The organism is Quadrisphaera sp. DVD1, from assembly GCF_058932755.1.
Map to the genome: position 1 here is coordinate 1 of NZ_JBZYWI010000006.1, position 42,816 is coordinate 42,816.

40 protein-coding genes are annotated in these 42,816 nt (G+C 75.6%); 25 read left to right on the top strand and 15 right to left on the bottom strand.

Annotated elements, in window-relative coordinates; genetic code table 11:
- The coding region (locus AC5FZL_RS01360) for a hypothetical protein (protein WP_493616769.1) at positions 1-221 on the top strand (221 nt) is incomplete at its 5' end.
- 115 nt (positions 222-336) lie between these two features.
- Positions 337-1,236: a glycoside hydrolase family 16 protein gene (locus AC5FZL_RS01365; protein WP_493616770.1), complete on the top strand. Its 900-nt coding sequence runs from the start codon at positions 337-339 to the stop codon at positions 1,234-1,236.
- 46 nt (positions 1,237-1,282) lie between these two features.
- Here the strand turns inward: AC5FZL_RS01365 and AC5FZL_RS01370 are convergent, their stop codons facing one another.
- Together AC5FZL_RS01370 and trhA are read right to left on the bottom strand one after the other, a co-directional pair.
- Positions 1,283-3,481 (bottom strand): hypothetical protein, encoded by a 2,199-nt coding sequence (locus tag AC5FZL_RS01370; RefSeq protein WP_493616771.1) that lies wholly within the window; start codon positions 3,479-3,481, stop codon positions 1,283-1,285.
- A 79-nt stretch (positions 3,482-3,560) separates the two neighbouring features.
- Entirely contained in the window at positions 3,561-4,244 is a 684-nt protein-coding gene (gene trhA, locus AC5FZL_RS01375) for a PAQR family membrane homeostasis protein TrhA (protein ID WP_493616772.1), read from the bottom strand.
- 76 nt (positions 4,245-4,320) lie between these two features.
- Here trhA and AC5FZL_RS01380 point away from each other — a divergent pair, with 76 nt between their 5' ends.
- The 6 genes from AC5FZL_RS01380 to AC5FZL_RS01405 all read left to right on the top strand — a co-directional run bounded on the left by AC5FZL_RS01380 (position 4,321) and on the right by AC5FZL_RS01405 (position 11,044).
- Positions 4,321-5,088 (top strand): isoprenyl transferase, encoded by a 768-nt coding sequence (locus AC5FZL_RS01380; RefSeq protein ID WP_493616773.1) that lies wholly within the window; start codon positions 4,321-4,323, stop codon positions 5,086-5,088.
- A 64-nt stretch (positions 5,089-5,152) separates the two neighbouring features.
- Complete coding sequence (gene phoH2, locus AC5FZL_RS01385) at positions 5,153-6,463, top strand: RNA 5'-3' helicase PhoH2 (RefSeq protein ID WP_493616774.1); 1,311 nt, start codon at positions 5,153-5,155, stop codon at positions 6,461-6,463.
- A gap of 248 nt (positions 6,464-6,711) precedes the next feature.
- On the top strand, positions 6,712-7,410 hold the full coding sequence (locus AC5FZL_RS01390; protein ID WP_493616775.1) for an aggregation-promoting factor C-terminal-like domain-containing protein: 699 nt from the start codon (positions 6,712-6,714) through the stop codon (positions 7,408-7,410).
- Between the two features lie 67 nt (positions 7,411-7,477).
- Positions 7,478-7,660: a hypothetical protein gene (locus tag AC5FZL_RS01395; protein WP_493616776.1), complete on the top strand. Its 183-nt coding sequence runs from the start codon at positions 7,478-7,480 to the stop codon at positions 7,658-7,660.
- Between the two features lie 163 nt (positions 7,661-7,823).
- Positions 7,824-8,894 carry a 3-oxoacyl-ACP synthase III family protein gene (locus AC5FZL_RS01400; RefSeq protein ID WP_493616777.1) on the top strand — a complete coding sequence of 357 codons (1,071 nt, stop codon included), beginning with the start codon at positions 7,824-7,826 and terminating at the stop codon, positions 8,892-8,894.
- 110 nt (positions 8,895-9,004) lie between these two features.
- Entirely contained in the window at positions 9,005-11,044 is a 2,040-nt protein-coding gene (locus AC5FZL_RS01405; RefSeq protein ID WP_493616778.1) for a glycosyltransferase, read from the top strand.
- A gap of 15 nt (positions 11,045-11,059) precedes the next feature.
- Here AC5FZL_RS01405 and AC5FZL_RS01410 read toward each other — a convergent pair whose 3' ends face one another.
- On the bottom strand, positions 11,060-12,007 hold the full coding sequence (locus tag AC5FZL_RS01410) for a beta-1,6-N-acetylglucosaminyltransferase (RefSeq protein WP_493616779.1): 948 nt from the start codon (positions 12,005-12,007) through the stop codon (positions 11,060-11,062).
- A gap of 337 nt (positions 12,008-12,344) precedes the next feature.
- Between AC5FZL_RS01410 and AC5FZL_RS01415 the strand changes: the two genes are divergently transcribed.
- The 3 genes from AC5FZL_RS01415 to AC5FZL_RS01425 all read left to right on the top strand — a co-directional run bounded on the left by AC5FZL_RS01415 (position 12,345) and on the right by AC5FZL_RS01425 (position 16,695).
- On the top strand, positions 12,345-14,273 hold the full coding sequence (locus tag AC5FZL_RS01415; RefSeq protein ID WP_493616780.1) for a DUF7402 domain-containing protein: 1,929 nt from the start codon (positions 12,345-12,347) through the stop codon (positions 14,271-14,273).
- Positions 14,274-14,476: 203 nt separating this feature from the next.
- Positions 14,477-15,487, top strand: coding sequence for a glycosyltransferase family 2 protein (locus AC5FZL_RS01420; RefSeq protein ID WP_493616781.1), 1,011 nt, complete (start codon positions 14,477-14,479; stop codon positions 15,485-15,487).
- Positions 15,484-16,695, top strand: a complete 1,212-nt coding sequence (locus tag AC5FZL_RS01425) for a glycosyltransferase (RefSeq protein WP_493616782.1) — start codon at positions 15,484-15,486, stop codon at positions 16,693-16,695. The genes AC5FZL_RS01420 and AC5FZL_RS01425 overlap by 4 nt, the downstream gene beginning before the upstream one ends.
- A gap of 36 nt (positions 16,696-16,731) precedes the next feature.
- Here AC5FZL_RS01425 and AC5FZL_RS01430 read toward each other — a convergent pair whose 3' ends face one another.
- The gene (locus tag AC5FZL_RS01430) at positions 16,732-18,039 is read right to left on the bottom strand and encodes a lipopolysaccharide biosynthesis protein (protein WP_493616783.1); all 1,308 of its coding nucleotides are present in this window, start codon (positions 18,037-18,039) and stop codon (positions 16,732-16,734) included.
- Positions 18,040-18,247: 208 nt separating this feature from the next.
- Here AC5FZL_RS01430 and AC5FZL_RS01435 point away from each other — a divergent pair, with 208 nt between their 5' ends.
- The 4 genes from AC5FZL_RS01435 (at position 18,248) to AC5FZL_RS01450 (ending at position 22,595) form a co-directional block, all read left to right on the top strand.
- The gene (locus tag AC5FZL_RS01435) at positions 18,248-19,594 is read left to right on the top strand and encodes a hypothetical protein (protein ID WP_493616784.1); all 1,347 of its coding nucleotides are present in this window, start codon (positions 18,248-18,250) and stop codon (positions 19,592-19,594) included.
- Positions 19,591-20,388, top strand: a complete 798-nt coding sequence (locus AC5FZL_RS01440) for an alpha/beta fold hydrolase (protein ID WP_493616785.1) — start codon at positions 19,591-19,593, stop codon at positions 20,386-20,388. The genes AC5FZL_RS01435 and AC5FZL_RS01440 overlap by 4 nt, the downstream gene beginning before the upstream one ends.
- Positions 20,389-20,625: 237 nt before the next feature.
- Positions 20,626-21,426, top strand: coding sequence for a glycosyltransferase family 2 protein (locus AC5FZL_RS01445; protein WP_493616786.1), 801 nt, complete (start codon positions 20,626-20,628; stop codon positions 21,424-21,426).
- 149 nt (positions 21,427-21,575) lie between these two features.
- On the top strand, positions 21,576-22,595 hold the full coding sequence (locus AC5FZL_RS01450; RefSeq protein WP_493616787.1) for a glycoside hydrolase family 16 protein: 1,020 nt from the start codon (positions 21,576-21,578) through the stop codon (positions 22,593-22,595).
- Here AC5FZL_RS01450 and AC5FZL_RS01455 read toward each other — a convergent pair.
- The 4 genes from AC5FZL_RS01455 to AC5FZL_RS01470 all read right to left on the bottom strand — a co-directional run bounded on the left by AC5FZL_RS01455 (position 22,577) and on the right by AC5FZL_RS01470 (position 26,545).
- A complete protein-coding gene (locus AC5FZL_RS01455) occupies positions 22,577-23,995 on the bottom strand; it encodes a class II fumarate hydratase (protein WP_493616788.1) in 1,419 nt (472 codons plus the stop codon). The genes AC5FZL_RS01450 and AC5FZL_RS01455 overlap by 19 nt on opposite strands.
- Before the next feature lie 12 nt (positions 23,996-24,007).
- Positions 24,008-24,781: a hypothetical protein gene (locus AC5FZL_RS01460; protein WP_493616789.1), complete on the bottom strand. Its 774-nt coding sequence runs from the start codon at positions 24,779-24,781 to the stop codon at positions 24,008-24,010.
- Positions 24,778-25,434, bottom strand: coding sequence for a carbonic anhydrase (locus AC5FZL_RS01465; RefSeq protein WP_493616790.1), 657 nt, complete (start codon positions 25,432-25,434; stop codon positions 24,778-24,780). The genes AC5FZL_RS01460 and AC5FZL_RS01465 overlap by 4 nt, the downstream gene beginning before the upstream one ends.
- A 184-nt stretch (positions 25,435-25,618) precedes the next feature.
- Complete coding sequence (locus AC5FZL_RS01470; RefSeq protein WP_493616791.1) at positions 25,619-26,545, bottom strand: carbohydrate kinase family protein; 927 nt, start codon at positions 26,543-26,545, stop codon at positions 25,619-25,621.
- Positions 26,546-26,640: 95 nt separating this feature from the next.
- Here AC5FZL_RS01470 and AC5FZL_RS01475 point away from each other — a divergent pair, with 95 nt between their 5' ends.
- Positions 26,641-27,210: a DUF4245 family protein gene (locus AC5FZL_RS01475; RefSeq protein WP_493616792.1), complete on the top strand. Its 570-nt coding sequence runs from the start codon at positions 26,641-26,643 to the stop codon at positions 27,208-27,210.
- Positions 27,211-27,339: 129 nt separating this feature from the next.
- Here the strand turns inward: AC5FZL_RS01475 and AC5FZL_RS01480 are convergent, their stop codons facing one another.
- Complete coding sequence (locus AC5FZL_RS01480; RefSeq protein ID WP_493616793.1) at positions 27,340-27,561, bottom strand: exodeoxyribonuclease VII small subunit; 222 nt, start codon at positions 27,559-27,561, stop codon at positions 27,340-27,342.
- Positions 27,554-28,885 carry an exodeoxyribonuclease VII large subunit gene (xseA, locus tag AC5FZL_RS01485; RefSeq protein WP_493616794.1) on the bottom strand — a complete coding sequence of 444 codons (1,332 nt, stop codon included), beginning with the start codon at positions 28,883-28,885 and terminating at the stop codon, positions 27,554-27,556. The genes AC5FZL_RS01480 and xseA overlap by 8 nt, the downstream gene beginning before the upstream one ends.
- Before the next feature lie 22 nt (positions 28,886-28,907).
- Here xseA and AC5FZL_RS01490 point away from each other — a divergent pair, with 22 nt between their 5' ends.
- The 4 genes from AC5FZL_RS01490 to AC5FZL_RS01505 all read left to right on the top strand — a co-directional run bounded on the left by AC5FZL_RS01490 (position 28,908) and on the right by AC5FZL_RS01505 (position 32,374).
- Positions 28,908-29,963, top strand: a complete 1,056-nt coding sequence (locus AC5FZL_RS01490; RefSeq protein WP_493616795.1) for a 4-hydroxy-3-methylbut-2-enyl diphosphate reductase — start codon at positions 28,908-28,910, stop codon at positions 29,961-29,963.
- A 191-nt stretch (positions 29,964-30,154) separates the two neighbouring features.
- Positions 30,155-30,778 (top strand): hypothetical protein, encoded by a 624-nt coding sequence (locus AC5FZL_RS01495; RefSeq protein ID WP_493616796.1) that lies wholly within the window; start codon positions 30,155-30,157, stop codon positions 30,776-30,778.
- Positions 30,771-31,355 (top strand): haloacid dehalogenase-like hydrolase, encoded by a 585-nt coding sequence (locus tag AC5FZL_RS01500; RefSeq protein WP_493616797.1) that lies wholly within the window; start codon positions 30,771-30,773, stop codon positions 31,353-31,355. Before AC5FZL_RS01495 ends, AC5FZL_RS01500 begins: the two co-directional genes overlap by 8 nt.
- A complete protein-coding gene (locus AC5FZL_RS01505; RefSeq protein WP_493616798.1) occupies positions 31,352-32,374 on the top strand; it encodes a glycosyltransferase in 1,023 nt (340 codons plus the stop codon). Before AC5FZL_RS01500 ends, AC5FZL_RS01505 begins: the two co-directional genes overlap by 4 nt.
- A 64-nt stretch (positions 32,375-32,438) precedes the next feature.
- Here the strand turns inward: AC5FZL_RS01505 and AC5FZL_RS01510 are convergent, their stop codons facing one another.
- Positions 32,439-33,632 carry a DNA recombination protein RmuC gene (locus AC5FZL_RS01510; protein WP_493616799.1) on the bottom strand — a complete coding sequence of 398 codons (1,194 nt, stop codon included), beginning with the start codon at positions 33,630-33,632 and terminating at the stop codon, positions 32,439-32,441.
- A gap of 124 nt (positions 33,633-33,756) precedes the next feature.
- On the opposite strand from AC5FZL_RS01510, the gene ychF reads away from it, so the two are divergent.
- From ychF to AC5FZL_RS01535, 5 genes are all read left to right on the top strand, one after another.
- Positions 33,757-34,842, top strand: coding sequence for a redox-regulated ATPase YchF (gene ychF, locus AC5FZL_RS01515; protein ID WP_493616800.1), 1,086 nt, complete (start codon positions 33,757-33,759; stop codon positions 34,840-34,842).
- 179 nt (positions 34,843-35,021) lie between these two features.
- Entirely contained in the window at positions 35,022-36,068 is a 1,047-nt protein-coding gene (locus tag AC5FZL_RS01520) for an acyltransferase family protein (RefSeq protein ID WP_493616801.1), read from the top strand.
- Between the two features lie 53 nt (positions 36,069-36,121).
- A complete protein-coding gene (locus tag AC5FZL_RS01525) occupies positions 36,122-36,517 on the top strand; it encodes a GtrA family protein (RefSeq protein ID WP_493616802.1) in 396 nt (131 codons plus the stop codon).
- Between the two features lie 99 nt (positions 36,518-36,616).
- The gene (locus tag AC5FZL_RS01530; protein WP_493616803.1) at positions 36,617-37,186 is read left to right on the top strand and encodes a phosphatase PAP2 family protein; all 570 of its coding nucleotides are present in this window, start codon (positions 36,617-36,619) and stop codon (positions 37,184-37,186) included.
- A complete protein-coding gene (locus AC5FZL_RS01535; protein ID WP_493616804.1) occupies positions 37,183-38,049 on the top strand; it encodes a decaprenyl-phosphate phosphoribosyltransferase in 867 nt (288 codons plus the stop codon). The genes AC5FZL_RS01530 and AC5FZL_RS01535 overlap by 4 nt, the downstream gene beginning before the upstream one ends.
- A gap of 37 nt (positions 38,050-38,086) precedes the next feature.
- Here the strand turns inward: AC5FZL_RS01535 and dprE2 are convergent, their stop codons facing one another.
- The 4 genes from dprE2 to AC5FZL_RS01555 form a co-directional block, all read right to left on the bottom strand.
- Positions 38,087-38,842, bottom strand: coding sequence for a decaprenylphospho-beta-D-erythro-pentofuranosid-2-ulose 2-reductase (dprE2, locus tag AC5FZL_RS01540; protein ID WP_493616805.1), 756 nt, complete (start codon positions 38,840-38,842; stop codon positions 38,087-38,089).
- Positions 38,839-40,131, bottom strand: a complete 1,293-nt coding sequence (gene dprE1 / locus AC5FZL_RS01545; protein ID WP_493616808.1) for a decaprenylphosphoryl-beta-D-ribose oxidase — start codon at positions 40,129-40,131, stop codon at positions 38,839-38,841. Before dprE1 ends, dprE2 begins: the two co-directional genes overlap by 4 nt.
- Entirely contained in the window at positions 40,076-41,416 is a 1,341-nt protein-coding gene (locus AC5FZL_RS01550) for a glycosyltransferase family 87 protein (RefSeq protein ID WP_493616806.1), read from the bottom strand. Before AC5FZL_RS01550 ends, dprE1 begins: the two co-directional genes overlap by 56 nt.
- Positions 41,413-42,816 (bottom strand): DUF8728 domain-containing protein (locus AC5FZL_RS01555; RefSeq protein WP_493616807.1); only part of this gene is annotated, 1,404 nt, incomplete at its 5' end. The genes AC5FZL_RS01555 and AC5FZL_RS01550, both read right to left, overlap by 4 nt.

A 42,816-nucleotide genomic window follows, 5' to 3' on the forward strand; every position in this document is an offset into this window, starting at 1 on the left:
CCGCGCTGGCCGGCACGTCCCCGGGGCTGGTCGCGGCCCTGGGCGAGCCGGGCGCACCGGACGGCGTCCCGCTGCTCGCCGGGCGCGGGCTGGTCGGCGGGCGGCCCGCCGCCTACGTGTGCCGGGGCTTCGTCTGCGAGATGCCGGTCACCACCCCGGAGGCGCTGGCGCCGGCCGTGCGGGCCCCCGCGGGCGGTTCACCCGTCCGGGCGACGGGGTGACCCACCTGGCGGATCGACCGTAGCGCCCCGTGGTGGGCGCCCTGACACTGCGTGGGTGACTCCTGCGCCCGCGCCCCGCTCGAGGGGAGGCCGAGCCCTTCCCCGCCTCGGGATGGTGGCCGTGCTGGTGGCCGGCTCGGCCGTCGCCGTCCAGGCCCTCGGCGAGGACCACTCCAGCGCCCTGGCGGCCCCCGGTCCATCGACGCAGGTGCCGCTCCTGGCCCCGGCGGACCCGCAGGCCGGGTCGTCGGCCGCCCCCGCGCCCGAGCCCACCCCGTCGGTGTGGGCCGACGAGTTCGACGGCGCAGCCGGTTCCGGCGTGGACCTGTCGCGGTGGACCCCGCAGCTGGGGGCTGGCGGCTGGGGCAACCACGAGCGGCAGGCCTACACCGACGACCGGGAGAACCTCGACCTGGACGGCGAGGGCCACCTGCGGGTCACGATGGTCCCCGAGCGAACCGTCGACGCCCGGGGCGACGCTGCGGACTTCACCTCGGCCCGCCTGATGAGCGCCCAGGCCCACCCCGTGGGGCGGATCGAGGCCAGGATGAAGGTGCCGCGGGGCCCCGGCGTGTGGTCGGCGCTCTGGACCCTCGGGGCCGACCACGACGCGGTGGGCTGGCCCCGCAGCGGGGAGACCGACATCGCGGAGTTCTACCGCGACGCGACGTCCGTGGAGGCGGTGGCGCACGCCGCCGAGGTGGACGCCGCCGGGAAGACGGTCGGTCACTGGCGCGCCACGGCCCGCCAGGACGCGGTGGGCAGCCTCGCCGACGACTGGCACGTCTACGCCGCCGACTTCACCCCCGACCGCCTCGTGTTCTCAGTCGACGGGGTGCCCTACCTGGAGGTGCGCCGCGAGGACCGCGCCGCGGACGAGGACTGGCCGTTCGACCAGCCTCAGCACGTCCTGCTGAACCTCGCCACGGCCCCGTGGGTCGACGGGGGCAGGGCGCCCACCGAGCCGGTCACGCTGCTCGTGGACTACGTCCGCGCCTACCCGCCCGCCGTCTGAGCAGCGAGGGGCGCGAGCGAGCGAGCGCCCGGCCGTGACCGCGGCATCAGGTCCTCGGCCAGCCGATCGCCGTGTACTGGTAGACCCAGAGGTCACCGGTGTGCTCGACGAGCGTCCAGTCCTCGCTGGCCGAGAGCGCCTCGCGCAGGTTCTCGTAGCCGCCCGGCGGGAACACGCCGTAGAAGGCGTCATCGGCCCGCATCGAGGCCGTGAACACCACGAAGGTCGGGGCGGGACCGCGCCCGAGCAGCAGCTCGCGCAGGCGCTGCAGGTGCTCCGGCCGGTCGTAGGCGACGTCCGCCAGGCCCGCCGAGCTCAGCGCCGCGTCGTACTGCGGGTCGGCGGCGAAGAAGTCCAGGTGACGGGCGGTGATCTTCTCGGGCCAGTCCGGGATCACGGGGATGACGTACGCCGGCGGCTCCACCTCGGTCGCCAGGGCGAGGGCAGCCGCCACGTCCTCGGGGTGCACGAGGTTGACGAACCAGGCCCCGAAGTACGCCTGACCGGTCACGCCGACCGCCACCAGCGCCCAGCCGGTGGCCAGGGCCAGCGCTCGCCGTCCGGCGCGCACCCACCTCGCCAGCTCCGGGCCGAGCAGCGCGGCGCAGCCCGGGACGCTGTAGAGCACGACGCGCAGGATCGCCTCGCCGCCGTAGCTCTGGCCCCCGAGGAGCGCGAACGGGGAGAAGGCCAGCACGCCGGGGACGACCACCGCGCGGGTGCCCAGCAGCCGGCGCCACCCGGACCTCCGCAGGCGCGCTGCCAGGACCGCGGCGGCGGTGCCCCAGACGAGGACGGCGCTCAGGCGGGCGAAGAGGGCCGCCAGCTGCCTCCCCTCGGCCTGGCTGACCGCCACGTTGCTGGCGGCGTTGGCCACGGGGTCGAACCCGCTGAAGAGGCCGTACTGGGCCACGACGTCGAGGCGCGGGACGAGGTAGGCCAGCACGACGGCCGCCATGAGCGCGGGCACCCACCACGGCAGCCGGCGCACCAGCGCCAGCACCGCCGCGCACCCCAGGACCCAGAACGGCGTGAGCTGGTGCGTCGGCACGAGGCAGGCGAAGACGGCGAGCGACGTCCACGCGGCCGTGCGCGAGCCCCTGCCCTGCACCGCCAGCAGGAGGACGCCGGCCGCCAGGACGATCCCGAGCGCCTGCGGGGCGAAGTAGTCCTGCCCGACCCAGTTGAGCGCGACCGCGAGGCCGGCTGCGGCCAGGCAGCCCTCCCACCGGCTGCCCAGGGCGCGGGCCAGGGCAGCCACCTGCAGCGCCAGCACCAGGTGCACCACGGGAGTGGTCCAGCGGGCGACGTCGAGGGCGGGGGTGCCACTGACCTCGCTGAACCACGCGGCGGCGGAGAACATCGCCGGCCAGTTCTGGTAGATGTCGCCGCCGTCGAGGACCTCGCGGAAGCGGTCGAGGGCGTCGACGACGCCCAGGTGCTTGTAGGTCCAGCCGTACAGGGGCGCGGACGAGGTCGCGGCGGCGGTGGAGCGGAGCACCAGCACCAGGGCGAGCACGGCGCCCCCGGCTGCCGCGCTGGACCGGGACCGCACGGCGAGCAGGAGCGCGAGCACGACGCCGACGACGGCCGCCGGCAGCGTCCACGGGGCCGCGACGAGCAGTCCGCGCACCGTGGGCGTCGCCGCGGCGACCCCGGGCCAGGAGGCCCACCACAGGACCAGCGACACGAGGAGGAGGCACCAGCAGGCCACCACCGGCCCCGAGGGGGCGGCGACGCGCCAGCGCGCCGCCGTGCCGGCCGGCGACCGTCCCAGCCGCCGGCCCGCCAGCGCCACGGCGACCACGGCGGTCAGGGCCGTCGCGCTGCGCGGGAACCACAGCCCCGTCCAGGCGCCCACCACGGACACCGCCAGCAGGGTGCACAGGCCGAGCAGCGGGACGAGCGCCACCCTGGTCGCCGCGGGCAGGCGCAGGTGCGCCGCGACCACGGCGCCGGGCCCGGCGAGCCAGAAGGCCGCCAGGAGGAAGCCACGAGCCAGGTGGGCGCTGCCGTCCGCATCCGCGGGCAGGGCCAGGGAGGCGAGCTGCGCGCAGCCCGTCACGACGGCGAGCACGAGGAGCCGGCGGTCGAGCGCGGACGGCGCGGGGGAGGCCCCGGCCGGCTGGACGGCGAGGGCGGCCGGGCGGCGCCCGGTGCGGTCCCCGATCTGGTCCACGAGCACGCGCCGGACCCGGCGCACGGCCTCCAGGCCCGTCGCCGGCACCTCCGGATGCATCACCACCGCGTCCTCCTGCTGTCGAGCGCCTCCTCCGTGCTTCGGCGCGAAGGGGCGGGTGACTTGAGGCCGCGACGCCGCGAGATCAGGAGCTGCTCGTGCCGCCCGAGGCCATGGCGAGCCCGACCGCCGTCGCGTGCACGCCGAAGGCGACCACGGTGAGCACGTGGAAGACCTCGTGGAAGCCGAACCAGCGAGGGCTGGGGTTGGGGCGCCTGAAGCCGTAGACGAGCGCCCCAGCGCTGTAGAGCAGGCCGCCGGCGATCACCAGCAGCGCCACGGCCGGCCCGCCGCTGCGCCAGAACGCCGGCAGGTAGGCCACGGCGATCCAGCCCATCGCCAGGTACACCGGCACGTACAGCCAGCGCGGCGCCCCGGTCCACAGCACCCGGAAGGCCACGCCGGCCAGGGCGCCGGCCCACACCACCACGAGCAGGGTCCGCGCGCGGTCCGGGGGCAGCAGGAGCACGGCGAACGGGGTGTAGGTGCCGGCGATGATGAGGAAGATGTTGGAGTGGTCGAGCCGCTTGAGCAGCAGCGCCGCTCGCGCCGACCAGGTGCCCCGGTGGTAGAGCGCGCTGGTGCCGAACAGCAGGACGGCGCTGAGGGCGAAGACTCCCGTCGCCACCCGTGGGTCCCCGGCGGGGGAGAGCAGCACCAGCACGAGCCCGGCGGCCGCGGACAGCGGGAACGCGCCCGCGTGCACCCACCCGCGCAGTGCGGGCTTGACGGCCTCGGCCAGCGCCGGAGCAGGTCGGCGAGCGCTCACGCCCGCGACGATAGCCGCGCCTCCACCGGGGGCGGGGCGCCCCGACCGAGCGCAGGCGGCCGAGTACGGTGAGTGCGTGCGCCACCGGCTCCGGTCGCTCCTCTACCGCCTCTACGGACGCCGGCTGGCGTCCTGGCTGGTGGGCGCTCGCGCGCCCCGCCACGTCGGGGTGATCCTCGACGGGAACCGCCGCTGGGCGAAGGCCTCCGGCGCCGACAGCAGCCACGGCCACCGCGCTGGCGCCGACAAGGTGCTCGAGCTGCTGGAGTGGTGCGAGGAGTTCCACGTCGAGCTCGTGACGCTGTGGATGCTCTCCACCGACAACCTCACCCGCCCCGAGGCCGAGCTGCGGCCGCTGATCGCCATCATCGAGGACACCGTCCAGCGCCTCGCGGCCGCGAGGCGCTGGCAGGTGCGTCTGGTCGGGGCGCTGGACCTGCTGCCGGCGGCCACCCGCGAGCGCCTCGTGACGGCCGCGGCGTCCACCGAGGACGTCGCGGGGCTGCACGTCAACGTCGCGGTCGGCTACGGCGGCCGGCGGGAGATCGCGGACGCCGTCCGCTCGCTGCTCCTCGAGCACTCCGCCCGGGGCACGACGATCGAGGAGCTCGCCGAGGTCCTCGACGTCGAGCACATCGCCGACCACCTCTACACCGCCGGGCAGCCCGACCCGGACCTGGTGATCCGCACCTCGGGGGAGCAGCGGCTGTCCGGCTTCCTCATGTGGCAGAGCGTGCACAGCGAGTTCTACTTCTGCGAGGCGTTCTGGCCCGACTTCCGCCGGGTGGACTTCCTGCGCGCGCTGCGGGCCTACGCCCAGCGCGAGCGCCGCTTCGGCAGCTGAGGCCGTCCGGGGGATCGTGGCGGATGTGCTCCGCGAACGGCGTCCGCGGGTCTAGCGTCGGCCCGTGAGCGACGACAGCGCCACCAGCGTCCGCACCTTCGTCCTGGACACCTCGGTGCTCCTGTCCGATCCGCGCGCGGTGCTGCGCTTCGCCGAGCACGAGGTCGTGCTGCCGGTGGTCGTGGTCACCGAGCTGGAGGGCAAGCGCCACCACGCCGAGCTGGGCTACTTCGCCCGCCAGGCGCTGCGCCTGCTCGACGACCTGCGCATCCGCCACGGCCGCCTGGACGCCGCGCTGCCGGTGGGCGAGGACGGCGGCACCCTGCGCGTCGAGCTCAACCACACCGACCCCTCCGCGCTGCCCGACGGCTTCCGCCTCGGTGACGCGGACAGCCGGATCCTCGCCGTGGCCAAGAACCTCGCCGCCGAGGGGCGCCGGGTCACCGTCGTCTCCAAGGACCTGCCGATGCGGGTCAAGGCCTCCGCCGTGGGCCTCGCCGCGGAGGAGTACGAGGTCTCGGGCAGCGTCGACACCGGCTGGACCGGCATCGTCGAGCTGGACCTGGCGGCCGAGGCGATGGCCGAGCTGTACGCCGAGGAGGTCCTCGACCTTCCCGAGGCCCGGGAGCTGCCCTGCCACACCGGGCTGGTGCTGCTCTCGCCCCGCGGCTCGGCGCTGGGCCGGGTGGGTCCGGACAAGCAGGTCCGGCTCGTGCGGGGGGACCGCGAGGCGTTCGGGGTGCACGGGCGCAGCGCCGAGCAGCGCGTGGCCCTCGACCTGCTGCTCGACCAGGCCGTGGGCATCGTCTCCCTCGGCGGGCGCGCCGGCACCGGCAAGTCCGCGCTGGCCCTGTGCGCCGGCCTGGAGGCGGTGATGGAGCGCCGCCAGCACCGCAAGGTCGTCGTCTTCCGCCCGCTGTACGCCGTCGGCGGCCAGGAGCTCGGCTACCTGCCGGGCAGCGAGGCCGACAAGATGGGGCCCTGGGCGCAGGCCGTCTTCGACACCCTCGGCGCGATCGTCAGCCCCGCCGTGGTGGAGGAGGTGCTCCACCGGGGGCTGCTGGAGGTGCTGCCGCTGACCCACATCCGGGGCCGGAGCCTGCACGACTCCTTCGTCATCGTCGACGAGGCGCAGTCGCTGGAGCGCAACGTGCTGCTGACCGTCCTCAGCCGGATCGGGCAGAACTCGCGGGTGGTGCTGACCCACGACGTCGCCCAGCGCGACAACCTCCGGGTCGGGCGCCACGACGGCGTCGCCGCCGTCATCGAGGCGCTCAAGGGGCACCCGCTGTTCGCCCACGTGACCCTCACCCGGTCCGAGCGCTCGCCGGTCGCGGCGCTCGTCACCGAGCTGCTCGAGGGCCTCGAGGGGTAGCACCGAGGCGCTCACCCGCTGTGACGGGTGTGCGCCGAACGGGGACGAACTGGACACGAGGGCCGTTCGGATGACAGGGTCCGGCCCCGACAGCACCTGGCGCACCGGGAGCTCGCGCGGGCCATGGAGCACGCGCGCGCCCTTCCCCCTCGGTCCCCGCCCCCCGCACCCGGGCCCTGCACGGCCCGCGGACCGCGCCCGGTGATGGAGTGCGCCGTGGACGGGGCGCGCCGCGTGGAAGGTTCCTCTTGCTCTCTCGCTCCTCCCTGCCCGCAGCACGCCGGTCCCTGCGCTCGCGCACGGCGCTCCTGGTGGGCACCACCGTCCTCGTCGTGGTCGGCACCGCCGCCGGCAGCGCTCCCCGCCCCTCCGACGACGACGCCGGGGTGGTGGCCCTCCAGGCCGCGCTCAGCGGCCCGGCGCAGGACCAGGCGGCGGGTGACCTCGCGGACGAGGAGTACCTGCGCCAGATGGACCAGGTCAGCCGCAGCGCCGCCCGCGACGAGGCCGAGGAGGTCCGCCGCCGCGCCGCCGAGGAGGCCCGCCGGGTCGCCGAGGAGCAGCGCCTGGCCGCCGAGGAGGCCGCCCGGGTTGCCGAGGAGCAGCGCCTGGCCGCCGAGCGCGAGGCCGTCGTCGCGGCCGCCGTGGCCGACCCGAGGTCCGTGGCGCGGGCCCTCGCGGGTGACCGCGGCTGGGGCGGGGAGCAGTTCGGCTGCCTGGACCGGCTGTGGACCAAGGAGAGCGGCTGGAAGCACACGGCCGACAACCCCACCTCCAGCGCCTACGGCATCCCGCAGGCCCTGCCCGGGTCGAAGATGTCCAGCGAGGGCCCGGACTGGGAGTCCAACCCGATCACCCAGATCCGCTGGGGCCTGGGCTACATCGCCGCCTCGTACGGCACCCCGTGCGCCGCGTGGGCGCACAGCCAGCGCGTCAACTGGTACTGACGGGCCGTGGAGGACGCGCAGGAGCGGTCCTGCGCCGCCGTGGTCCCTCCCGCGTAAGGTCGTCCAGATGACCGGCGAGTCGGCGGCCCAGGGCGAGAGCTGCGTCTGCGGGCACGGGCGCGGCCTCCACGAGCACTACCGGCGGGGCAGCGACTGCGGCTCCTGCGACTGCCCGCGCTTCCGCACCGCTGCCTCCCCCGGGCAGCGCGCGCTCTCCCTGCTCGGCCGCTGGGGGCGCGGCAGGGCCTAGCCGCTGCCCCTCGCGGCCTTCGACCGAGCAGGTGAGCGCCCTGCGCGTCGCTCGGCCGAGCGAGTGAGCGCCCCTGTTCGCCTGTGACCGCGAGTGCTCCACTGCCTGAGGCAACCGCACGCGGTCATCCGCGCACGGACGAGTCGTCAGAGCAGGGGGAGCCGTGACCGCTCACGGGATCATCGGGACGGGTTCCTACCTGCCGTCCACCACCGTGTCCAACGAGGTCGTGGCCGAGGCCGCGGGCGTCACGGCGGAGTGGATCGAGCGCAAGACGCGGATCCGCGAGCGACGCCACGCCGCGGCCGGGGAGGCGACGTCGGACCTGGCGGCGCACGCCGCGCGGCGGGCCCTGGCCGACGCCGGGATCCCCGTGGAGGCGGTCGGCGTCATCGTCGTGGCGACCTCCACCCCTGACCACCCCCAGCCGGCGACGGCGAGCATCGTCCAGGGCCTGATCGGTGCGGTGAACGCCGCGGCCTTCGACGTCAACGCCGTGTGCAGCGGCTTCGTGTACGCCCTGGAGGTGGCGCGGGGCCTGCTGCTCGCGGGCCGGCCGGGGGGCTTCGCGCTGGTGATCGGCGCCGACGTGTACTCGAGGATCATCGACCCCGCCGACCGCAGGACCGCCATCCTCTTCGGCGACGGCGCGGGCGCCGTGGTCCTCGGTGAGGTCTCCGAGGGGTTCGGCCTGGCCGGGACGGTGCTGCGCGGGGTGGGCGAGCAGCGGCGCCTGATCGAGGTCCCCGCGGGCGGCAGCCGCCTGCCGGCCTCGGTGGACACGGTCCGCGAGGGGCTGCACCACTTCACGATGGACGGGCGCGGCGTCCGCGACTTCGTCCAGACCCACGTCCCCGCCCTGGTCGCGGACGTCGTCGGCGGCGGCCGGGCGGAGCGGGAGAGCATCGACCACTTCGTCCCCCACCAGGCGAACGGCGCCATGCTCGAGGACCTCTGGCCGACGCTGGGCCTGACCCGGGCGACCATGCACCTGACGGTCCGCGAGCTCGGCAACACCGGCAGCGCGTCCGTCCCGATCACCCTCGACGTGGCCAGCCGCCAGGGCTGCCTCCGGCGTGGAGAGCGGGTCCTGCTCGCCGCCTTCGGCGGCGGCATGAACCTCGCGGCCTCGGTGTGCACCTGGTCGCGCGTGCCCGCACCGCCGGCCCCCCGCGCTGCGGCGGCCGTGGAGGCCGCTGCCGTCCCCGACCTGCTCGCTGCAGCGACCCGCTGACCCCTGCGCAGCGGGAGACCTCAACTCGGGGCCCGCGGGCGCCGATGCACCGACCGGCGGCTCCGGGGACCTCCGGGCCGCGACCTGCCTGGCCACCCGTGGAGCCCGACGTGCCGAGCACCCCCAGCACCACCAGCACCGCCACCAGCACCGGCGTCGACCACGATGTCGACACCGCTGTCGCCGTGGTGGTGTGCGCCTACACCACCCGCCGGCTGGACCAGCTGATCGCCGCGGTGAGCGAGGCGCGCGCCCAGGCCGACGGACCCCTCGACGAGGTCGTCGTCGTCATCGACCACGCGGACGCCCTCCTCGAGCAGGTCCGCGCCCTCGTGCCGGACGGCGTGCGGGTCATGGCCAGCACCGGTCCGAAGGGCCTGTCCGGCGCGCGCAACTGCGGGGTGTCGGCGACCACGGCCGGCACCGTGGTGTTCCTCGACGACGACGCGCTGCCCCGGCCCGGATGGCTGGCGGGGCTCCGCCGGCGCCTGGTCGACCCCTCGGTGGCCGTGGTCGGCGGGGCGGCGCACCCGGCGTGGGAGGGCGGGACGGCTCCGTCCTGGTTCCCGCTCGAGTACGGCTGGGTGGTCGGCTGCGACTACCGCGGGCTGCCGGGGGACGGCGAGGCGATCCGCAACCCGATCGGCGCCTGCATGGCCGTGCGCCGGAACGCCCTGGCGCTCGCAGGGGGCTTCTCCACCGAGCTCGGGCGCGTGGGGACGCTGCCGGTCGGCTGCGAGGAGACCCTGATGGGCATCCGCGTGCGCGAGGAGCTCCCGCAGTCGCTGCTGCTGCGCGACGAGCGCTTCGCCGTCGACCACCTCGTGCCCGCCGCGCGCCAGCGCGTCTCCTACCTCCTGAGCCGCTGCTTCCACGAGGGGCGGTCCAAGGCCGTGGTGGCCCGCGTCGCCGGTACCGGTGCCGGGCTGTCCAGCGAGCGCGCGTACGTGGCGCGCACGCTGACGACCGCCGTGCTGCGGTACCTGGTCCAGGCCGGGCGCGGCGACGCCTGGGCGCTGGCGCGGGCCGGCACGGCCGTCGCCGGTCTCGTCGCGACGGTGGCCGGGCTGCTCACGGCCCGCGCCGCGGCTCCGCCGCAGGCTCCGTCGCCGGCTCCCGAGGTCGACCGCACGCCCCTCGCCGCCGACGAGCGCGTGGCCGTCGTGGTGTGCACGCTGGGTCGTGACCCCCGCCTGGTGGGGACGGTCCGCGCCGTGCTGGCGCAGGACCACACGGCGCTCGAGCTGCTCGTGGTGGACAACGAGCCCTCGTCCGGGAACGTCGCGCGCCTGCTCGCGGACGTCGACGACCCGAGGCTGAGGATCGTGCCCGAACCCGTCCGCGGCCTGTCCGCCGCGCGCAACGCCGGCCTGGGCGCAGTTACGGCGCGCCTGGTCGCGTACACCGACGACGACGCCGTGCCGGACCCCACGTGGCTCACCGAGCTGCTGCGGGTCGTCCACCGCGACGCAGCGGGTGTGGTCACGTGCGTCACCGGGCGCGTCCTGGCCGCGGAGATCGCCACGGCCGAGCAGGAGTGGTTCGAGGAGTCCGGGGTCTTCGACAAGGGCGAGCGGACGACCGTCTGGGCGCTCGGCGCCGCGCCCGAGGCCGAGCACCTCGGCACGCCCGGCACCCGCTCGGCCTTCTTCCCGTACACCGCCGGGGAGATGGGCAGCGGCAACAACATGCTCTTCCGCACCGCGGCGCTGCGGGCCCTGGGCGGGTTCGACGAGGCGCTCGGGGCCGGCAGCCTCGCCAAGGGCGGGGAGGACCTCGACATCTTCCGCCGCGTGATCCTCGCCGGGGACGTGCTCGTGTACACCCCCACCGCGATGGTGCGCCACTTCCACCGGGACACCTACGCGGCGCTGCGCGACCAGATGTTCGGCTACGGCGTGGGGATGGCCGCCGTCATCACCAAGCTCGTGGTCGGTGGCGGCCGCCCGGCGCTCGCGGTCCTGGGGCTGGTGCCCCGCGGCGCGCACATGCTCCTGGCACCCGGATCGACCAAGAACGCCAAGAAGCCCGTGCAGATGCCGCGCGCGCTGGTCTACACCGAGCTGAGGGGCTACCTCGCAGGTCCGCTCCTGTACCTGCGGAGCGTGCCCGAGTCCCGCCGCCGCAGGTCCGCCGCGACGGCGCTCTGACCGCCGCTCCCCACCTCAGCGGTCGGGGGAGGCCGCCAGGGCGTCTGCTCCGGCGCGGAAGTCCTCGGCCCCGCTCGGCGGTACCTTGCGCGCGAACGCGGCCGGCGAGGCCGCCACGGCGTCGAGGTCGTCCGCGCCCAGCCACGCGGGGCTCCACGCCCCGGGCGGGAAGTGGACGTAGGAGCACTCCACGTCGAGCACGCGCAGCTCCGCGTCGTCCTCGAGGAGGGACTGCACGTAGTTCTCGTCGGCGATGCGGGTCCGCGAGAAGAAGGCGCTGAGCGCCGGGTCGCCGTGGTGGCGGGCGAGGACGCGGTCCAGCGCTCGCGCCGACAGGGCCATCCAGAAGCCGCCCTTGACCACGCGCACCGGCGGCACGCGCCGCAGCGGGCCGACCGCGCGCACCCCCACCACCCACCACGGCACCCCGCGCACCGGGAAGGCGAGGACCACCGGACGCAGGAGGGGCGTGGCGGCGCGCCAGGCCGCCGCCACCACGCGCCGGCCGAGCCGGGGGAGCACGCGGGGCGGCGTCCAGCGCGACCACAGGTAGGCGTGGTCCTCGGGGTTCGGCGCCACGTGGGGGAAGGCGGCGTCGCCCCGGCCGGCCAGGTGGCCCTCCCACGTGGCCAGGTGCCGCACGGGGTAGTCCTGGCCGGAGACGAACGCGAACCAGTCCGCGTCCGTGGTGGCGCGGGCGTGCTCCAACGCCTCCACGGCGGCCTCGACGAGGTTCCAGTCCCCCCAGACCACCGGGATCTCGCTGACCAGGAGCCGGGCGCCGACCTCCGCGGCTTCGGAGGCGGTGAGGTAGTCGGGGCCCTGGTTGTGCCGCACCAGCACCTCCGCCGTCGGCGACAGCTCGCGGATGCGCCGGGCCAGCCGGAGCACCCCGGGCGCGTCGGTGTGGCACATGACGATGTAGCAGAAGCGGGGCGCAGGGGCCGTCGCGGCGGTCTCCACGGTGTCCTCCTCGGGTCTGCACCAGCGCGGTGCCGTGAGCACGCTACGCGGTGGTGCCGGTGCCCGAGGGGTTTCGGTCGAGACCCTGGCGACCACAGGAAGCGGCCTGTTGCTCACGCACTGTCACCGCCGCGGTCCGTTCGCGTGCGTCGAGGCGGCCGGTCGGGGGCACTGCGTTGCACGGGCTGTTCCGCGGCAGGCATCTCTGGCTACCGTCCGTGACTGTTCTCGTGCTCCCGAACAACGGCGGGCGCGCGGCCTCGGCCGCACCCTCCTCGATCCAGGGCAGGTCATGATCAGGTCCTCGACACGGCTCCGCGCTCGCTCGCTCTCGGCCGTGCTCGCGGTGGCCGCTGCTGCCGCGCTGTGCCTAGTCGGCGGGGTGGTCACGGCTGCTCCGGCGATCGCCCTCGGCTCGAGCCTGGCCGGTCCCGCGGCGTGCGCCTCCAGCGGCTCGGTGAACGTGGTGGCGCACGACGACGACGACCTGTTCTTCCTCAACCCCGACGTCCAGCGCGACGTCAGCGCCGGCACCTGCGTCACCACGGTCTACGTCACGGCGTCGGACGCGGGCATCGCGGACTGGTACCCGCAGAGCCGGGCGGACGGCGTCCAGGCCGCCTACGCCGCGATGGCCGGCGTCGCGGACTCGTGGACCTCCTCGCAGGCGAGCGTCGGGGGCCACCTCGTCACGGTGCGCGTCCTGGAGGGCCGTCCGACGGTCCGCCTCGTCTTCATGGGGCTCCCTGACGGCTTCCCCGACGGCAGCGGCAGCCAGCGCTCGGGCTGGACGAGCCTCCAGCAGCTGTACCAGGGGTCCATCTCCTCGCTGCGCACCCTCGACGGGAGCGGCACGTACACGCGGGCCTCGCTGGTGCAGACCCTCGGCGCCGTCATGTCGGCGAGCGGGGCCACGCTCGTGCGCACCCTCGACTACGAGGGCAGCTTCGGCGACGGCGACCACAGCGACCACCACGCCGTCGCGCGCCTCGCGGTGCAGGCCCGTGACGCCGCGGTGCCGGCGAGCCAGCTGGTCGGCTACCGCGGCTACACCTCCGCTGCGCTGCCGAAGAACCTGAGCGGGGCGGACCTCGACGCCAAGTGGGCGGCAGTGCTGGCCTACGCGCCCCACGACTACCTGATGTGCCAGGACGTGGCGGCGTGCAACGCCAGGTCCGAGGGCAGCTGGGTCCCGCGGACGTACACCCTGGGGGCGCCGACTGCGGCGCCGACGCCGACTGCGACGCCGACTGCGGCGCCGACGGCTCCGGTGGGGTCGGTGGATGTGGCGGGTGCTGGGGTGGTGTCGGCGTCCTCGCAGAACGCTGCTGATGGTCAGACGGCGGACAAGGCGGTCGACGGGGTGGTCTCGGGGTATCCGGGGGACTACACCGCGGAGTGGGCCAGTGCGTGGGGTCGGGCGGGGACGTGGTGGCAGGAGCGGTGGGGCCAGGCGGTGTCGCTGTCGTCGGTGGTGCTCTTCGACCGGCCGAACTCCTCGGACCAGGTGCTGGCGGGGACGTTGACGTTCTCGGACGGGTCGTCGGTGGCGGTGGGGGAGCTGGCCAACGACGGGTCGCCGGTGCGGGTGTCGTTCCCGGCGCGCTCGACCACGAGCGTGCGGTTGACGGTCACCGCGGTCAGCGCCTCGACCACCAACGTGGGCCTGTCCGAGATCCAGGCCTGGACCAGCTCGCCGACCGCGACGCCGACGCCGACTGCGACGCCGACTGCGACGCCGACTGCGGCGCCGACGCCGACTGCGACGCCGACTGCGGCGCCGACGCCGACTGCGACGCCGACTGCGGCGCCGACTGCGGCGCCGACGGCTCCGGTGGGGTCGGTGGATGTGGCGGGTGCTGGGGTGGTGTCGGCGTCCTCGCAGAACGCTGCTGATGGTCAGACGGCGGACAAGGCGGTCGACGGGGTGGTCTCGGGGTATCCGGGGGACTACACCGCGGAGTGGGCCAGTGCGTGGGGTCGGGCGGGGACGTGGTGGCAGGAGCGGTGGGGCCAGGCGGTGTCGCTGTCGTCGGTGGTGCTCTTCGACCGGCCGAACTCCTCGGACCAGGTGCTGGCGGGGACGTTGACGTTCTCGGACGGGTCGTCGGTGGCGGTGGGGGAGCTGGCCAACGACGGGTCGCCGGTGCGGGTGTCGTTCCCGGCGCGCTCGACCACGAGCGTGCGGTTGACGGTCACCGCGGTCAGCGCCTCGACCACCAACGTGGGCCTGTCCGAGATCCAGATCTGGACGAGCGGCTCGTGAGGGGCGCTCCTGCTGGCCCAGTCGTGTGACGAGGCTGGTGCGCAGGCGTCCCCCTGGCGTCCACTGGAGGAGAGCTGAAGTCCTCGAGCCGGCGCGCGGCGCGCCGCGGACGCTCCGACCGCTGCAGGAGCGACCATGCCCGGATGCCACCACGTCCCAGCGCCGGAGCCGGCGCGCCGCCAGCGCCCGAGGCAGGAGTGAGCGTGCTCCCGCGGGTGAGCGTCGTCATCCCGGTCTACCGGGTCCGCGAGCACGTCGTCGCCTGCGTGCGCTCGGTGGCCGACCAGACGCTGCGGCCCGCGCAGGTGCTCCTCGTCGACGACTGCGGCGGTGACGACTCCGTCGACCTCGCCCAGAGCGAGCTGCAGCGGCTCGGCGTCCCCCACGTCGTCCTGAGGCACGAGGGCAACCGGGGCCTGGGCGCCGCCCGCAACACCGGGCTCGCCGCGGCGGACGGCGACCTGGTGTGGTTCCTCGACAGCGACGACAGCGCGGAGCCGACGTTTCTGGCCCGCATGGTCTCCCTCCTCGAGGACGGCGGAGCGGACGTCGCCGTCTGCCGCACGCTCAGGGTCGACCTGGCGGGCGCCCCGCTCGACGTCGAGGAGGGGCCCTACGGGCTCACCCACTGCTCGGGCCGGGAGCTGGCGGAGCTCCTGCTCGCCGGGCGCGTGCGCGGCTACGCCTGGAACAAGGTGTTCCGCCGCGAGCGGCTGCCGGCCGACCCCTTCCCGGTCGGCGTGGCCTACGAGGACTTCCCGGCGGTCCTGCAGGTGGCGCTGGCGGTGGAGCGCGTGGCCCTCACGGACGAGCCCCTCTACCGCTACACCCGCAACCCCGTGTCCATCTCCACGCGCTTCGGCGCGCAGACGCTGGACCTCCTCACCGTGGCGGACGGCGTCCGCTCGGAGCTGCGGGCCGCGGGTCTGGAGCGGTCCTGGCGGGGGCTCCGCGTGGAGCACCTCTACCGCGACGCCGTGCTGCCCCTGGCGAACATGGCGCTGCAGGCGTCCAGCGACGGCGGGCTGGACCCGGCGGGCGAGGAGCTCGCCTCCCGGGCGGTCCGGGACGCTCGGGCGCGCGTGGTCCTGGCCGACGTGGTGGCCCTGGTGCGGGCCGGGCGCCTGCACCTGGCCGGGGCGGCGGCCGTGCTCGCGGTGAGTCCCCGCGCGTACGCGGCGGTGCTGCGCTGGCAGTGGAGGAGGGTGGCGTGACGACCGTGCAGGAGCCGGAGGCGACGTCCGCGAGCGTCACCTCCGCGGCGCAGCCACCGCGGGTGGTCATCGTGGTCGACCTCCTGGACGTCGTGGGCGGCGTGCAGCGGGTGGTGCGCGTGCTGGCCGACCACCTCGTGGACGCCGGCCACCCGGTGGAGCTCGTGGGCCTGGAGCCGTCCACGGCGTCCTGGCGCCCCCCCACCAGGCACGCGCCGCCCGAGGTGGTGCTGCACCCCCGTCCCAGCCGGCTGCTGTACACCCCCCTCGACCGGTGGGAGCGGCTGAAGCTCCGGGTGCGGGGGGAGTCGCGGCAGCTGCGGGAGTTCGACGCTGCGGTGCAGGACCTGCGGCGCTACCTCCTCCAGCGCCCCGGCGCCGTCGTCGTGCTCACGCAGCCGCGGGCCGCGGAGTACGCCTTGGCCGCTGCCCAGCAGGGGGACCTGGGGGTGCACCTCGTCGCCCAGTACCACTGCTCGTTCGAGGCTGCGGCGTCCACCCACGACCTGGCCCGGCTGCGCCGCATCGCTGCGGGGACGGCGGCGCTCCAGGTGCTCAACGAGGAGGACGCGGCCGCGTTCCGGCGCGCGGGCCTCCCGGGGACCAGCGTGATGCGCAACCCCGTGGAGCTGGGGGCGACGACCGGGGCGAGCGCCCCGGAGCGGGAGCAGGTCGTCATCGCCGCCGGGCGCTACCACCCCGAGAAGGCCTACGACGTCCTGCTGAGGGCCTGGGCCCGCGTCAGCCCCCAGCGCCCGGACTGGCGGCTGGAGATCTGGGGCCAGGGGCCCAGCGAGGCGGCTCTGAGGGACCTCGCCGCTGACCTCGGCGTCTCGGGCACCGCGAGGCTCATGGGCCCCACGCCGGACCTGGGCGCGCACCTGGCCCGCGCCTCCGTCGCGGCCCTGTCCTCGCCCAGCGAGGGGATGGGTCTGGTGCTGGCGGAGGCGATGGTCGTCGGGCTCCCGTGCGTCGCCACCGACTGCGGAGCGGGCGTGCGCGACCTCGTCGACGACGGGCGCACCGGCTACCTCAGCCCCGTGGGCGACGACGAGGCGCTGGGCGCCTCCCTGGCGCGGCTCATGGACGACCCCGAGCTCCGGGTGGCGATGGGTGCAGCCGGCCGCGAGCACGTCCAGAGGTACAGCCCCGAGGGCGTGCTGCGCGAGTGGTCCTCGGTGATCCGGGCGCTGACGCAGGGCCGCTGACCCCTCCCGGCTGCCGGCCGGGTCAGCCCGGCCGGGTCAGCCCTTCGAGGACCGGACCTCGCGCAGCAGGCGAGCGGTCGGCACGGCCAGGGCGACGGCGAACAGGACCTCGGTGCCCAGGTAGGCGACAGCCACCCCGGGCAGGCCCAGGCGCCCTGACAGGACCTCGACGGCGGCGATCAGCAGGACGGTGTGGACGCACTGGCCCACCACGGCCAGGGTCAGCCGGCGCGTGATGCGGGCCAGGGCGGAGTACAGGACGGCGATGGTGGACACGGGCAGGCCGAACCCCATGATGAACACCAGCGTGGCGCTCTCCGTGCCGTAGTCCTTCCCCAGCAGGCCCATGAGCCAGGGCGCTGCCAGGACCAGGAAGAGCCCTCCGGACGTCGACGCGCCGGTCAGGAGCACGGCGAACCGCCGGGTGAGGTGCCACACCCGTGCCGACTGCGCGGAGGCCGCGGCGATGAACGGGCCCCCCAGGGTGGACATCAGGAGGGCGAAGGCGCTGACCAGGGTCCACGCCATCGTGAAGTAGGCGTTCTCCTCCGTGCCGAAGCGGTTGACGATGATCAGGGGCACGACCAGCGGCGTCAGCGTCGCCACCACCGTGATGCCGTACGTGGCGCCGAAGTACCGCCACAGCTCGGCCCGCGGCGGCAGCGCCGCGGGGGCGGAGAAGGCCGGGCCGCGCAGCGCCCGCCGGACGACGCCCGCCGCGATGAGGCTGGAGATCACGATGGCCGGCGCGACCCAGGCGATGGCGATGGAGAAGCCGCTGGCTGCGACGGCGAGCGCCACCAGCAGGGCGAGCTTGGCCACGGAGTGCGCGATGTTCTTGACCGCCGCCCACCGGGCCGCGAGCAGCCCGGTCAGGACGTTGTCCTGGAGCGAGAACGTCGACATCACGGCCACCATGGCCGGGAAGGCGACCAGCTGTGCGGGGGAGGTGAACAGCCGCTCGGTCGGCGCGAGGAGGGTGTAGCCGATCCCCAGCACCACGGCCAGGCACGCGCTGATGGCCATCCCCTGGCCGAGGAGGCGGCCCGCCCGGCGCCCGGCGAGCGGGAGGAAGCGCTCGTACATGCCGCCCAGGCTGACGTTGGCCACCGTGCCCAGCAGCGTGGCCGCCGTCACCACGGCCGAGCCCTGCCCCACCTGGGCGGGGGTGTAGACGTTCGCCGCCACGGCCCAGAACGCGATGCCGACGATCCCCGTCACGCCGGTGGAGGCCGCGAGGGCGATCGAGTCCAGCTCGAAGGTGCGGGAGGCCCGCGGGGCGGGCGGCGCGTCCTCCGCTCCGCGCGCAGGGACGTCGATCTCGGTGGTCACCGGTGCGGTCACGTGCTGGGCTCCCTCGATCGGCGCACCCGGGCGGGCGCGGGGTGGGCGACCGGCGGGTGCAGGGGCCCTGGGCAGGCCAGGGCTGCCCGGACGCTACCTGCGATGACGGCGCGCTGACCCCGAGCCGCGCCGCCGTCCCTCGGGAGGCGCAGTGCGGCCCCCCGATCGGCCTATCCGGTGCTCGGCCCGCGGCGCCGAGGGACTCTCCATGGACGCACGAGGGCTGAGAGCGCTGGACCGGCCGTGGGCGGGCATGTGGTCGATCATCACGGCGGGGCCGATGGACCTGCCGCCGCTGGCCGACCTGCAGGCCGCCGCGGGAGCGCTGGCGGAGCACGTGCCCGACGCCCACATCGGGCAGCTGCTGGACCGCAGGCGCGCCCGGTGGGTGGACGCCGGCCTGACGGCGCCCGAGGCGGGACGGGCGGCGGTCGTCCGGCACACCGGGCCCAGCTGCGACGAGGTGGAGCTCACCGAGTTCATCCACGCGGCGCTGCCCCGGCCCGAGGAGCGCGTGGGGGTCCAGTGGGTCGTGGCCGGCAGGTACCTGAGCCTGTTCATGCCCCACGCGGTGGGTGACGCCGGGATGCTCCTGCCCCTCCTGAGCGGTCTCGTGGAGACCGCCCGGACCGGCGAGGTGCCCGCGCGGATGCGCGTGCCCAGCACTCCGCAGCCCCTGCTCCGCACCCTCGTCCACCACTACGGGCGCCACCCGGCGCGCGCGGCGCGCCGCGCCGCGGCCGGCGCCCGCCTGGTGGCGGCCAGGCTGAGGGCTGCGCCCGCCACCGCCCCCGCCCACCAGCCGGACGCCGCGGAGGCGCGCACGGCTCCCTGGGCGCCCGCCCTGGCGGTGGAGGCCGGCCGGATGTCGGAGGACACCCGCCGCCACCTCCGGGAGTGGATGCGCGAGCAGCCCCAGCAGGTCGGCGGGGCGGCCGTCCAGGTCCAGCTCGCCCACGCCGCCCTCGGCGCCGTCGGTCTGGCGCCGCGCGGCACGCCCACCCTGCTCGTCGACGCCCGTCGCTACGCGCCCGCGGGCACGACGGTCCACGGCAACTTCGCCAGCACCCTCCAGCTGCAGACCGACGAGGTCTGGTCCGCGGTGTCGGCCCAGGCGGCGCTGCGCGTCGCCCTCGAGGAGGACCAGCCCCTGACCTCCCTGGTGATCGGGGTGCTGAGGCACCGCGCCCGCGCCGCCGCGGCCCGGTGGTCCGGTCCGCGCAGGGGCGCGCCGTCCGCCGCGCCCCTGAGCCTGCCGCTGGAACCCCGCCCGCAGGTCGCCGTCTCCGGGGTGTCGAGCACGAGCTGCGCCGAGATGTACGGCGACACCCCGGCGTACGAGCGCCGCCTGCTCGGGCTGCTCTCGCCCGGGCCGGGCGAGGGGGTCACCGTGTCCTACTTCAACGACGGGCGGACGTGGCACGTCTCCATCTCCTACGACCAGGACGTCTTCCCCCGCGACGCGGTGCGGGAGGCGCTGCGGCGTCTCGTGGACGACCCGGTCGGCCTGCTCCAGTCCCCGGCCCTCGCCGGGTCCGACAGCGGGACCCGGTGAGGACCCCGCTCGTCGCCGTGGCGGTGCTCGTCGTGGCCGCGGTCGTGGGCGGGTGCGCCGGGCCCGAGGCCGTCGAGGTGCGCCGGGCCGTCGAGGAGTCGGTGCTGGAGGGCCAGCCCGTCGTGGGCGTCAGCCGCGAGGGCGGGGTCCCCAAGGCGCTGGTGGTCTACTTCCACGGGCACGACACCCCCGTGGACAGCATCGTCGAGCGCCCTGAGCTCGGCGCGCTCGTGCAGGCCCTCGTCGAGCACGACTACGCCGTGGTGGCCACCGAGGCGCACGGCAACAACTTCGGCAGCCCGACCGCCCAGCAGGACTACCTCGACCTCGTCGCGGCGGCGTCGGAGCGCTACGGCACCTCCCGGGTCCTGTTCCTCGCCGAGTCGATGGGTGGCCTCGCCGCGCTGCCGCTGTCGGTGCCAGGGCGGGTCGACGGGTTGCTCGGCGTCGCCGGGATCGCCCCGGCCCTCAGCCTCGCGGCGCCCTCGGGGGCGGCGTACGCCGACGCCGCCGAGGAGGCGTGGGGCCGTCCACTGCTCGCCGGCGACGACCCGCTCACCCTGCCGCCCGCTGAGCTGCAGGGCCAGCACTTCCGGTTCTACGTCAGCGACGAGGACGACGTCGTGCCCACCGCCCAGCACGTCCAGCCGTTCCTGGACCGCGTCGGGACAGCGGTCGACGCGACCGTCGTGACGTGCGAGGGCCCGCACCTCGACGGCTCCTGCTACCAGTCGAGCGACCTCGTAGCGTGGTTCGACGGCCTCGTCGGTGCAGCGAGCCCCCCGAATCCGTGACTCAGCGTAACTGATTCTCGCCGATGTGTCGCTCGGCCCCCCCCAGCTGGAGGCCGAACTGGTCACATCGAGTGACAGGCCGTTGTCGTCCAGCCGTGACCGTCCGTAGTTTCGACCTGCGGCCACGATCGGCCGCTGGGGAACGCGAAGATCCCGCCTCGCGACATGGTCGCCGCATGCGAGGTGGGGGAGCGAGTGGCGAAACCGACCCGGTCCAGTGCGAGCACGGGGGTCGTCATGAGCCAGAACACCACCACGGCGTCGGTCAGCGTCATCATCCCCACCAAGAACGAGGCCAAGAACGTCGGCTGGGTCCTGGAGCGGCTGCCCGACATGGTCTCCGAGGTCATCCTGGTCGACGGCCACTCCTCCGACGGCACGGTGGAGGCGGCGCGCGCGGTGCGCCCCGACGTCGTCGTCGTGCAGCAGACCCGCCGCGGCAAGGGCAACGCCCTCGCGGCCGGCTTCGAGGCCGCCACGGGCGACTACATCGTCATGATCGACGCCGACGGGTCGATGGACCCGGCCGAGATCACGGACTTCGTGGCCGCCCTGGACGCCGGTGCGGACTACGCCAAGGGGTCGCGCTTCTGCACCGGCGGCGGGAGCGACGACATCACCGCCCTGCGCCGCGCCGGGAACTGGGGCCTGAACACGCTGACCAACGCGCTGTTCGGCAGCCGCTTCAGCGACCTCTGCTACGGCTACAACGCGTTCACGCGCGAGTGCGTCGAGGCCTTCGCCCTGCCGACCGCCCACGGCACGACCGACGCCCAGTGGGGCGACGGGTTCGAGATCGAGACGATGATCAACGTGCGCGTCGCGGTCGCCGGCAAGGCCATCAGCGAGGTGGCCAGCTTCGAGTACGAGCGCCGCTCGGGTCAGAGCAACCTCAACACCTTCCGGGACGGCTTCCGGGTCCTCGGGACCATCCTCGACGAGCGGCGCTCCCGCCGGCGCGCCGCTGCCCCGGCCGCCGCGGTCGTCCTCCCGGCGCCCCGCACCGCGGTGGACGAGCGCGCGTACCAGCACGCCTGATCGGAGCGCGACCGGCGACCGGCGCGACCGGTGCCCCCGACTCCTCCAGGACGGAGCCCCACCCCGTGACCACCCGACGGAGCTCCAGCGACCGGTCCCGGCGGCACCGCCACCGGCAAGGCGGCGGCCGGGACCGGTCGGCCGCGCTCGTGGGGCGCGCCGTCGCCGGAGGCGTGGTGCTCGCGGCCGCCGGGGCCTCGGCCGTCAGCGGGGTCCCCGTCGGGCCGGTGGCCGCTCCGACGTCGCAGTCAGCGCTCGAGGCCGGGGACGGCGCGCCGCCGCTCGGGCCGCCGTCCGGGGCCGGGTCGCCGTCCGGAGCCGGAGCGGTGGCGGCGAGCCCGTCGGCGCTGCCCGGCGCGCCGGTCGCCGCACCGGTCGCGGCACCGACGCCGTCGGCCCCCACCGCGACCGACGAGGGCGTCCCCGTGCCGGTGCCCGCTGACGAGCCACCCGGCGGGCCCTTCCCCCCGGTGGTCGCCGGAGGCGCCCCGGTGGGCGACCTGCCGGGGTGGCGCCAGACGTTCGTGGACGACTTCCTGGTCGATGCCCCGCTCAGCCGGTTCCCCGGCACCGCCTACGCCGACCGCTGGACCGGGTACGAGGGCCTGACCGACACCTCGGGCGCCGGTCTGTACAGCGAGTCGAGGGTCGCGTCGGTGAGCGACGGCGTGCTGGACCTGCACCTGCGCACCGAGGACGGCCAGGCGCTGGTGGCCGCTCCGGTGCCCCTGGTCACCGGTTCGTGGGGCGGCCAGCTCTACGGCAGGTTCACCGTCCGCTTCCGCGCCGACCCGGTGCCCGGGTACAAGGTCGCCTGGCTGCTGTGGCCCGACAGCGACGACTGGGCGGACGGGGAGGTCGACTTCCCCGAGGGCGATCTGGACGGGACGATCACCGCGGTGAACAAGCGGGTCGGGCGGCCCGAGGAGGACTGGTTCAAGACCGACACCGGGCTCCGCTTCGGCGGGTGGCACACCGCGACCGTCGAGTGGACCCCCGAGGGCGTGGTCTACCTGTACGACGGCGCAGTGGTCGGCGCCTCCGACCGCTCCCCGGCCACGCCGATGCACTGGGTCCTGCAGACGGAGACCGCCTACGGCGCGCCCGACCCGTCGGTGGCCGGGCACGTGCAGGTCGACTGGGTGGCCGTCTACGCCCTCGACCGCTGAGGCGGTCGGGTCATCGCCAGGACGTCGAGGGCGGCGTCCAGCTGCTCCTCGGTGACCTCGCCCCGCTCGACGAAGCCGAGAGCGACCACGGCCTCGCGCACCGTCGTCCCGGTGGCCACCGCGTGCTTGGCCACCTTGGCCGCCGCCTCGTAGCCGATGACGCGGTTCAGCGGCGTGACGATCGAGGGCGAGGCCTCCGCGTAGTGCCGCGCCTGCTCGACGTCGGCCTCGAGCCCGTCGATCACCTTGTCGGCGAGCACTCGGCAGCCGTTGGCCAGCAGCCGCACCGACTCGAGCAGGTTCTTGGCGATCACGGGGATCTGCACGTTGAGCTCGAAGGCGCCCGAGGCGCCGGCCCAGGCCACCGTGGCGTCGTTGCCGACGACCTGCGCGGCGACCATGAGCACCGCCTCGTTGACCACCGGGTTCACCTTGCCCGGCATGATCGACGAGCCCGGCTGCAGGTCGGGGATGCGCAGCTCGCCGAGCCCGGTGTTGGGGCCCGAGCCCATCCAGCGGAGGTCGTTGTTGATCTTCGTGAGGCTCACGGCGATCGTGCGCAGCATCCCCGACAGCTCCACGAGGCCGTCGCGGGCGGACTGCGCCTCGAAGTGGTCGCGCGCCTCGGTCAGCGGCAGCCCGGTGTCCTGCGCGAGCAGCTCGATCACCCGCTGCGGGAACCCGGCCGGGGTGTTGATCCCGGTGCCCACCGCGGTGCCGCCCAGCGGCACCTCGGCGACCCGCGGCAGCGACGCGTGCAGGCGCTCGACGCCGTAGCGCACCGCCGCGGCGTAGCCGCCGAACTCCTGGCCGAGGGTGACCGGGGTGGCGTCCATGAGGTGGGTGCGCCCGCTCTTGACCACGGTCGCGAACTCGGCGGCCTTGCGCTCCAGGGACTCCGCCAGGTGCTCCAGCGACGGGACCAGGTCCTTGACGACCGCGCTCGTGGCGGCCACGTGCACCGAGGTCGGGAAGACGTCGTTGGAGGACTGCGAGGCGTTGACGTGGTCGTTGGGGTGCACGTCGCGGCCCAGGGCGCGGGTGGCCAGGGTGGCGATCACCTCGTTCGCGTTCATGTTCGACGACGTGCCCGACCCGGTCTGGAACACGTCCACCGGGAAGTGCGCGTCGTGGTCGCCGCGCGCCACCTCCTCCGCCGCCGCGGCCACCGCCTCGGCCACGTCGGCGTCCAGGACGCCGAGCTCGGCGTTCGCGCGCGCCGCCGCCTTCTTCACCCGGGCCAGGGCCTCGATGTGGCTGCGCTCCAGCGGGGTCCCGCTGATCGGGAAGTTCTCCACCGCACGCTGCGTCTGGGCCCGGTACAGGGCCGCTGCGGGCACCCGCACCTCGCCCATCGTGTCGTGCTCGATCCGGTAACCGTCGTCGTTGACATCCACCATGACGCCATGGTGTCAGGTGGCGCGCGCTCCGGGCCGCCGGGCCAGCAGCACCCAGTAGTCCAGGTCGCGGCCCTCGCGGCGGACCGTCGAGCGGTGCACGTGCACCGGTCCCACCGAGCGCCCCATGGCCGAGGCCAGCTCGGGGGCCGCTGACGCCGACCAGATCGCGAGCAGCCCGCCCGGGCGCAGCCGGGTGCCGGCCACGGCCAGGGACGCTGGGTCGTAGAGGTCGGCGTTGGTCTCGGCGACGAGGAAGCTCGGCCCGTTGTCGACGTCGAGCAGGACGGCGTCCGCGCTCGCCTCGGGCAGGGCCGGCAGCACCTGCGTGACGTCCCCGACCACGACGCGGGTGCGCGGGTCGTCCAGGACGCCGGCCGTGGCGGGCACCAGGCCCTGCCCGACCCAGCCGACGATCGCCGGCTCGACCTCGACCACCGTGGCGCTGGCCACCCGCGGGTCGGCCAGGGCGGTCAGCAGCGTGAACCCGAGGCCGAGCCCGCCGATGACGACGTCGAGGCGGTCGCCGTCCAGCGCGGCGAGCGCCGCGGTGGCCAGCTCGCGCTCGCTCTCGGTGTCCTGGTCGTCCATGACCATGACGCCGGCGCAGACGAGGTCGACGAGCGGGCCTCGCGGGGTGGGCCGGCGGCGCAGCACGATCTCGCCCATCACGCCGTCCTCGCGGCCCAGCTCGGTCCAGGTCGACTCCTCCCAGGCGGCGTCCTCCCACGAGGTGCCGGACCGGTCGTCGTCGTCCTCGGCGCCCGCCCCGGCGTCCCGGCGGCTCACGCCAGGTCGTTCCCGGCCTCGCCGACGACGTCGCCGAGGCGCACGTGCCCGCCGAGCAGGCTGTAGGTGGCGCCGACCACCGCGCAGCGCCCGCTGGCCACGGCGTCGGCCACGACGACCGAGCGCTCGGCCAGGAGGCGGGCGGTGTGGCGCACGTGCTCGCCCTGGATGCCCTCCATCGTCGTGGCCCCGGCGCGGCGGGCGCTGAGCACGCTCGGCATGACGCGCTCGACGACGTCGCGCACGTAGCCGCCCGGCATGACGCCGTCGTCGAGGGCCTCGACCGTGGCCGCGACGGCGCCGCAGTCCTCGTGCCCGAGCACGACGACGAGGGGGATGCCGAGGACCGCGATGCCGAACTCCACGGAGCCCAGCACACCGCTGTCGACGACGTGGCCGGCGGTGCGGACGACGAAGAGGTCGCCCAGGCCCTGGTCGAAGACGAGCTCGGCGGCCACGCGGGAGTCCGAGCAGCCGAAGACCAGCGCGAACGGCCGCTGCCCGGCGGCGAGCTCGGCCCGGCGGCCCGGGCTGGTGTCGGCGGAGGAGGAGGCGCCGGCGGCGAAGCGCGCGTTGCCCGCGCGCAGCACGGTCCAGGCCTGTTCGGGGGTGGAGGGGCGCTCGGCGCCTGCAGGTCGGTTCAGCACGGACACGGGGTACAGCCTGCCCGATGCCCGGCCGCTGCGGTCGCCCCTGTCCCGGGGTGCTCCCGCCGACCGCACTCCTGCCGAGGAGTGCCGTTCGCGAGCGCCCTTGAACCGCACTTCTGCCGAGGAGTGCGGTTCGCGAGGGCCCTGGAACCGCACTCCTGCCGAGGAGCGCGGTTGCCGGGGCGGGTCAGAGGCGGCGGGCGGGGCGCGCCAGGTCGGTGCGGGTCGGCGGGTCGGCGCCGGGCCGGGAGACCGTGATCGCGGCGGCGGTGACGGCGTGCCGCACGACCTGCTCCAGCACGTCGGTGCTGATCGCGGTCAGCGCCTCGCGGGCGGCCGCGCCGAGCAGGTCGTGCTCCCACAGGCCGTCGAGCAGGGCGGCCATCGCCGAGTCGCCGGCGCCGACGGTGTCGGCGACGTCGACGCGCGGCGCCTGGACCGAGACCTCGCCGGCGCGGCACAGCGCGTACATGCCCGAGCCGCCCATGGTCACCACGACGACGGCCGGGCCCTGCTGCAGCCACCGGGCCGCCAGCTCCTCCACCGGCACGCCGGGCACCAGCCAGTCGGCGTCCTCGTCGCTGAGCTTGACGACGTCGCTGGCCGCGACGAGCGCCTCCACCCGCGGGAGCACCGCCTCGGCGCTGCCCATGAGGTCGGGGCGCAGGTTCGGGTCGTAGCTCGTCGTGGACGCCGTCCGCGCGGCGCGCAGGATCCGCTCCACGGTCGCGCCGCCGGGCGGCAGGACGGCGCCGATCGAGCCGGTGTGCACCGCCACCGGCTCCGCGGGCAGCTCCGCGTCGCCGAGCTCCCAGCGCAGGTCGAAGACGTAGCTGGCCTGGCCGTCCTCGGCGAGCGTCGCGGTGGCCACCGAGGTCGGGCCGGGCTGCACGCTGCCCTCGACGACCTCCACGCCCGAGGCGCCCAGGTGGTCCAGCACCGCCCGGCCGCGGGCGTCGTCGCCGAGGGCGGTCAGCAGCGAGGTGGGGCGGCCGAGGCGCGCGAGGCCCAGCGCCACGTTGGCGGGGCTGCCACCGGGGTGCTCGCTGGTGCTGCCGTCCGGGCGGACCACGACGTCCACCAGTGCCTCGCCGACCACGAGGATCCTGCTCATCCCAGCCTCCCCGGGCTCTTCGAGGCCTCCCGGCCTCCGGCCGATCGCCACCGATCGGTCGCCGGGGATCGTAGCGGCGGTGGGAGGATGGGCCGGTGAGCACCTCCGCCCCCGCAGGGCCGCCTCCCGGGCCGGCACCCGCGCCGCAGCGCCGCCGTGGCGGGGGCACGGCGGCGGACATGGTCCGCTCGGTGCTCGTCGTGCTGGCCATCGTGCTCGTCATCGGTCTGCTTGCCGGCCGCCAGGGCGGCCGGATCGAGCGGCCGGTGGACGTCGCCGACGCCACGGCGCGCGCCGTCGCGGCCGGCCTGCCGGTGAGCGAGCCCCAACTGCCCGGCGGGTGGGAGGCCACAGGCGCCCGCTTCGCCCCTGACACCACCGAGGGCCTGCCGACCTGGCACGTGGGCTACCTGACGCCGCGGGAGGGCTCGGCCATCGTCGACGTGACCCGCGGCGCCACGCCGTCCTGGGTCCAGGCCGTCACCGGCGAGGGCGAGGAGCAGGGCGAGCGCGAGGTCGGCGGGCAGACCTGGCAGCTGCTCGACGACGGCGACGAGCCGGCCCGCCTCAGCCTCGTGCGCGAGCAGGACGACACCACCACGGTGGTCAGCGGGAGGGCCCGCCTGGCCGAGCTCGAGGTCCTCGCCGAGGCCGTCACCGGCTGAGCACCGGCTGAGCACCGGCTGAGCACCGACTGAGCACCGGCTGAGCACCGACTGAGCACCGGCTGAGCACCGACTGAGCACCGGCTGAGCACCGGTTGAGGCGCTGACCCCCACCGGGCTGCGGCGGGCTCAGCCCTCGTCGCCCTCCGCGGCGGGCTGGCGGGCGGCGTCCAGGCGCGCGCGGGCGCCGTCCAGCCACTGCTGGCAGCGCCCGGCGAGGGCCTCGCCGCGCTCCCACAGCTGCAGCGACTCCTCCAGCGGCACGCCGCCGGCCTCCAGCCGCCGCACCACCTCCACCAGCTGGTCGCGGGCCTGCTCGTAGCCGAGCTGGGCCACGTCGGTCTCACTCATCGCCGTCCTCCTGCGCGTCGTCGTCGGGGTCCTCCGCGTCGACCACCTCGACCACGAGCGAGCCGGTGGCCAGGCGGGCCCGCAGCCAGTCGCCGGGCTCGACGTCCTCGGGGGAGCGGACCACCGCGCCCTCGTCGGTCTGCAGCACCGCGTAGCCGCGGGCCAGGGTGGAGGCGGGGGAGAGGGTGCGCACGGCCGCGGCCAGCGAGTCGACCTGGCCCTGCGCGCGGTGCAGCGCGGCGTCGAGGCCGCGGCGGGCGCGGTCGCGCGCCTCGGCCACGCCGCGGGCGTGCTCGCCGAGGACCCGGTGCGGGTCGGCCAGCGCCGGGCGCGAGCGCAGCGCCGCGAGGGCGGCGGCCTCGGCGTCCAGGCGGCGGGTGACCGCCCGGCCCAGCCGGGTGCGGGCGGCGGCCAGGCCGGCGACCTCCTCGGCCACCGCCGGCACCACCCGCCGGCCGGCGTCGGTGGGGGTGGAGGCCCGGACGTCGGCCACGAGGTCGAGCAGCGGGTCGTCGACCTCGTGGCCGATCGCGCTGACCACCGGAGTCGTGCAGGCGGCCACGGCGCGCAGCAGCGTCTCGTTGCTGAAGGGCAGCAGGTCTTCGAGGGAGCCGCCGCCGCGGGCGACGACGATGACGTCGACCTCCGGCTCGGCGTCCAGCGCGGCGACCGCGGCGCTGACCTCGGAGACCGCCCCCACCCCCTGGACGGCGACCTGGCGGACGTCGAAGCGCACGCCGGGCCAGCGGTCGCGCGCGGTGCGCAGCACATCGCGCTCGGCGGCGCTGGCGCGCCCGCAGACCAGGCCCACCACGCGCGGCAGGAACGGCAGCGGCTTCTTGCGCCCGGCGTCGAAGAGGCCCTCGGCGGCGAGCAGGCGCTTGAGGTGGGCGATCCGGGCGAGCAGCTCGCCGACGCCGACCGGGCGCAGGTCGGTGGCCGCCAGCTGCAGGCTGCCCCGCTTGGTCCAGAACTCCGGGCTGGCCCGGACCACGACCCGGGCGCCCTCGGCCAGCCCGTCGGGCAGGGCCTGCAGCAGGCGCACGTGCGCGGTGACCGGCAGGGACATGTCGACGTCGGTGTCGCGCAGGGTGAGGTAGCAGGTGGTCGTGCCGGGGCGGTTGACCGACTGCACCACCTGGCCCTCGACCCAGACGCTCGGCATCTTCGCGACGTAGTCGGCGATCTTGGCGGTGAGCAGCCGCACCGGCCAGGGCTGCTCGGCGCTGGTCTGGGCTGCGGTGGCGGGCAGCGCGCGCGGCCCCGCGGGCGCGCCGGGAGCCCCGGCCGGGGGACCGGGCTCGGACTCCTCCGCAGCGACCACCCGCACAACCTACGATGGAGGGGTGACAGCCACGCCGACCACCGCCGCCCTCCGCACCGAGACGGCCCCCGCGGGCGCTGCGCCGGCCGCACCGGGCCGGCGCCGGGTGCTGCTGGCCGCTCCCCGCGGCTACTGCGCCGGCGTGGACCGCGCGGTGGTGACCGTGGAGAAGGCGCTGGAGCACTACGGCTCCCCGGTCTACGTGCGCAAGGAGATCGTCCACAACAAGCACGTCGTCGAGACGCTCTCGCGCCGCGGCGCCGTCTTCGTCGACGACACCGACGAGGTGCCCGAGGGCGCCCGCGTGGTCTTCTCCGCCCACGGGGTCTCGCCGGCCGTGCGCCAGGCCGCGGACGCCCGCTCGCTGCTCTCGATCGACGCGACCTGCCCGCTGGTCACCAAGGTGCACCGCGAGGCCGTGCGCTTCGCCCGCGACGACTTCGACATCCTCCTCATCGGCCACGCCGGTCACGAGGAGGTCGAGGGCACCGCCGGGGAGGCCCCCGAGCACGTGCAGCTCGTCGACGGGCCCGACTCCGTCGACGCCGTCACGGTGCGCGACCCCGACAAGGTGGTCTGGCTCTCGCAGACCACGCTCAGCGTCGACGAGACGATGGAGACCGTCCGCCGCCTGCGCGAGCGCTTCCCCTCCCTGCAGGACCCGCCGAGCGACGACATCTGCTACGCCACGCAGAACCGCCAGGTGGCGGTGAAGAAGCTCGCCGAGCAGGCCCAGCTCGTCATCGTCGTGGGCTCGGCGAACTCCTCGAACTCGGTGCGGCTGGTCGAGGTGGCGCTGCAGTACGGCGCCAGCGCCTCGCACCGGGTGGACACCGCCGCCGAGGTCGACCCGGCGTGGTTCGAGGGCGTCGACGTGGTCGGCGTCTCCTCCGGGGCCTCGGTGCCCGAGATCCTCGTGCGCGAGGTGCTCGAGCTGCTGGCCCAGCACGGCTACGGCGAGCCGGAGGAGGTGCGCACGGCGCAGGAGGACCTGCTGTTCTCCCTGCCGCGCGAGCTGCGCAAGGACCTCGAGCTGAGCCCGGCCGGCACCGCGGGATCCAGCTGCTCGACCAGCTGAGGACCCAGGGCGCAGCGGAGGAGGCGACGGCTGGTGCTCTCCCGGCCCTCTGTGGGCCGTTCGTGTGCCAGGCGCCTGGAGGCCCCAGGACGTCGAGAGCGCGCTGTTAGCCTCCTCAGCGGCATGCTGGGAAGAGGAGCCGCGCTGCCGTGACCGAGTCAGGAGGCGTGGTGCGACTCTCGAGACCGCTGGTGAGACGGCTGGACGAGGAAGGGCTCCGCGAGATGTGCCAGTGCCTCGCGCAGCAGCTGCAGGACTTCGCCCCGGACGTCGTGGTGGGGATCGCCACCGGCGGAGCGGACGTGGCCGAGCACGTCGTCTCGGCGCTCGACGGTGCACCCCGCCTGGTGATCACTCGCAGCCAGCGACCGGGCACCCGGCTCAAGCAGAAGCCGGTCTTCGCCTGGGCCCTCAAGGCCATGCCGGAGACGCTGGCCAACGCGGCCCGGTGGTTCGAGGTGGAGTACCGCGAGGCCCGCTTCCACCTGGGGGGGGCGGTCGACCGCCTGCGGGCCCGCGGCGGGCTGCCGCGCCGGCTCCTCGGGGCGCCCCGTCCTCACCCGTCCTCGCAGATCGTGAGGCCGGACCTGCTAGCTGCCGCGGTCGTGGGCGCGGCCCGGATCGCCGTCGTGGACGACACCGTGGACTCGGGACAGACGCTGAGGGGTGTCACGGACGCCGTGGCGGCCGCCAACCCTGGCGCCCAGGTCAGGACCGCTGCGATCGCCACGACGTGGCGCCGTCCTCCGGTCGAGCCCGACTACGTCATCCGGGGCCGCCTGCTCCTCCGCCTGCCGTCGAGCTTCGATGCCTGAGCGGGGCGAGCCGCTCGTCCTCGCCTCGGACCTCGACGGGACGGTCGTGGGCACCAACACCTTCCCGCACTTCGTGCGGTTCCTGGCTCGGGAGCTGTGGCGGTCCAGGCGGCTGCCTGCCCTGGTCGGACTCGTCTCCGTCGTAGCTCTCCGTCGAGTGCGGTTGGCGGGACACCACCACCTGAAGGTGGTCGTCTGCCGCCTGGGGGGGACCATCGCTCCGCAGGACGCCGCGGCGTGGGCGCAGTCCATGCTGGACAGGTGCGGGCACCCGGCGGTGGTCGAGATGATCGACCGCTGGCCCGGCCGGACCATCCTCACCACGGCGGCGCCCGAGGTCTACGCCCTCCACTTCGCGAGGCTCCTGGGCATCCCGGAGGTGCACGGCAGCGAGGCGCAGGGGTGGAAGCTCACCAACAACGAGTCGCACGCCAAGGCGGTCAGGCTCCGCGCTGCGGGTGCAGGCCGGCTGGCCGTCTTCATCACCGACGACCTGGTCCTGGACGCCCCGGTGGCGGCGCTGGCCGACCGGGTCCACGAGGTGCGCGCCGGCGGCACCGTGCGGGAGGTCGCATGACGAGGGTGCACCTCGTCGCGTCGTTGGGCGGGCACCTGGAGCTGCTGCGCGCGGTGTCCTCGGCGTTCGACGGCGCCGACCGGACGTGGCTGACCAGCGAGGGCGTCGCGGCGGAGGGGCTCAGAGCGCGCGGCGAGCGCGTGCTCGCCCTGCCGCGGCTGGACCGGGGCAGCGCCACGGGCCGCTCGCTGCTGACCGGCGTGGTCCTGGCGCTGCGCGAGCGGCCAAGGGTCGTGGTGACGAGCGGGGCTGGGCTCGCCGTCCCGTTTTGCCTCGTCTCCCGGCTGCTCGGTGCCCGGCTGGTGCACGTGGAGACCATGGCGCGCGTCACGAGCGGGAGCAGCACCGGCAGGCTGCTGGCGAGGTTCGCCGACGCCGTCCTCGTGCAGTGGCCGGACCTGCTGGCCGTCTACCCCTCCGCCGAGGTGTGCCGTCCTGCTCTGCTGGAGGAGGCCGAGGGGGTCCGGGGCGGCGGCGCCGGGACGTTCGTGACGGTGGGCTCCCACGACCAGCCGTTCGACCGGCTGCTCGCGGCGGTCCGGGCGGCGGCGGTCGAGGGCGTCCTGCCCGCCCCGCTGCTCGTCCAGCGCGGCGTGGCAGAGGAGTGGGACGGCCCCGGGACGAGCGTCGACTTCATGCCCCGCGAGGACTTCGAGCGGGCCGTCCGCTCGGCGGAGGTGGTCGTCACCCACGCCGGCGCCGGAGCGGCCGCCGCGGCGGTCCGCGCCGGCAGGCGACCGGTCGTCTTCGCCCGACGTCACGCCCTCGCCGAGCACGTCGACGACCACCAGGTGCAGATCGCGACCAAGCTCGACGAGCTGGGCCTGGCCGTCCTCGTCGAGGACCGGATCACCGGCGCGGACGTCGCCGCCACCCGCGACGCCGGTCCGGTCCCGTCGCAGCACTGGGCCGCGGCGCCGAGCCTCCGTGACCGCCTCGCGGACGTGGTGGCCTCGGCGCTGCAGCGGCCGCGCTCGTTCAGGGTGCTCGCCCCCCGGCGACCTCGGTCGCAGCGGTAGGGACGTACCGGGACGGAAGCGGTCAGGTCTCGACCTCCAGCACCGCTCGAGGTCGAGGGTCTGTTCAGGCGCTCCAGCGGCTCACCTGCTCGGTGTCCGCCGCACGCCCCGGCGCGCTCTCGTCCAGCAGCAGCTCGGGCGCGGTGAGCGGGCGCGGCAGGTGCTCCAGCGGCGCCACCACCGGAACCTCGGTGTCGGTGAGGTCGAGCTGGCCCATCCGCCGCGCGGAGACCAGCACCCGCTGCTCCATCGTCGCGACGACCTTGTTGTAGTCCTCCACGGCCCGCCCGAGGGTGCGCCCGAGCTTGCCGGTGTGCTCGCCCAGGGTGGCCAGGCGGGAGTGCAGCTCGCGGCCGAGGACGAACAGCTCCTTGGCGCCCTCGCCGAGCGCGGCCTGCTGCCAGGTCAGGGCGACGGTGCGCAGCAGGGCGAGCAGCGTCGTCGGCGTGGCGAGCACCACGCGTCTGGCCATGGCGTGCTCCAGCAGCGCCGGGTCGGCCTCGCACGCGGCCGCCAGGAAGGCCTCTCCGGGCACGAAGCAGACGACGATCTCGGGGGACGGCTCGAACGCCGTCCAGTACTGCTTGGCTCCCAGGGCGTCGACGTGGCCGCGCAGCGCCTTGGCGTGCTCGACCGCCGCTGCGGCCATCCGGCGCTCCCCGGCCGCACCCCCGCCGCCAGCGCGGGCCTCGAGGAACGCCGCCAGCGGCGCCTTCGAGTCGATCACCACGTGCTTGCCGCCGGGCAGGCGCACCACGGCGTCCGGGCGCACCGAGGCGCCGTCGCGGGTGGTGCCGACCACCTGCACGTCGAAGTCGACACGCTCGAGCATGCCGGCGTGCTCGACCACCCGGCGCAGCTGCACCTCGCCCCACGTGCCGCGGACGTTGGACGAGCGCAAGGCCCCGGCCAGGACCGCGGTCTGGTCGCGCAGCGCCTCCCCGGAGGCCTGCACCGCCATGAGCTGGGCGCCGATCCGGCCGTACTGCTCGGCGCGCTCGCGCTCGAGCGTCTCCACCTGGCGCTCCAGGCGGGCGACGCTGCTGCCGACCGGGGCGAGTGCTGCTGCGAGGCCCATGTCGTCGGCCGCGGCCTCCTCCAGGTCGTCGACGCGGCGGCGCAGCAGGTCGCGCTCGGCCTGCAGGCCCGCCAGCCGCGCCGCCTCCCGGCCGCGCCCGGCCACGACCCCGACGGCGAGGCCCAGGGCGAGGCCGAGGACGACGGCCAGCACGGCCACGAGCAGGGAGGAGGACGTCATGCCAGCACGGTGCCACGGGCCACCGACGGAGTGGGCCGGTTCGCGGCGTCCGGCGGCCCGGTGCCACTGCGGCGGACCGGCGTCGTTCCCGTCCACCGCCGCTGAGCCGTAGGCTCTTGGTCCCGTGGCCCTCACCATCGGCATCGTCGGACTGCCCAACGTCGGCAAGTCCACCCTCTTCAACGCCCTGACCAAGAACTCGGTGCTCGCGGCGAACTACCCGTTCGCGACGATCGAGCCCAACGTGGGCGTGGTGCCGCTGCCCGACCCGCGCCTGCAGGCCCTCGCCGCCGTGCACGGCAGCGCCCGCCTCGTGCCCGCGACGGTGTCCTTCGTCGACATCGCCGGCATCGTCCGCGGCGCCAGCGAGGGGGAGGGGCTGGGCAACAAGTTCCTCGCCAACATCCGCGAGGCCGACGCCATCTGCCAGGTCGTGCGCGTGTTCACCGACCCCGACGTCGTGCACGTCGAGGGGCGCGTCGACCCGGCGTCCGACCTGGAGACGATCAACACCGAGCTGATCCTCGCCGACCTGCAGACCCTGGAGCGGGCCATCCCGCGCCTGGAGAAGGAGGTCAAGACCAAGAAGGCGGAGAAGTCGGTCCTCGACGCGGCTGTGGCGGCCCAGGAGCTGCTCAACACCGGCACGACGCTGTTCGCGGGGGCCGCGAAGGCAGGCATCGACACCGCCGCGCTGCGCGAGCTCGGCCTGATGACCACCAAGCCGTTCCTCTACGTCTTCAACGTCGACGAGGCCGGCCTGGTGGATGCGGACCGCCGGGCCGAGCTGGAGGCGCTCGTCGCCCCCGCCGACGCCGTCTTCCTCGACGCCCAGCTCGAGTCCGACCTGGCCGAGCTCGACGAGGCCGAGGCCGCGGAGCTGCTGACCAGCGTCGGGCAGACCGAGCCGGGCCTGGACCAGCTCGCCCGCATCGGCTTCCACACCCTGGGCCTGCAGACCTACCTCACCGCCGGGCCCAAGGAGGCGCGCGCCTGGACGATCCCGCAGGGCGCGACCGCCCCGCAGGCCGCCGGCGTCATCCACACCGACTTCCAGCGCGGCTTCATCAAGGCCGAGGTGGTCTCCTTCGCCGACCTGGTCGACGCCGGGTCGATGGCCGAGGCCAAGGCGCGCGGCCGGGTGCGGATCGAGGGCAAGGACTACGTGATGCAGGACGGCGACGTCGTGGAGTTCCGCTTCAACGTGTAGCCCGCGGCTGCCCCCGGCTCCGGGCGCCCGCTGACGGGCCCGTCCGGGACGACGACGGCGGTGGCGCCATGGCCCCCTGCGCCGACCGGGGGTCGTCGGACGGTCGGGGTGGCACCCTAGTCTCACCCGAGAGAAGGGTCCCCTGACGCGGGGCCGAGGCCCGCCGCCGCCAGGAGGGGGTGACGACCGCCGTGGCCGACATGCCGCCCACCGTCCCGCCGTCGCCACCCCGCGCCCGGCCGACGTCGGGTGGCGCTCCCCGGGTGCGTGAGCACTGGATGGACGTCCTGCGCGGTGTGGCCGTCCTCCTCGTCCTCCTCTCCCACGCCCTGGTGCTGCCGGAGGTCTACACCGAGCTCCGCGAGCCGTCGTGGGTGCCGGCCGTGTACGAGAGCTTCGCGCCGTACCGCATCCCGACCCTGGTGCTGCTCTCGGGGATGCTCCTCGGTCCGTCGCTGCGCAAGGGCCGCCGTCGCTACTTCTCCGGAAAGCTGCGCGCCATCGGCTGGCCGTACCTGGTCTGGACCGTCCTCTTCGGCGCGCTGTCGTGGCCGGTGTGGTCCGTGCTGGGCGTCCTCGGCGGCGGGACCTACCTGTGGTTCCTGCTCTTCCTCCTGATCTTCTACGCAGCGGCGTGGGTGCTGCGGCCCGTCCCCACCTGGCTCGTCGTGGTGGTCGCCCTGGCGGGGTCGTTCCTCGCGCCCGACGGCTCGAAGTACGGCGAGCGGCTGCTCTACCTGTTCGCCGTGTTCCTGTGCGGGCACCTGATCGCCAGCCACCCTCGCGCCCGGGACTGGGTGACGAGCTCGCGGTGGGCGCTCGTGGTCGCCGTCGCGCTGGCTGCCGTGCACGTCGCCTCGGGCCTCGGCCACGGCTACGGGCCGAGCGCGGGCCTGCTCACCGCGGCGGGGATCCTCGTGCTCGTCCAGGCAGCCCGGGCCGTCGCCCAGCGACCCGTCGTGGCGCCCCTGCGCTTCGCCGGACGCAACTCCCTGGTCTTCTACGTGACCCACTACCCGGTGATCGCCGTCATCCTCGTGCTGGCCGAGCGGGCGGGACTGCACGACGTGGAGGTGCTCATGGTGGTTTCCGCGACGGGCGCCCTCGTGGCGGGCGCGACCCTGGCGCACCTGCGGGACCGTCGGTGGGTGTCGTGGCTGTTCGAGCCCCCGCAGGGGCGACCCACCCTGGTCCGCCACGAGGCCGGAGGCCGCCGGTCCGTCTGACGCCGGCCCGCCCTAGTCTCCCCGACGGCCCGCCCGTCGACCTGGAGGTGCTCGTGGTCCCTCCGCGCCGCGACGTGCTGGGCCAGGCCACCCGGTTCGTCGTCGTCGGCGTGCTCGGCGCGGTCGTGGACCTGAGCACCTACGCCCTCGCCCTGCACCTGGGCCTGGGCACCACGGCGTCCCGGGCGCTGAGCTTCTGCTGCGGCACGGCCACCGCGTACGCGCTGAACCGCCGCTGGGCCTTCCGCGTCGAGGGCGGCGCCGGGCGGGCGGCCGGCTTCGCCGTCCTCTACGCCACGACGTTCGCCGTCATCCTCGCCACCAACGCGCTCGCCCTCGCCGTCCTGCCGGACGGGGGGTGGCGCGTCCCCCTGGCGTGGGCGCTCTCCCAGGGCCTGGGGACCACCTGCAACTTCGTGGTGCTGCGCACCGTCGTCTTCCGGACCTGAGCCGGACACCCGGCGTCCACCCGTCTCCGGTGGCCGGGGGAGGGAACCGCAGGCACCCTCGGAGGACGGCGTCCGCCGCCCGAGGAGGTCCACCGGCTCATGCCGCGCACCACGCCAGCCGTCGTCGCGCCACGCCCCGCACCGCCGCTCGCGCCCCCCACCGCCGAGCTGGCGCTGCTGCTGGGAGTGCAGCGCGCGTTCGCGCCCCGTGCGGCCCTCGCCGGGGCGCGGGTGCTGGGCGCGCTGGGGGAGCACGCGGCGCTGTGGCTGGCGCTGGGGGCGGCGGGCACCGCGCTGGACGCCGCCCGGCGTCCGGTGTGGGCGCGGGCCACCGCGGCGGTCGCCCTGTCGCACGCCCTGAGCGTCGCGCTCAAGCGGGTCGTGCGCCGGGCGCGCCCCGCCCACCCGGAGCTGCGCGTGCACGGCGACGGGCTGGGCCGCTTCGGCTTCCCGAGCTCGCACGCGGCGTCCACGACGACGGCGGCCCTGGCGCTGCGGTCGGCCACCGGCTGGCGCTGGCCGCTGGTGGTGCCGCCGGCGATGGGGCTGTCGCGGATGGTGCTCGGCGCCCACTACGCCAGCGACGTGCTCGCCGGCGCGGCGCTGGGCTCGGCCGTGGCCGTGACGGCGCTGGGGCCCGCACCGGCACGACGGGGAGGCAGGCCGTGACCGCCGTGGCGCCCCTGGTGACGGCGACGCGCCCCCGCCAGTGGGTCAAGAACCTGCTCGTCCTCGCGCCGCTGCTGCCCGCCGGTGAGCAGGTCGGCGTCGACTCCCTCGTCGGCGCCGGCACCGCCTTCGTGGTGTTCGTCCTCATCTCCTCGGCCACCTACCTCTTCAACGACGTCGAGGACCGCGAGGCCGACCGCCGGCACCCGGTCAAGCGGCACCGCCCGATCGCCTCCGGCGCGCTCTCGCCGGCGAACGCCCGCATCGCGGCCGTGGTGCTCGTCGCCCTGGGGGTGCTCCTGGCCAGCACCCGGGGCTGGCAGCTGGTGGCGGTGGCGGCCGCCTACCTGGCGATCCAGGTCTCGTACTGCCTCTGGATGAAGCACGAGCCGGTGCTCGAGCTGGCCAGCGTCGCGTCCGGCTTCCTGCTCCGCGCCCTGGCCGGGGGCGTGGCCGCGCACATCCCGCTCTCGCAGTGGTTCCTCATCACCGCGGCCTTCGGGTCGCTCTTCGTCGCCGCCGGCAAGAGGTACGGCGAGGCCGAGATGGGTGCCCGCACCGGGTCGCCGGTGCGCCGCGTCGTCCAGCGCTACAGCCGCAGCTACCTGCGCTTCGTGTGGACCATGGCGGCCACCGTCGTGGTGATGAGCTACGCGCTGTGGGCCTTCGACGTCCAGACCGACACCGGCTCGGCGTGGGGCCTGGTCTCGATGGTCCCGTTCGTCCTGGCCGTGATGCGCTACGCGGTGGACGTCGACGAGGGCTCGGCCGAGGAGCCCGAGGAGGTCGTCCTGCACGACCCCGTGCTCATCGGCCTCGGCCTGGCCTGGTGCGCCTCGCTGCTGCTGGCCGTCTACACCTGAGCGGGGCGGGCCCGGCTCGGGCCCGCCCCGCTGCCCCTCACAGCGGCAGGCGCCGGAAGACCGGCGCGGGCACGTGCCGCAGCGCGCTCATCACCCAGCGCAGCGGGGCGGGTGCCCAGACGACGTCCCGGCCCGAGCGCAGCGCCCGCACCGTCACGTCGGCGACGTCGCTCGGGTCCACGGCCAGGGGAGCGGGGTCCAGACCCTGGGTCATGGCGCTGCGGACGAACCCCGGCCGCACGACGAGCACGCGCACGCCCGCCGGGCGCAGCGCCTCGCGCAGGCCCGTGAAGAACGCGTCGGCGCCCGCCTTGGCGGAGCCGTAGACGAAGTTGGAGCGGCGCGGGCGCTCGCCGGCCACCGACGACAGCAGCACCACCGCGCCGTGGCCCTGCTGCCGCAGCCGCTGGGCCAGCAGCACGCCGAGACTGACCGCCGCGGTGTAGTCGACCTGGGCGATCCGCACGGCCGCGGCGTGGTCCTGCCAGGCGAGCTCCTGGTCGCCGAGCACCCCCAGGGCCAGGACCGCCACGTCGACGTCGCCGTGCGCGAAGGCCGCCGCGACGGTCGCCTCGTGGCTGGTGACGTCCTCGCCGTCCAGGCCGACGACCTCGACCTCGTGCCCGGCGCCGGCGAGGCGCGCCCGCGCCTGCTCCACCCGCGGCCCGGGGCGGGCGGCGAGCACCACCCGCAGCGACCGCGCGGCGCCGAGGCGCTCCACGACGGCGAGTCCGATGTCGGAGGTGCCGCCCAGCAGCAGCACCGACCGGGGGTTCCCCACGGCGTCCATCACAGCTCCAGCCTCCTGCTCAGGTCTGAGGTGAAGACCCTGTCGGGGTCCACCCGGTCCCGCACCCGCGACCACCGGTCCAGGCCCGGGTACATGCGGCGCAGCGACGCCGCGGGCAGCCGCGAGTCCTTCGCCAGGTAGATCCGGCCGCCGGCGTCCAGGACGACCTCGTCCAGACGGTCCGCGAGCGCCCCGGTGCCGGCGCCCACCGGCAGGTCCACGGCCAGCGTCCAGCCGGGCGTCGGGAACGAGAGCAGGCCGGGGTTGCCCGGCCCGAACCGCTTGAGCACCGCCAGCGACGCCGGGACCGGCCCGCTGGAGAGCAGGTGCATCGCCGCGCGGACCGCGTCCTCCTGGCCGAAGGGGACGGCGAACTGGTACTGGACGAAGCCGCGCCGCCCGTACACCCGGTGCCAGCGCTCGACGACGTCGAGCGGGTGGAAGAAGGGGGAGATGCCCTGCACCTCGCCGCGGCGCTCGCGGGGGGCCCGCCGGTAGTACAGCTCGTTGAAGGCCGCGACGCTGGCCCGGTTCACCAGCCCCGACGGGAAGGCGTCCGGGGCGGTGGCCAGGGCGCGGGGGGCGAAGGCGAGCGGGTCGCGGGCGGCGCGGCGCCCCAGCTCGTCGCGGCGGGCCGCCCGCCCGCGCGTCAGCACCGCGCGGCCCATCCGCGGGCCCCGGGCCTGGCAGTCGATCCACGCGACCGAGTAGTCGTACTGGTCGTCGGAGGCCGACAGCCGGGCCATGAGGTCCTCGAGGTCGCTGGCCCGCTCGGTGTCGACGACGACCGAGGCGGTCTCCACCCGCCGCATCCGCAGCGCGGCGCGCAGCACCACCCCGGTCAGGCCCATGCCCCCGGCGGTGGCCCAGAACAGCTCGGGGTCGGCGTCCGGCCCGGCCCGGCGCACGCTGCCGTCGGCGAGCAGCAGGTCCAGCCAGGCCACGTGGTCGCAGAAGCTGCCGCTGGCGTGGTGGTCCTTGCCGTGGACGTCGGCCGCGACCGCGCCGCCGACGGTCACCTGGCGGGTGCCGGGCGTCACCGGCACGAACAGGCCCAGGGGCAGCAGCGTGCGCATGAGCTGGTCCAGGGAGGCCCCGGCCTCGACCTCGACCAGGCCGGTGCGCGCGTCGACCGAGAGCACCCGGTCCATGTCCAGCAGGCTCAGCACCGTCCCGCCGGCGTTCTGCGCCGGGTCGCCGTAGCTGCGTCCCAGGCCGCGGGCGATGACGCCGCGGTCAGGCCGCGCGAGGACGCTCGCGGCCACCTCCTCGTCCGTCCGGACCCGGCGCAGGTGCGCCGTCGTCGGGGCCGTGCGGCCCCAGCCGCTGAGCGTCGCTGAGGTCTCGGGCGCTGTGGTCGTCGTGGGCACGGTTCTCCCCCTCGGAGGGCGTGGTCGGTGCGGGCGGGCGCTGCGACGGGGCCGGCGGGGCCGCCTCGTGCGCGCTCGCGGGAGGCGGGCGGCGCGCGGCGGCGGCCACGCAGGTCCCGAGCAGCAGGAGCCATCCCCACAGCGGCAGGAGCCCCAGCGCCGTGGCCGGCAGGCCCGTGACGCCCTCGAGGCGCCAGCTGTCGGCGCTGCCGAACAGGTAGACCCCCGCCCAGGCCGGCCAGGCCCGCACGAGGGAGTCGCGCCGGCCCGCGGTCACGAGCAGGGGCAGCAGGTAGACGCCGTAGTTGGCCCAGGAGAAGGAGGAGGCCAGCACGGTGCCCAGCATGAGCAGGGGCACCGCCTCCAGGGGCGCCAGGGGGCCGCGGCGCCGGCGCCAGACGACCCAGCAGGCGGCGGCGAACGCCGCGACGCGCAGCGCCAGGCCGAGCAGCGGCGGGAGCCCGAGCTGCTCGGTGGCACCGTGCAGCGAGCGGTCGTAGGGCGCGAGCACCGCGCGGTTGCCCCCGGCCAGCAGGGGCAGGACGTCGGTGAGGAAGACCGACCGGTCAGGGACGGCGAGCAGCCCGGCGGCGCTGAGGACGGCGCCGGTGACCGCTGCCACGGCGACCGCGCGGAACCGGCCGAGCAGCACCAGGGCCAGCACCACCGGCGCCAGCGTGGGCTTGGCGGCGCAGACCAGCCCGAGCAGCGCTCCGGCCGTGGCGTCCCGGCCGCGCAGCAGGAGCACGATGACGCCAGTCTCGGCGAGCAGCAGCAGGAGGTCGACGTTGCCCTGCGCCAGGAGGCCGGTCACCGGCCGGCTGGCTGCGGCCAGCAGCAGGACGCCGGCCGTGACCGGCGAGCCGGGGCGGCCGCCGACCACCCGCACGAGCAGCAGCAGGGCGGTCACCAGCGCGGCGGCGCTGAGGACGGTGAGGACCACGACGGCCGCCCGGAAGGGCAGGAGCCCCAGCGGGGCGAGCAGCCACCCGGCCAGCGGCGGGTAGATGAACTCCCGCTCGACGTCGTAGAGCGGGCCGCCGCTCACGAGGCTGTGCGCGCTGCGCCAGAGGATGTCCAGGTCGCGGGCCGGTCCGAGGCTCGACCGCACGACCGCGTGGAGCAGCGCGCCGAGAGCCAGCGGCCACAGCACCGCCGCCGCGCGCCGCTGCCAGGGGGTCTGGGTCTGGATCCGGGTCTGCGTCACCGGCGGAAGGCCATGAGGTGGTAGCCGCAGGAGGGCCGGCTGCCGCTGGCCACGTGGGCCAGCTCGTAGCCGGCGCGGGCGCCGGCCTCGTGCAGCGCCCCGTCGGTGGGGTACCCCGCCACGAACCGGTCGGCGTCGGTGCTGACGAGCACGAGGACGTCCGGCTCCCGCGCCATGACGAGGCCGGCGCGCTCGCGGTACGGCAGCGGGCCGGTCTCCTGGATCACCGGGTCGTTGAGGAAGAAGCTGTCCACCGCCGTGCGGCCCCCGGCGCGGGCCGGCACCAGACCGGCGTCGGAGACGGCGAAGGAGGTGTCGGGCCCGGTGGTGCGCAGCCAGGCGGCGACGTCCTCGCGCGCCCCGACCCGGCAGTCGGTGTACCGCTCGTGCCAGCGCTGCACCTGCCCGGCGCCGCCGCCGGGCACGACGAGGACGGCGAGCGCGGTGGCCGTGGCCAGGACCACCGCCGCGGCCTGGCGCAGCCGGCCGCGGAGCCGGGAGGCCAGGGCCGCCACGGCGGCGCCGGCCAGCAGCGCCAGGAGCGGCCACACCGGCATGAAGAACCGGCTGTAGCTGTTCGCGCTGTCGAGCGTGCCGATCGAGCCGGCGACGAGCACCGCGGGAGCGACGGCGAGCAGCCGCGCCCGCCCGCGTGCCACCACGACCCCGACGAGCGCGAGCGCCAGCACGACGGCCGCCTGGCCGGCGAACTTGCCCAGCACGGCGAGCGCCTCGCCGGTGCCCGACTTGTAGAGCACGGAGTTGGGCAGCAGGTGCCCGTACACCGCCAGCCGCAGCCCCTCGAGGACCGCCTGGGAGACGACCGGGACGCCGACCAGCACCGCGGTGCGGCGCAGGCCCGCCGCGCGGGTGCGCCGGCGCAGCAGCCCCGGGCCCTCGCTCAGCGCCACCACGGCCATGCCCACGACGAGGCCCTCCGGGCGCAGCCACGGCAGCACGGCCAGCGCGGTCGCCGCAGCGAGCGGGCGACCGCCGTCCGGGCGGGAGAGCTCGAGCACGCCGGCGGTGAGCAGCGCCGCCACGACCGTGGTCTCCAGCCCGCCCAGGGCCCACAGGGCGAAGGGCGCGCAGCAGGCGGTGACGAGGACCGCCACGCGCGCGGCCGGTCGGCCCACCACGGCCCGCCCGCGGACGTGGAGGAGGACCAGGCAGGCCAGCGACGCCAGGACGCCGAGCGTGCGGGCCGCCGCGAGCGCCGACCACCCGGCCGCGTCGGCCAGCGCCTCCAGCCCGACCAGGAGCGGGTTGCTGAACCCCTCCGCCCGCGGGCCGCCGGGGTTCCAGACGGGCCCCGCGCCCGAGGCCAGGTTCTCCGCGTACCGCACGGAGATCCACGCGTCGTCCGTGACGAACCCGCGCAGGCGCCAGCACAGCCACAG

Bases quoted from the DNA above. Each gene is read 5' to 3' on its own strand.
- AC5FZL_RS01395 (WP_493616776.1), top strand. From the start codon at position 7,478: ATGACCGGCGAGTCGGCGGCCCAGGGCGAGAGCTGCGTCTGCGGGCAC.
- AC5FZL_RS01480 (WP_493616793.1), bottom strand. From the start codon at position 27,561: ATGAGTGAGACCGACGTGGCCCAGCTCGGCTACGAGCAGGCCCGCGAC.
- AC5FZL_RS01505 (WP_493616798.1), top strand. From the start codon at position 31,352: ATGACGAGGGTGCACCTCGTCGCGTCGTTGGGCGGGCACCTGGAGCTG.
- AC5FZL_RS01445 (WP_493616786.1), top strand. From the start codon at position 20,626: ATGAGCCAGAACACCACCACGGCGTCGGTCAGCGTCATCATCCCCACC.
- AC5FZL_RS01455 (WP_493616788.1), bottom strand. From the start codon at position 23,995: ATGGTGGATGTCAACGACGACGGTTACCGGATCGAGCACGACACGATG.
- AC5FZL_RS01435 (WP_493616784.1), top strand. From the start codon at position 18,248: ATGGACGCACGAGGGCTGAGAGCGCTGGACCGGCCGTGGGCGGGCATG.
- AC5FZL_RS01510 (WP_493616799.1), bottom strand. From the start codon at position 33,632: ATGACGTCCTCCTCCCTGCTCGTGGCCGTGCTGGCCGTCGTCCTCGGC.
- AC5FZL_RS01530 (WP_493616803.1), top strand. From the start codon at position 36,617: ATGCCGCGCACCACGCCAGCCGTCGTCGCGCCACGCCCCGCACCGCCG.
- AC5FZL_RS01500 (WP_493616797.1), top strand. From the start codon at position 30,771: ATGCCTGAGCGGGGCGAGCCGCTCGTCCTCGCCTCGGACCTCGACGGG.
- AC5FZL_RS01470 (WP_493616791.1), bottom strand. From the start codon at position 26,545: ATGAGCAGGATCCTCGTGGTCGGCGAGGCACTGGTGGACGTCGTGGTC.